This is a genomic window from Mycobacterium sp. (assembly GCF_046095365.1).
GTDB lineage: Bacteria > Actinomycetota > Actinomycetes > Mycobacteriales > Mycobacteriaceae > Mycobacterium.
The window spans coordinates 1-47,626 of the sequence record NZ_JBJTJF010000210.1 but is presented as its reverse complement, the minus strand read 5'-3'; the positions used below and the strand labels follow the sequence as shown (position 1 = coordinate 47,626).

The 47,626-nt window shown below is 69.4% G+C and carries 50 protein-coding genes; 25 read left to right on the top strand and 25 right to left on the bottom strand.

Features of this window, described 5'->3' with window-relative positions:
- The coding region (locus ACKOQ4_RS16840; protein WP_526293733.1) for a hypothetical protein at positions 1–458 on the top strand (458 nt) is incomplete at its 5' end.
- On the opposite strand, the gene ACKOQ4_RS16835 is transcribed toward ACKOQ4_RS16840, so the two are convergent.
- A complete protein-coding gene (locus ACKOQ4_RS16835) occupies positions 423–1,763 on the bottom strand; it encodes a cytochrome P450 (protein ID WP_526293732.1) in 1,341 nt (446 codons plus the stop codon). The two genes, ACKOQ4_RS16840 and ACKOQ4_RS16835, sit on opposite strands and share 36 nt — an antisense overlap.
- Positions 1,764–1,796: 33 nt before the next feature.
- On the opposite strand from ACKOQ4_RS16835, the gene ACKOQ4_RS16830 reads away from it, so the two are divergent.
- A complete protein-coding gene (locus ACKOQ4_RS16830) occupies positions 1,797–2,576 on the top strand; it encodes a site-2 protease family protein (RefSeq protein WP_526293731.1) in 780 nt (259 codons plus the stop codon).
- 175 nt (positions 2,577–2,751) lie between these two features.
- Positions 2,752–3,645, top strand: a complete 894-nt coding sequence (locus ACKOQ4_RS16825; protein WP_526293730.1) for a cation diffusion facilitator family transporter — start codon at positions 2,752–2,754, stop codon at positions 3,643–3,645.
- Between the two features lie 11 nt (positions 3,646–3,656).
- On the opposite strand, the gene ACKOQ4_RS16820 is transcribed toward ACKOQ4_RS16825, so the two are convergent.
- On the bottom strand, positions 3,657–4,073 hold the full coding sequence (locus tag ACKOQ4_RS16820) for a DUF3151 family protein (RefSeq protein ID WP_526293729.1): 417 nt from the start codon (positions 4,071–4,073) through the stop codon (positions 3,657–3,659).
- A 124-nt stretch (positions 4,074–4,197) separates the two neighbouring features.
- Here ACKOQ4_RS16820 and ACKOQ4_RS16815 point away from each other — a divergent pair, with 124 nt between their 5' ends.
- Positions 4,198–4,914 (top strand): Rv0361 family membrane protein, encoded by a 717-nt coding sequence (locus tag ACKOQ4_RS16815; RefSeq protein WP_526293728.1) that lies wholly within the window; start codon positions 4,198–4,200, stop codon positions 4,912–4,914.
- Between the two features lie 10 nt (positions 4,915–4,924).
- Here the strand turns inward: ACKOQ4_RS16815 and fbaA are convergent, their stop codons facing one another.
- Entirely contained in the window at positions 4,925–5,959 is a 1,035-nt protein-coding gene (gene fbaA, locus ACKOQ4_RS16810) for a class II fructose-bisphosphate aldolase (RefSeq protein ID WP_526293727.1), read from the bottom strand.
- A 109-nt stretch (positions 5,960–6,068) separates the two neighbouring features.
- On the opposite strand from fbaA, the gene ACKOQ4_RS16805 reads away from it, so the two are divergent.
- Positions 6,069–6,731: a VTT domain-containing protein gene (locus tag ACKOQ4_RS16805; protein WP_526293726.1), complete on the top strand. Its 663-nt coding sequence runs from the start codon at positions 6,069–6,071 to the stop codon at positions 6,729–6,731.
- 89 nt (positions 6,732–6,820) lie between these two features.
- Here the strand turns inward: ACKOQ4_RS16805 and ACKOQ4_RS16800 are convergent, their stop codons facing one another.
- From ACKOQ4_RS16800 to clpB, 9 genes are all read right to left on the bottom strand, one after another.
- Entirely contained in the window at positions 6,821–7,108 is a 288-nt protein-coding gene (locus ACKOQ4_RS16800; protein WP_526293725.1) for a hypothetical protein, read from the bottom strand.
- Between the two features lie 37 nt (positions 7,109–7,145).
- On the bottom strand, positions 7,146–7,817 hold the full coding sequence (locus ACKOQ4_RS16795; protein ID WP_526293724.1) for an LpqN/LpqT family lipoprotein: 672 nt from the start codon (positions 7,815–7,817) through the stop codon (positions 7,146–7,148).
- Positions 7,818–7,903: 86 nt separating this feature from the next.
- Complete coding sequence (locus ACKOQ4_RS16790; RefSeq protein WP_526293723.1) at positions 7,904–9,022, bottom strand: glycoside hydrolase family 76 protein; 1,119 nt, start codon at positions 9,020–9,022, stop codon at positions 7,904–7,906.
- Positions 9,023–9,038: 16 nt separating this feature from the next.
- The gene (locus ACKOQ4_RS16785; RefSeq protein ID WP_526293722.1) at positions 9,039–9,695 is read right to left on the bottom strand and encodes a TrmH family RNA methyltransferase; all 657 of its coding nucleotides are present in this window, start codon (positions 9,693–9,695) and stop codon (positions 9,039–9,041) included.
- Positions 9,692–10,417 (bottom strand): hypothetical protein, encoded by a 726-nt coding sequence (locus ACKOQ4_RS16780; RefSeq protein WP_526293721.1) that lies wholly within the window; start codon positions 10,415–10,417, stop codon positions 9,692–9,694. The genes ACKOQ4_RS16785 and ACKOQ4_RS16780 overlap by 4 nt, the downstream gene beginning before the upstream one ends.
- Entirely contained in the window at positions 10,410–10,970 is a 561-nt protein-coding gene (gene pyrE / locus ACKOQ4_RS16775; protein WP_526293720.1) for an orotate phosphoribosyltransferase, read from the bottom strand. The genes ACKOQ4_RS16780 and pyrE overlap by 8 nt, the downstream gene beginning before the upstream one ends.
- Entirely contained in the window at positions 10,957–11,733 is a 777-nt protein-coding gene (locus ACKOQ4_RS16770; protein ID WP_526293719.1) for an SDR family NAD(P)-dependent oxidoreductase, read from the bottom strand. Before ACKOQ4_RS16770 ends, pyrE begins: the two co-directional genes overlap by 14 nt.
- Positions 11,734–11,753: 20 nt before the next feature.
- On the bottom strand, positions 11,754–12,527 hold the full coding sequence (gene ttfA / locus ACKOQ4_RS16765) for a trehalose monomycolate transport factor TtfA (protein ID WP_526293718.1): 774 nt from the start codon (positions 12,525–12,527) through the stop codon (positions 11,754–11,756).
- An 80-nt stretch (positions 12,528–12,607) separates the two neighbouring features.
- Positions 12,608–15,154 carry an ATP-dependent chaperone ClpB gene (clpB, locus tag ACKOQ4_RS16760; RefSeq protein ID WP_526293717.1) on the bottom strand — a complete coding sequence of 849 codons (2,547 nt, stop codon included), beginning with the start codon at positions 15,152–15,154 and terminating at the stop codon, positions 12,608–12,610.
- A gap of 160 nt (positions 15,155–15,314) precedes the next feature.
- Here clpB and ACKOQ4_RS16755 point away from each other — a divergent pair, with 160 nt between their 5' ends.
- The 8 genes from ACKOQ4_RS16755 to ACKOQ4_RS16720 all read left to right on the top strand — a co-directional run bounded on the left by ACKOQ4_RS16755 (position 15,315) and on the right by ACKOQ4_RS16720 (position 22,147).
- Positions 15,315–15,623 (top strand): hypothetical protein, encoded by a 309-nt coding sequence (locus ACKOQ4_RS16755; RefSeq protein WP_526293716.1) that lies wholly within the window; start codon positions 15,315–15,317, stop codon positions 15,621–15,623.
- A gap of 115 nt (positions 15,624–15,738) precedes the next feature.
- Complete coding sequence (locus ACKOQ4_RS16750) at positions 15,739–15,981, top strand: hypothetical protein (RefSeq protein ID WP_526293715.1); 243 nt, start codon at positions 15,739–15,741, stop codon at positions 15,979–15,981.
- A gap of 10 nt (positions 15,982–15,991) precedes the next feature.
- Positions 15,992–17,797 carry an acetate--CoA ligase gene (gene acsA / locus ACKOQ4_RS16745; RefSeq protein ID WP_526293714.1) on the top strand — a complete coding sequence of 602 codons (1,806 nt, stop codon included), beginning with the start codon at positions 15,992–15,994 and terminating at the stop codon, positions 17,795–17,797.
- A complete protein-coding gene (gene pdhA / locus ACKOQ4_RS16740; protein ID WP_526293713.1) occupies positions 17,794–18,765 on the top strand; it encodes a pyruvate dehydrogenase (acetyl-transferring) E1 component subunit alpha in 972 nt (323 codons plus the stop codon). Before acsA ends, pdhA begins: the two co-directional genes overlap by 4 nt.
- Entirely contained in the window at positions 18,762–19,739 is a 978-nt protein-coding gene (locus ACKOQ4_RS16735) for an alpha-ketoacid dehydrogenase subunit beta (protein ID WP_526293712.1), read from the top strand. The genes pdhA and ACKOQ4_RS16735 overlap by 4 nt, the downstream gene beginning before the upstream one ends.
- A complete protein-coding gene (locus ACKOQ4_RS16730) occupies positions 19,736–20,911 on the top strand; it encodes a 2-oxo acid dehydrogenase subunit E2 (RefSeq protein ID WP_526293711.1) in 1,176 nt (391 codons plus the stop codon). Before ACKOQ4_RS16735 ends, ACKOQ4_RS16730 begins: the two co-directional genes overlap by 4 nt.
- 14 nt (positions 20,912–20,925) lie before the next feature.
- Positions 20,926–21,165 (top strand): acyl carrier protein, encoded by a 240-nt coding sequence (locus tag ACKOQ4_RS16725; RefSeq protein ID WP_526293710.1) that lies wholly within the window; start codon positions 20,926–20,928, stop codon positions 21,163–21,165.
- Between the two features lie 79 nt (positions 21,166–21,244).
- The gene (locus tag ACKOQ4_RS16720) at positions 21,245–22,147 is read left to right on the top strand and encodes an aldose 1-epimerase (RefSeq protein ID WP_526293709.1); all 903 of its coding nucleotides are present in this window, start codon (positions 21,245–21,247) and stop codon (positions 22,145–22,147) included.
- A gap of 47 nt (positions 22,148–22,194) precedes the next feature.
- On the opposite strand, the gene ACKOQ4_RS16715 is transcribed toward ACKOQ4_RS16720, so the two are convergent.
- From ACKOQ4_RS16715 to ACKOQ4_RS16695, 5 genes are all read right to left on the bottom strand, one after another.
- Positions 22,195–22,569 (bottom strand): heat shock protein transcriptional repressor HspR, encoded by a 375-nt coding sequence (locus ACKOQ4_RS16715; protein ID WP_526293708.1) that lies wholly within the window; start codon positions 22,567–22,569, stop codon positions 22,195–22,197.
- Positions 22,566–23,744, bottom strand: coding sequence for a molecular chaperone DnaJ (gene dnaJ / locus ACKOQ4_RS16710; protein WP_526293707.1), 1,179 nt, complete (start codon positions 23,742–23,744; stop codon positions 22,566–22,568). The genes ACKOQ4_RS16715 and dnaJ overlap by 4 nt, the downstream gene beginning before the upstream one ends.
- A gap of 23 nt (positions 23,745–23,767) precedes the next feature.
- Positions 23,768–24,451 (bottom strand): nucleotide exchange factor GrpE, encoded by a 684-nt coding sequence (gene grpE, locus ACKOQ4_RS16705; protein WP_526293706.1) that lies wholly within the window; start codon positions 24,449–24,451, stop codon positions 23,768–23,770.
- On the bottom strand, positions 24,448–26,307 hold the full coding sequence (gene dnaK, locus ACKOQ4_RS16700; RefSeq protein WP_526293705.1) for a molecular chaperone DnaK: 1,860 nt from the start codon (positions 26,305–26,307) through the stop codon (positions 24,448–24,450). The genes grpE and dnaK overlap by 4 nt, the downstream gene beginning before the upstream one ends.
- 182 nt (positions 26,308–26,489) lie before the next feature.
- The gene (locus tag ACKOQ4_RS16695) at positions 26,490–27,251 is read right to left on the bottom strand and encodes a GAP family protein (protein ID WP_526293704.1); all 762 of its coding nucleotides are present in this window, start codon (positions 27,249–27,251) and stop codon (positions 26,490–26,492) included.
- 107 nt (positions 27,252–27,358) lie between these two features.
- On the opposite strand from ACKOQ4_RS16695, the gene ACKOQ4_RS16690 reads away from it, so the two are divergent.
- On the top strand, positions 27,359–28,273 hold the full coding sequence (locus ACKOQ4_RS16690) for a lytic transglycosylase domain-containing protein (RefSeq protein ID WP_526293735.1): 915 nt from the start codon (positions 27,359–27,361) through the stop codon (positions 28,271–28,273).
- A gap of 14 nt (positions 28,274–28,287) precedes the next feature.
- Here ACKOQ4_RS16690 and ACKOQ4_RS16685 read toward each other — a convergent pair whose 3' ends face one another.
- Both ACKOQ4_RS16685 and ACKOQ4_RS16680 read right to left on the bottom strand, forming a co-directional pair.
- Positions 28,288–29,358, bottom strand: a complete 1,071-nt coding sequence (locus ACKOQ4_RS16685) for a VIT1/CCC1 transporter family protein (protein ID WP_526293703.1) — start codon at positions 29,356–29,358, stop codon at positions 28,288–28,290.
- A complete protein-coding gene (locus ACKOQ4_RS16680) occupies positions 29,351–29,986 on the bottom strand; it encodes a DsbA family oxidoreductase (RefSeq protein ID WP_526293702.1) in 636 nt (211 codons plus the stop codon). The genes ACKOQ4_RS16685 and ACKOQ4_RS16680 overlap by 8 nt, the downstream gene beginning before the upstream one ends.
- 180 nt (positions 29,987–30,166) lie before the next feature.
- On the opposite strand from ACKOQ4_RS16680, the gene ACKOQ4_RS16675 reads away from it, so the two are divergent.
- Positions 30,167–32,383, top strand: a complete 2,217-nt coding sequence (locus ACKOQ4_RS16675) for an alkaline phosphatase family protein (RefSeq protein ID WP_526293701.1) — start codon at positions 30,167–30,169, stop codon at positions 32,381–32,383.
- Between the two features lie 12 nt (positions 32,384–32,395).
- Here ACKOQ4_RS16675 and ACKOQ4_RS16670 read toward each other — a convergent pair whose 3' ends face one another.
- Together ACKOQ4_RS16670 and hdhA are read right to left on the bottom strand one after the other, a co-directional pair.
- Positions 32,396–33,190 (bottom strand): SDR family oxidoreductase, encoded by a 795-nt coding sequence (locus ACKOQ4_RS16670; RefSeq protein ID WP_526293700.1) that lies wholly within the window; start codon positions 33,188–33,190, stop codon positions 32,396–32,398.
- Between the two features lie 19 nt (positions 33,191–33,209).
- On the bottom strand, positions 33,210–33,980 hold the full coding sequence (gene hdhA, locus ACKOQ4_RS16665; protein WP_526293699.1) for a 7-alpha-hydroxysteroid dehydrogenase: 771 nt from the start codon (positions 33,978–33,980) through the stop codon (positions 33,210–33,212).
- Positions 33,981–34,031: 51 nt separating this feature from the next.
- Between hdhA and ACKOQ4_RS16660 the strand changes: the two genes are divergently transcribed.
- The 7 genes from ACKOQ4_RS16660 (at position 34,032) to ACKOQ4_RS16630 (ending at position 42,160) form a co-directional block, all read left to right on the top strand.
- On the top strand, positions 34,032–34,886 hold the full coding sequence (locus ACKOQ4_RS16660; protein ID WP_526293698.1) for an SDR family oxidoreductase: 855 nt from the start codon (positions 34,032–34,034) through the stop codon (positions 34,884–34,886).
- Entirely contained in the window at positions 34,883–35,323 is a 441-nt protein-coding gene (locus ACKOQ4_RS16655) for a protease inhibitor I42 family protein (RefSeq protein ID WP_526293697.1), read from the top strand. The genes ACKOQ4_RS16660 and ACKOQ4_RS16655 overlap by 4 nt, the downstream gene beginning before the upstream one ends.
- 107 nt (positions 35,324–35,430) lie before the next feature.
- Positions 35,431–35,937 carry a hypothetical protein gene (locus ACKOQ4_RS16650; protein ID WP_526293734.1) on the top strand — a complete coding sequence of 169 codons (507 nt, stop codon included), beginning with the start codon at positions 35,431–35,433 and terminating at the stop codon, positions 35,935–35,937.
- 20 nt (positions 35,938–35,957) lie between these two features.
- Positions 35,958–36,899, top strand: coding sequence for an LLM class F420-dependent oxidoreductase (locus tag ACKOQ4_RS16645; protein WP_526293696.1), 942 nt, complete (start codon positions 35,958–35,960; stop codon positions 36,897–36,899).
- 11 nt (positions 36,900–36,910) lie between these two features.
- Entirely contained in the window at positions 36,911–37,528 is a 618-nt protein-coding gene (locus ACKOQ4_RS16640) for a hypothetical protein (RefSeq protein ID WP_526293695.1), read from the top strand.
- Positions 37,529–37,553: 25 nt separating this feature from the next.
- Positions 37,554–39,299 (top strand): Hsp70 family protein, encoded by a 1,746-nt coding sequence (locus tag ACKOQ4_RS16635; protein ID WP_526293694.1) that lies wholly within the window; start codon positions 37,554–37,556, stop codon positions 39,297–39,299.
- Positions 39,300–39,424: 125 nt separating this feature from the next.
- Positions 39,425–42,160, top strand: coding sequence for a (Fe-S)-binding protein (locus ACKOQ4_RS16630; protein ID WP_526293693.1), 2,736 nt, complete (start codon positions 39,425–39,427; stop codon positions 42,158–42,160).
- 10 nt (positions 42,161–42,170) lie between these two features.
- Here the strand turns inward: ACKOQ4_RS16630 and ACKOQ4_RS16625 are convergent, their stop codons facing one another.
- Positions 42,171–42,599, bottom strand: a complete 429-nt coding sequence (locus ACKOQ4_RS16625) for a hypothetical protein (protein WP_526293692.1) — start codon at positions 42,597–42,599, stop codon at positions 42,171–42,173.
- Positions 42,600–42,713: 114 nt separating this feature from the next.
- Here ACKOQ4_RS16625 and ACKOQ4_RS16620 point away from each other — a divergent pair, with 114 nt between their 5' ends.
- On the top strand, positions 42,714–44,006 hold the full coding sequence (locus ACKOQ4_RS16620) for a pyridoxal phosphate-dependent aminotransferase (RefSeq protein ID WP_526293691.1): 1,293 nt from the start codon (positions 42,714–42,716) through the stop codon (positions 44,004–44,006).
- 3 nt (positions 44,007–44,009) lie between these two features.
- A complete protein-coding gene (locus ACKOQ4_RS16615) occupies positions 44,010–45,266 on the top strand; it encodes a YibE/F family protein (protein ID WP_526293690.1) in 1,257 nt (418 codons plus the stop codon).
- On the opposite strand, the gene rfbA is transcribed toward ACKOQ4_RS16615, so the two are convergent.
- From rfbA to ACKOQ4_RS16600, 3 genes are read right to left on the bottom strand one after another with little or no spacing between them, the layout of a single operon-like run.
- The gene (gene rfbA / locus ACKOQ4_RS16610) at positions 45,217–46,083 is read right to left on the bottom strand and encodes a glucose-1-phosphate thymidylyltransferase RfbA (protein ID WP_526293689.1); all 867 of its coding nucleotides are present in this window, start codon (positions 46,081–46,083) and stop codon (positions 45,217–45,219) included. The genes ACKOQ4_RS16615 and rfbA overlap by 50 nt on opposite strands.
- A gap of 2 nt (positions 46,084–46,085) precedes the next feature.
- On the bottom strand, positions 46,086–46,460 hold the full coding sequence (locus ACKOQ4_RS16605; protein WP_526293688.1) for a nuclear transport factor 2 family protein: 375 nt from the start codon (positions 46,458–46,460) through the stop codon (positions 46,086–46,088).
- Positions 46,461–46,479: 19 nt separating this feature from the next.
- Complete coding sequence (locus ACKOQ4_RS16600; RefSeq protein ID WP_526293687.1) at positions 46,480–47,232, bottom strand: maleylpyruvate isomerase family mycothiol-dependent enzyme; 753 nt, start codon at positions 47,230–47,232, stop codon at positions 46,480–46,482.
- Positions 47,233–47,364: 132 nt separating this feature from the next.
- Here ACKOQ4_RS16600 and ACKOQ4_RS16595 point away from each other — a divergent pair.
- Positions 47,365–47,626, top strand: a 262-nt coding sequence (locus ACKOQ4_RS16595) for a hypothetical protein (protein WP_526293686.1), incomplete at its 3' end; no start/stop codon positions are given.

The window sequence follows — 47,626 nt, the reverse complement described above, 5'->3', positions numbered from 1 at the left end:
TCGTGCAGGTCTGGCTGGCGGTGACCTACTACCGGGACACCGTCAAGCAAGTCTCGATCCTGGAACTGCTGGCCTTCCTCGCGGTGCCCGCCGGCATCCTGGTGATGTCATTCCTGCTGCCCGAGGCGCGGTGGGATTCCGAGCTGCCGGCCGCCGAGACCTTCGGGCGGGTGCGGCCGTTCTTCTTCGGGGTGCTGATTGCGATGGTGGCGGTGAACCTGCTGCACGACTTCGCGATCGGGCAGCAGGGTCTCGACATGGACCTGCTGTTCCAATGCCTGATCGTCGCCGGGGCGGTCCTCGGCCTGACACTGCGCAGCACGACGGCAGACACCGTGCTGGCGGCGGCGATGATCGCCGTCGTGCTTGCCTACATCGGACTCGGCTACTCCACGGTGGAAGTTGGAACGGTGGACGCGGGATCAGAGGCCACGACCGGAACCGGTCAGCTGTTCTGATGGCCGAAACCGGACGCGGGTTCCGTTGCGCGGCACAAGAACCGGGGCAGCGCGCCACGGAGGGCCCTCCGGGCGCGCACTGACCGCTTCGAGCCGACCCTCCCGAAAGAGCGTATGCAGGACGGTGACCAGTTCCCGCATCGCGAATGCCGCCCCGATGCAGCGTTTGATTCCGCCGCCGAAGGGGATCCAGGTGTGCGGCTGGGGCTTGACGCCGAGGAAACGCTCGGGACGGAACCCGGCCGGGTCGGGATAGCTGTCGGGATCCCGGTTGACCGCGTCGAGCAGCAGCACGATCCGGGTACCCGGTTCCAGGGTGTAGTCGCCGAGCCGGTACCGCCCGGCGGTCATCCGCCCGGTGATCGGAGCCGGCGGCCACAGCCGCAGGGTCTCGTTTATCACCGCCTCGGTGTAGGCGGTCGCACCGGACTCCGCTTCGGCGCGCACCCGCTCCAGCGGCCCCGGGTGGTGCAGCAGCAGGTCGACCACCCAGGCCAGTGTGGTGGCCGTCGTCTCATGGCCGGCCAGTACCAGGGTGACCAGATCGTCACGGATCTCTCTGTCGGACAGGCCTTCTCCGTCCTCGGTGCGGGCGTCGACGAGCATGCCCAGGACTCCGCCGCGCTGCCCGGGGGCGGCCCGGCGGGCGGCGATCAGCGGCATGAGTACGTCGTCGATGCGGCGATTGACACCGCCCAGCCGGCCCCAGAGCCGAAGCCCGCCGATCCGCCGGGCCGCGTAGCGCACCGGTGTCTCCCCGGAGATGGCAAGCACCAGCAGGTCGTCGAACGGTGCGGCGAGCCGGGCCACCTCGCCGGGGTCGTCGACGCCGAACATGATCCGCACGGTCACGTCGAGGGTCAGTTCACGCGCCGCCTCGAGCATTCGCATCGGCCGGCCGGCCGGCCAGCGCGCCATGGCGGCACGGGTGGCCGCCTCGATGATCGGAACGTAGCTCTCCAGCACGCTGCCGTGCAGCGGCGGGGTCAGCAGTTTGCGCCGGCGCAGATGCTCGGGCTCCTCCTGCACGAACATCGACCGCCGACCGTAGATGGCGGCGGCCGGGCCCACCCCCTGGCCGCCGAGCAGGACGTCGGGTGCCGCAGCGAAAACCTGCCTCACCAGCCCGGGGTCTGCGACGGCGACCACCGGTCCGTATCCCAGCACCGGCAGCGCGACCACCGGACCCACCCTGCGGACCAGCCGGCTCACCAGCTGCTGGCCCCCGATGCCGTAGGCGGCGGCATAGAGGCCGCCGAACAAACCGGTGAGGGGTTTGGGCGCGGGCAGAGCCGGTGGACGCATGTCAAGAACCATCCCACAGGTACCTTCGGTGCTGTGAGCATCAGCCCGCTGCACCAGTCGGTTCGCCCCAGCCCGGTCTTCCTCGCACTCGTCGGCCTCACCGTCCTCGGCGGGGTGCTGGCCTGGGTGGCGGAGTTGTCCACCGGACCGATGGCGCGGGTCGGGGTGTTCGTCTTCGTCATCGCCGGCTGGGTGGTGTCGCTGTGCCTGCACGAGTTCGGGCACGCCTACACCGCCTGGCGCTTCGGCGACGACGACGCGGCGGTGCGCGGTTACCTGACGCTGAACCCGCTGAAGTACTCCAGCCCGATGCTGTCGATCGGTCTGCCGCTGTTGTTCATCGCCCTGGGCGGCATCGGACTGCCCGGCGGTGCGGTCTATCTGCGCACCGGGCTGATGACGACGCGCCAGCGCACGATCGTCAACCTCGCCGGGCCGTTCGCGAACCTGGTCCTCGCCGTGCTGCTGCTGGGAGCGGCCCGGTTGTTCTTCGACCACGACCACGCCGTGTTCTGGGCGGGGGTGACGTTCCTGGGGTTCCTTCAGGTCACCGCGCTGGTTCTGAACCTGTTGCCGATCCCCGGTCTGGACGGGTACGCCGCACTGGAGCCGCACCTGGGCCAGGCCACCCAGCGCGCGCTGCAGCCGGCCAAGCAGTTCGGTTTCCTGATCCTGCTGGTGGTGCTGATCGCCCCCGGCCCGAACCGGTGGTTCTTCTCCGCGGTGTTCTCGCTGTTCGACCTGTTCGGGGTTTCGCGCGGGCTGGCGTTCGCCGGCATGGACCTGACCAGGTTCTGGTCGGACTGGTACTAGGCCGCGGCGGAGCCGACACTCGGCCCCGGACATTGTCAGCCCCGGACATTGGTAGTGCGGCAGCGAACCCCCTCTACGCTGCCGCACTTCCTTGACGGTATCGACCGCCCGCCGGGCGGCGATAGGGCCGAAAGTAACCACGTCGACGGTCGGCACGGCGGCTATATTCCCAGCCATGGGCGCAGGGCACAGCCACGGCGGTGCGGACACCCGGGTGAGCCGGATGGCACTGGCCTCGGCGATCCTGGGCGCCTTCTTCCTCATCGAGCTGACCACCGCGCTGGCCATCGGCTCGCTGGCGTTGCTGGCCGACGCCACCCACATGCTCACCGACCTGGTCGCCCTCTTCATGGGCCTGACCGCGGTGCTGCTGGCCCGCCGGGGTTCGAAGTCGGCGGCGCGCACCTACGGCTGGCACCGGGCGGAGGTCTTCACCGCGGTGGCCAATGCCGTGCTGCTGCTCGGGGTTGCCGCGTTCATCGTCTACGAGGCGATCGAGCGGCTCGGCCGGACTCCGGACGTGCCGGGTTGGCCGATGATCGTGGTGGCGCTGCTGGCGCTGACGGCGAATCTGACTGTGGTGCTTCTGCTTCGGTCGCAGGCCTCCGACAGTCTGGCGGTCAAGGGCGCCTACATGGAGGTGGTGGCCGACGCGGTCAGCAGCCTCGGCGTGCTGATCGCCGGCATCGTGACGGTCACCACCCGCTGGCCCTATGCGGACACCGTGGTCGCCGTGCTGGTCGCGTTATGGGTTCTGCCGCGGGCGATCGCGCTGGCGCGGGCGGCACTGCGCATCCTCTCGGAGTCCTCGCCCAAGCACATCGACGTCGAGGAGCTGCGCTCCGCGCTGGCCGCGGTGGACGGGGTCACCGAGGTGCACGACCTGCACGTGTGGACCCTGGTGCCCGGCAAGGACATGGCGACCGCGCATCTGTCCACCAACGGCTCGTCCGACCGGGTGCTGGCCGACGCCCGGGCGGTGCTCGACGCGCGTGGTCTCGGGCACGCCACCATCCAGGTGGAGCCGCCGGGCTCGGCCCCCGGCTGCCCGGAGCAGAGCGACCTGTGACCGGGCTCCGGTCAGACCAGGCCGAGCTCCGCGCGGGCCGCCGGGTCGCAGTCGTCGAGCAGGTCGCGACACCGTTCGAACTCGCTGGTCTCCCCGATGGCGTCGGCGGCCCGGGCGAGCGCGGCGACGCACCGCAGGAAGCCGCGATTGGGTTCGTGGCTGTAGGGCACCGGGCCGAAGCCCTTCCAGCCGTTGCGGCGCAACTGGTCCAGCCCTCGGTGGTAGCCCGTGCGCGCGTAGGCGTAAGCCGTCACCGCCTTGTCGGCGTCCAGGGCGTCCTCGGCCAGGCAGGCCCAGGCCACCGACGCGGCGGGGTGGGCGGCCGCCACGATCGCCGGGGTCTCCCCGGCCTCGAGCAGGGCCTCGGCCTCGACGTCGCCGGGCAGCAGCACCGGCGGGGGTCCCAGAAGATCACCGAAGGAAGTCATGGGCCCCATTCTGCCGGGCCTCGACGGCCGGCGCGCCGGGACGTCCGGAGTTGCGCGCGGCCGGGAGTCGGGCCCACCCGCTAGGGTCTGGAGGAGACCGCACCAGGAGGGACCCCAGCAGGCCATGTCGAATCCGTCCGGCGACGGCAACGGCGATGCCGACCGGCCCGCCGAAGCCGCCGGCCTACCGCGGGCTGACGGTGATCCGGTCACCGAGGTGATCCGGATTCCCGCCGACGCCGGTATCGCGGCGGCCGCCCTTGACGAACGTCGTTACACCGCACCGGGTTTCGATGCCGGCTCGACACAGATCATCGACCGGGTTCCCGACGCCGAGACCGAGTTCATCGCGACGTCATCCTCGTCTTTCGCCGCGGCCGCAGGGACGGCCCCGCAAGCCGTCCCGCCCCGGCGCCGCCGCTGGCTGATCCCGATCCTGCTCGTGGCGGCCGCACTGGCCGCCGCGGCGATCCTCGGAGTCGTGCTGCTCAAACGCGCCCAGGCGGCCAGGGCCTCGCAGGAGGCGGTGCGCTCAACCATCGAGACCTTCGACGCCGCGGTGCGCAAGGGCGATCTGGCCACGCTGCGCTCGGTCACCTGCGGGCAGACCCGCGAGGGCTACGTCAACTACGACGACAACGCCTGGGCCGACGCCTACGCGCGGATCGCCGCTGCCAAGCAGTACCCGGTGGTCGCCAGCATCGACGAGGTGGTCGTCAACGGCGAGCATGCCGAGGCCAACGTCACCTCCTACATGGCCTTCGACCCGGCCACCACGTCAACCCGCAGTTTCGATCTGCAGTTGCGCGACGACCAGTGGAAGATCTGCCAGTCGTCCTGACGACGCTTCGTCAGGCCGAGACACTCCGGCCGGCGCTGCGAAGGTCGTTGCACGCCTCGATGATCCGTTCACTCATCCCCGCCTCGGCCTTCTTCATGTAGCTGCGCGGGTCGTAGACCTTCTTGTTGCCGACCTCACCGTCGACCTTGAGCACACCGTCGTAATTGGCGAACATGTGTCCGACGATCGGACGGGTGAAGGCGTACTGGGTGTCGGTGTCGACGTTCATCTTGACCACGCCGTAGCGCAGCGAGTCCTCGATCTCCGACTTCAGCGACCCCGACCCGCCGTGGAAGACGAAGTCGAAGGGCTTGGCGTCCTCGGCCAGCCCCAGCTTGGCGGCCGCCACCCGCTGGCCCTCGGCAAGAACATCCGGCTTGAGCTTCACGTTGCCGGGTTTGTACACGCCGTGAACGTTTCCGAACGTCGCCGCGAGCAGGTAGCGGCCGTTCTCGCCGGTGCCGAGGGCGTCGACGGTCCTCTCGAAGTCGGCGGGAGAGGTGTAGAGCTTGTCGTTGATCTCGGCCTCGACGCCGTCCTCTTCGCCGCCGACGACGCCGATTTCGACCTCGAGGATGATCCGGGCCGCCTCGGCGTGCTTGAGCAGTTCCCGGGCGATCGACAGGTTCTCCTCGATCGGGACCGCCGAGCCGTCCCACATGTGCGACTGGAACAGCGGGTGCCGGCCCGCCCGGACCCGCTCGGCGGAGATCGCCAGCAGCGGGCGGACATAGGTGTCCAGCTTGTCCTTGGGGCAGTGGTCGGTGTGCAGGGCCACGGTGATCGGGTACCTCTCGGCGACGACGTAGGCGAACTCGGCCAACGCCACCGCTCCGGTGACCATGTCCTTGATCCCGAGGCCGGAACCGAATTCGGCCCCGCCGGTGGAGAACTGGATGATCCCGTCACTGCCGGCGTCGGCGAATCCCTTGAGCGCTGCGTTGATGCTCTCCGACGAGGTGCAGTTGATGGCCGGGAACGCGAAGGAGTGCTCCTTGGCCCGGTTCAGCATCTCCGCGTAGACCTCGGGGGTGGCGATCGGCATTGGCGGGTCCGTCCTCTCTGGGCTGTCCCGGCACTGTAGTCAAGTCCGGCTCGTGTCTAAGCCTGTCTGACACGAAGTATGTCAAACCGCACCGGTATCTTGGGGCGTCATGATCACCACCGCGATGGCCCTGCCGCACATCATGGACCCGATGTACTGGCTCGGCGAGGGCGGCCCGTTCGCCTCCGCGGTGCTGCCGGGCATCCTGATCATCGTCTTCATCGAGACCGGCCTGCTTTTTCCGCTGCTGCCCGGCGATTCGCTGCTGTTCACCGGGGGGTTGCTGGCCGCCGCGCCGAACCCGCCGGTGAGCATCGGGGTGCTGCTGGTGTGCGTTCCCCTGGTCGCCGTTCTGGGTGACCAGTGCGCGTATTTCATCGGCCGCCGGATCGGTCCGGCGCTGTTCGACAAGGAGGACTCGCGGCTCTTCAAGAAGCACTACGTGACCGAGTCGCACGCCTTCTTCGAACGGCACGGTCCCAAGACCATCATCCTGGCGCGGTTCGTCCCGATCGTGCGGACCTTCACCCCCGTGCTGGCCGGGGTGTCCTACATGCGCTACCCGGTGTTCCTGGCCTTCGACATCGTCGGCGGCATCGTGTGGGGCGCCGGGATGACGCTGCTGGGCTACTTTCTGGGGAACGTGCCCTTCGTCAAGGCGCACCTGGAACTGATGATCCTGCTCATCGTGTTCCTCTCGGTCCTGCCGGGCCTGCTCACCGTCGGGCGCAACCTGCTGCGCCGCCGCGGCGCCCTGCCCGAGGAGACCTAGGCTTCACCCCGGCGCTTTACCCCGGCGCTTTACCCCGGCGCTTCACCCCGGCGCTTCACCCCGGCGCCGTACCCGCCCAGGCGATCGGCCTACGGCCAGGTGCCGTTGGGGTTCGGGCCCGCGAGCGTGGACCCGGGGATCGGCGTGTTCTGCAGCGCGCCCAGGCACAGCCCGAGGCGACCCGGCAGGCAGGGGATGTTGCCGGAGCCGCCGTAGCTGTTGCTGGGGTTGTTCTGCGACCAGCACAGACCGGTGATGGGGTCCGCCCACTGGCCGCCCGGGCACGGCGCGGCGCCGGCGATCGCCGGCGCCGACAACAGTCCCAGGCCGACAACCGCGGCGGCCAGGAGGCGGGAAGCCGAGGAGCGCAAGGTCATGTGGTTCTCCGTCCGTGAAACTCGGGTGTCCAGACGATCAGGACGGGGCGTAGATCTTGGTTTTCTCGCTGATGAGGGCCGCCGCGTCGATGACGACCTGCTTCTCGCCCTTCGGAGCTTCGCCATTGAGCTGGAGGACGAAAACGCTGTCGTCCTTGCCCGGGACGATGACGGTCTGCTGGCCGACCACCCGGGGCTTGCCCTCCCACATGTAGGTCCCGGCGTAGTCGATGGCGTCGAACCCGCCGAGTGAGTCGCGCTTCGGTGGCGAGACCGGCTCGAAATCCGGAAGGTCGTTGAGCTGCCCCGGGGCGTATTCGAGGATCTTGGCCGGATCGACGTCGCCGGTCAGCTTGGAGGCGATGGCGACGATGAACGGCGGGTCCTGCGGGTCCTTGGCCTTGTCGTAGACGATGGCGCCGTAGGCCCAGTCCGGGGTCTTGTCGCCGGCCGACCTCCAGTCGGGCGGGAAGGGGAAGTCGAATTTCGGCGTTCCCGGCTCGTTGGCCTTGAACGGCTCCTCGGCGATCTTGTTGTCGGAGATGTACTGGTGCAGGGTGGCTCCCACTCCGTGCTCCTCGCCGACCCACACCGTCGGGGTGGCCGTCGTGGTGGCAGTGGAGGCCTGCTCGGTCCTCGGACTGCAGCCTGCGAGCGCCGTGCTGAACGTGACGGCGAGTACTCCCGTCAGCGCCGTGATGGTCTTCATCGGTTCACGCTCTCCTTCGGCTCCACCTGCCGGCAGAGCATAACCCGGCACGTCCCCCCGCCGCGCCGCCACAGCGCCAGGTACGGCTAAGTCGCCGCCGACACGGCGTACGCGGCCTCCATCAACATCCAGCCGGAGACCTGGACCGACAGGTCGCGCTCCGGGCAGGGCGATTCGAACACCGCTCCGTCCACCCGGTCGCCGGACTCCTCGGCAGCGCCGGGCACCACCGCGGCGCGGTCCCAGAACGCGGCGAACAGCGGAAGGCCGTCGACCTCGGCCCGGTTGTCCCAGGCTGCCCGGGCGGAGGCGAGCACGATGTCGCGGGCGGCCTCCCGGGTGGCCACGTCGGCCGCCGAGTCGCCCGGCAGGCCGGTCGCGGCCAGCGCCAGGTAGCGCGCGGTGATGCCGGCGAACAGACCGCCGTCACCGCCGCCGGCCCCCTTGAGCACTCCGCCGGGGGCCATGTGCCCGGCGATCGCCGGCACCAGCCGGCGAACCCGGGCGCCGTGGCGCGGATCGCCGGTGCGGATCGCCAGCTCGGTCTCCAGACCGACGACCACACCCTGGCAGTAGGTGTACTGGGCGCGCACCAGGGAACCCTCCTTGATGCCGTCGAAGACCAGATGGGTCTCCGGGTCGATCAGCGTCCGGTCGACCCAGTCGGCCATCTCGCCCGCACGGGCGAGGTTGCCGTGGCGGGCCAGGAAAATCCCGGCCGGACCGTTGGCCGGGGCGTTGAAGAAACGGTCCTTCTTGCGCCACGGGATGCCGCCGCCGTCCTGCGGCGACCAGGAGTCGACGAGTTGGGCCGACAGCGTGGACAGCGCCTTGGGATTGGGCACCCCCGCCAGCCGGCCGGCCCGCTCCAGCGCCAGTGCCAGCCAGGCCATGTCGTCGTAGTAGCTGTTGGTCCACCGGCCGTTGTTGCGGGTGAACTGCCCGCGGATCTGCCGCTTGATCTTCTCGACGCGCTCGGGTGCGGGGTCGCGAACCTCGGCGTCGACAAGCGTGTCGAGCAGATGCGCCTGCCACCAGTAATGCCAGGTCGCGAAGCTGGAGTCCTTAGCCGTCGGCGGCCACCCCACCACACCGAGTTGGGTGCCGGGCACCTTCAGCAGCTTGCGCAGATGCCGGGCGGCGACGGCCGCCTCGGCACTGGCCGCCCGGTTCCTCCATTGCTGGTCTGTGATCAGCTGGTCCATGAGGGGCAATCCTGCCCTACCAGGCCCGGGACAAGTCGGACCATTGCCTGATCCAGGCGTGCATGGCGATCCCGGCAGCGACTCCGGCGTTGATGCTGCGGGTGGATCCGAACTGGGCGATCGACACGATCAGATCCGCTCCGGTCCGGGCAGCTGCGGAGATTCCCGGACCTTCGGAGCCGAACACCAGCAGGCAGTCACCCGGGAGAGTGGTCTGTTCCAGACGCAGCGCGCCGGCAACGTTGTCGACGGCGACGACGTGCAGTCCGGCCGTCCGGGCGAAGGAGATCAGGTCCTCGGTGGTGTCGTGGTGGGCCAGGTGCTGATACCGGTCGGTGACCATGGCCCCACGGCGGTTCCACCGCCGCCGGCCCACGATGTGGACGGTGTGCACGGCGAAGGCGTTGGCGGTGCGCACCACGGCTCCGATGTTGGCGTCGTTGCCGAAGTTCTCAATCGCCACATGCAGCCGGTGACGACGCCGGTCGATGTCGGCGACGATCGCCTCCCGCCGCCAATACCGATACGCGTCAACGACATTGCGGCGGTCGCCATTTTCCAGCAGGTCGGGGTCGTAGCGCGGGTCGTCCGGACTCATCCCGGGGTGGGTGTCGCTCCAGGGGCCGACGCCTGCGGCTCCGGTGTCCCATTCGGTGGGGCCCGGACCGGTCATCGCCGCCCCCGCGCGTCGATCAACTCCACCCGGGCGAACCGGCCGCCGCGGCGGCCCACCACCGCTACCTCGGCGTCCACCCCGGCCAGTTCCGGTTGGTCGGGCCAGAGTGCGGGCCCCGACCCGACCGGCAGTGCCAGGCCGGCGCAGGTGCCGACCCGCCGCGGGCCGCCGCCGTCGTCCAGGACGGCCCCGGCTATCCGGCCCTCCTGGAGGATCAGCCCGGCCAGCCGATCGCTTGCCGGTGCGAGGAGGCCGGCGGCCCGGTCGCGCAGCCACCGCACAAGGTCCGGGCCGGGCGCGCCGCCGTCGGACCGATAGCCGCCGATCAGCCCGGCCGTGATCGACCGGCCACCCGCATCACACATGGGCTCCAGATCCGGCACACCGGTGCACAGGACACCGAACGGCGATCGGCGGCACGCCGCCGACCACCGCCGGAGCTCCTCGCCGACAAAGGGTTCCAGCACCGCCCGCTTTCCGGTGGCCGGCGGCGCCGGCGCCGCGCACGTCAGCGTCAGGCTCGGATCCGGCTCGTCTTCCTCGAGATCCTCGGTCATCGCAACCCGGTAATCCAGGGTCTGCGGATCCAGGTGCGCGGATTCGACGACAATCACATCGAGACCCTTTGCGGCGCAGAGGATTCCGTAGGCCAGAGGGCCCGGCTCCGCACCGACGCACAACAGGTCGACGACGTCGTCCCAGTCCTCGGTCTCAAGCATCGACGAGGCCGAGGTCGGCCAGGCCGAGGATGCTCCGGTAGGGCACCCCCTCGGCCTCGATCGCCTCGGCCGCACCGGTGGCGCGGTCCACCACCGTGGCGACCCCGACCACGGTCGCCCCCGCGTCACGCACGGCGCGTACCGCCGTCAGCGCCGAACCGCCCGTCGTACTGGTGTCCTCCACCACCAGAACACGGTGGCCGGAAACCTCTGATCCTTCGATAAGGCGCTGCATCCCATGGCTTTTCACCGCCTTGCGCACCACGAACGCGTCGATCGGACGGCCGGGTGAGTGCATGACCGCGCACGCCACCGGATCGGCCCCCATGGTCAGGCCGCCGACGGCCGCGTAGTCCCAGTCGGCGGTGAGCTCGCGCATCAGCCGGCCGATCAGCGGGGCGGCCCGATGGTGCAGGGTGGCCCGACGCAGGTCGACGTAGTAGTCGGCCTCCTTGCCCGAGGAGAGTGTCACGCGGCCGAACACCACGGACAACCGGCGAACCAGGTCCGCAAGTTCGGCTCGTTCGGCGGAGTTGAGTTCAGGTGCGGCCATGGCCTCGTCCCAATCTGTCGGTTAACGCACGGACCAGTCCGCGGGGAATCAGTCGGCCGGCGCCGGTCAGCACCTTGTACTGCAGGCCCGGGATGCTGACCACCCTGCCCCTGGCGATGTCGGCCAGACTCTCGGCGACCACGGTGTCGACGGTCAGCCACAGCGGGCCGGGCAGGGTGGCCATGTCGATCCCGGCGCGCTGGTGGAACTCGGTTCGCACGTACCCCGGGCACACCGCGTGCACGCCGACCCCGGTGCCGGCCAGACCGTTTGCCAGGCCTTCGGAGAAGAACACCACCCAGGCCTTGGACGCCGAGTACGTCGATCCGCGGCCCGGCAGCAGCCCGGCGACACTGGCGATGTTGATCACGCTGCCCCTGCCGCCGGCGACCATCGGCGGCAGTGCGGCGCGGGTCAGCTGCATGACAGCGGTGACATTGACGTCGAGCTGGCGCTGCAGCACCGCGGGGTCGGCGGTCCAGAAGTCCCCGGAGGTGCCGAAACCGGCATTGTTGACCAGCACCTGCACCCCGGCACCGAGCCGACGGGCGACGGCGTCGCGGTCGGGAGCCTCGGCGAGGTCCGCACGCAGGACCTCCACGTCGACACCATGAGCGGCACGCAGTTCGCCCGCCAGATCAGCGAGCCGGACGGCGTCGCGGGCGACGAGCACCACGTCGTATCCGTCGTTGGCGAACCGTCGTGCGTACCCGGCGCCCAGGCCCGAGGTGGGCCCGGTGATCAGAGCTACCGGACGGGTCACCCCGTCACCCTATCGCCGGGTCAGGTCTGGTAGTTGGGCGCCTGCGTACCGGTGCGGGGCGGCTGCGGGCGCAGCACCGGCGGGGCCTCGCTGCGGCCGAGAGGGAGTTCGTGACGGCCCGCGTGGGGTTGCGGACGGCCGGGTTCGGCGGTGCGGAGGCCGGAATGGACCGCGGCGGCCTGCGCGGGGATGGGCGGAAGCACCCGCAGCAGGTCGTTGAACTGCCGGACGGTGCGCAGACCCTCGTCCCACTCGGCGCGGGTGGACGAGATCGGCATGGCCAGCAGTGTCCAGTTCTGCTCGTTCCACATGATCTCGGCGCAGTCCGGCGCGGTGTGGGCGAAGGTGACCATGCGCCGGTCGCAGGCCCGCCGTGCGGCGTCGAGGTTGTTGGAGTACAGCATTCGCGGCCCGATCGCCCCCAGCAGCCACACGTCGGTCTCGCGCGGTTCCTTGACACCCTTGAGACGCAGGTCCATGACGATGTTGGTGCCGACCTTGCGGTGCAGCGCTATCACGGTGGCGACGTCCTCGAGGTCGAAGACGTAGACCGCCTCGCCGCGGACCTGACCGAGCACCACGTTGCGCGCGTTGACCTCGCCGACGGTCGACATCACGCCGCGCTCCCAGCGGTCGAGGATCTCCGTCGACTGCTCTTCGTAGTCGAAACCGTGCGCGCGGGCCCAGGACTTGCGGCGCCGGCCCAGACCCCGGCGCCGTCCGGTCTCGATGTACAGCAGAACCCCCGCACCCACGAAGCAGAGTGCGGACAGCGTGAACCAGAACGGGACCATTGCCCCGTAGCCTAACCGTTGGCCGCCGTTCACCGAGAGGCCCCGCAGATAACAACCGGGTCACCTTTCACGGCCGGGGATCAGCCCAGGATCAGCGAGTCCCCGTCCGGGGCGACGTTGACCGGCACGACATCGCCGTCGTGGATCTCGCCGGCCAGCAGCATCTTGGCCAGCTGGTCGCCGATGGCCTGCTGGACCAGCCGGCGCAGCGGCCGGGCGCCGTAGACCGGGTCGAACCCGCGCTGGGCCAGCCACTCCTTGGCAGGCAGCGACACCTGCAGCTCCAGGCGTCGCTGGGCCAGCCGCTTCTGCAGCTGGGCGAGCTGGATGTCGACGATCTGCACCAGCTCGTCGGCCGACAGCGCGTCGAAGATCAGCACGTCGTCGAGACGGTTGATGAACTCCGGCTTGAACGCCGCGCGGACCGCGGCCATCACCTGGTCGGCGTCGCCGCCCGAGCCCAGGTTCGAGGTCAGGATCAGGATGGTGTTGCGGAAGTCCACCGTCCGGCCCTGCCCGTCGGTCAGCCGTCCCTCGTCGAGCACCTGCAGCAGCACGTCGAACACGTCCGGGTGGGCCTTCTCGACCTCGTCGAAGAGCACCACCGTGTAGGGCCGGCGGCGCACCGCCTCCGTCAGCTGGCCGCCCTGGTCGTAGCCGATGTAGCCGGGAGGAGCACCGACAAGCCTTGCCACGGAATGCTTTTCGCCGTACTCGCTCATATCGATGCGCACCATCGCGCGTTCGTCGTCGAAGAGGAAGTCCGCCAGCGCCTTGGCCAGCTCGGTCTTGCCGACACCGGTCGGGCCGAGGAACAGGAACGATCCGGTGGGCCGGTTGGGATCGGCCACGCCGGCCCGGGTGCGGCGCACCGCGTCAGAGACGGCCTGCACGGCGGCCTTCTGCCCGATCACCCGCTTGCCGAGCTCGTCCTCCATGCGCAGCAGCTTGGCGGTCTCGCCCTCCAGCAGCCGGCCGGCCGGGATGCCGGTCCAAGCCGCCACCACGTCGGCGATGTCGTCCGGGCCCACCTGCTCCTTGAGCATGACGGCCTCGCGGGCCTGGGCCTGGGGCAGCGCGGCGTCGAGTTGCTTCTCCACCTCGGGAATCCGGCCGTAGCGCAGCTCGGCCGCCTTGGCCAGGTCGCCGTCGCGCTCGGCCCGGTCGGCCTCGCCGCGCAGCACCTCCAGCTGCTCCTTGTACTCGCGGACGACGTCGATGGCGTTCTTCTCGTTCTGCCAGCGGGTGGTCAGCTCGGCCAGCTTCTCCTTCTGGTCGGCCAGCTCGGCGCGCAGCTTCTCCAGCCGTTCCGCCGAGGCCTCGTCCTCCTCCTTGGCCAGCGCCATCTCCTCGATCTCCAGCCGGCGGACCAGCCGCTCGACCTCGTCGACCTCGACGGGCCGGGAGTCGATCTCCATGCGCAGCCGGGAGGCGGCCTCGTCGACCAGGTCGATGGCCTTGTCCGGCAGGAACCGGCTGGTGATGTAGCGGTCGGACAGGGTGGCCGCCGCCACCAGCGCGGAGTCGGTGATCTGCACGCCGTGGTGGACCTCGTAGCGGTCCTTCAGGCCGCGAAGGATTCCGACGGTGTCCTCCACCGACGGCTCGCCGACGAACACCTGCTGGAACCGGCGCTCCAGGGCGGCGTCCTTCTCGATGTACTTGCGGTACTCGTCGAGGGTGGTGGCCCCGACCAGCCGCAGCTCGCCGCGGGCCAGCATCGGCTTGATCATGTTGCCGGCGTCCATCGCGCCCTCGCCGGTCGCGCCGGCGCCGACGATGGTGTGCAACTCGTCGATGAAGGTGATGATCTGCCCGGCGGATTCCTTGATCTCGTCGAGCACGGCCTTGAGCCGCTCCTCGAACTCGCCGCGGTACTTCGCGCCGGCGACCATGGACCCGAGGTCCAGGGAGATGACGGTCTTGTCGCGCAGGCTCTCCGGAACGTCGCCGTCGATGATGCGCTGGGCCAGGCCCTCGACGATCGCGGTCTTGCCGACGCCGGGCTCGCCGATGAGCACCGGGTTGTTCTTGGTGCGCCGGCTGAGCACCTGAATGACGCGGCGAATCTCGTTGTCCCGCCCGATGACCGGGTCGAGTTTGCCTTCGCGCGCGCGGGCGGTCAGGTCGGTGGAGTACTTCTCCAGCGCCTGGTACTTGGCCTCGGGATCGGGGCTGGTGACCCGCGCGCTGCCGCGGACCTTGACGAAGGCTTCGCGCAGCGCCTGCGGCGAGGCCCCGGCCCCGGTGAGCAGCTTGGCCACATCGGAGTCACCGGTGGCCAGGCCGGCCAGCAGGTGCTCGGTCGAGACATACTCGTCGTTCATCTCGCCGGCCAGTTGCTGGGCGGCGTTGATGGCGGCCAGTGACTCCCGAGACAACTGCGGCTGGGAGGTCGCCCCACTCGACGTCGGCAGCCGGTCGACGAGTTTCTGCGCCTCGGTCCGGATGGTGGCCGGGTTGACCCCGACAGCCTCGAGCAGCGGGCCGGCGATGCCGTCGGTCTGGGTGAGCAGGGCCATCAGCAGATGGGCGGGCCGGATCTCCGGGTTGCCCGCCGCGCTGGCGGCCTGCAGTGCGGCGGTCAGCGCCGCCTGGGTCTTGGTGGTCGGATTGAAAGAGTCCACGCTCCGACGTCCTCCATTTCTCCTGATAGAAGCTTGTCGAGGTATACAACACCGGCAACGTTGAGTCTGTTCCGCTCAAGTCTAATCAATCCCGCTTTCGGCCGGTAGAGGCTTACGGCCGTATTCCCACGGCCGTCATGATCGAACGTATGATCGAATAGTGACGGGGCTGGCGGCGATCGGATACAACGGCCAGCCCGTGCGCCCGCCGTTCCGGCCGGTGCGCCCGCCGGTGCCGGTACTGGTCGATCTCACCGCGATCTTCCCGCGCCGGCCGCACCGCCGGGGTGGGTACCACCCCCACGGACTGCAGATGGACAAGGTGGTGACCGGCAGTCTGAGCTGCTGGGGCAAGTGCGAGCAGGGCGAGTGGTGGGGACTGGTCAGTTATCCGATCAGCTACGGCGCCCGCAGCAGGGCCGTGACGCACTGGGTTCCGGCGTGGACGCTGCGTCCCGCACCGGGCTGAGGCGCCCGTCGAGACCGCCCGCCGAAATCGCCGTCAATTAGGGGACTTTCGCCCCTTCCCGCTCGATATGCGGTGAAATGAATATCACAGGGTGTCGGGATTTAGGGGATCGGTGATGGCCAGGGCCCAGTGGGCTGAGGAGATGGACAGCATCGCCTGGACGTTCCTGTGCTCACCGTTCACCCGGCGCGACTACTGGGACTGGTCGCTGGAACGTCGCATCGACGCCTTTCTGCGTCAGCTCGAACGGCTCGACATCCTCAACGACGGCGCGGCCTACGACGCATTGATCGAGCGGGTGATGGCCAACTTCCCCAGGGCCCGCCGCTCCGGCGTACTCGATCCGCCGCGCCGCTAGGCCGGACACGGTGGACGACGGCTCAACCGCTGATGCAGTGATCCGCAAAGGTCCGGCCGACCTGAAGGTTGCACCGAACCTGCGCGACTACGACGCCACCCGCGCGTCCTTCTCCTGGTCGCAGGTGCCCGACCTGTGTGAGGGCATGGTCAAGCCCGATGGAGCAGCCGGCTGCAACATCGCCTACGCGGCGGTCGACCGCCACGCGCACGGACCCGGGGCCGGCCGAACCGCGCTGCGGTTCGTCGCCGACACCCCGGGTGCTCAGGAGTTGTCCGCCCATGACCTCAGCTATGCCGAGTTGGGCCGGCTGACCCGCAAGTTCACCAATGTTCTTCGCGGACTGGGAATCAGCAAGGGCGACAAGGTATTCGTCATCATGGGCCGGGTCCCCGAGCTCTACATCAGCATGCTCGGCGCGTTGCGCAACGGCAGCGTGGTCTCACCACTGTTCTCGGCATTCGGACCGGAGCCGATCGCCACCCGGGTGAACATCGGTGCGGCCGACGTGCTGGTGACCACTGCCGCGATCTACAGGCGCAAGATCGCCAAGATCCGCGGGGATCTGCCGTCGGTCAAGCATGTCCTGATCGTCGGCGACGGGGCAATCGAGGGCACCCTCGACTTCGCCGACCTGATGGACCGCGCCGGCGACGACGCGCCGATCGAACACACCACCGCCGACGACGTCTCCCTGCTGCACTTCACCAGCGGTACCACCGGCACCCCCAAGGGCGCCCAGCACGTGCATGCCGCAGTGGCGATGCACTACATCACCGGGCTGTTCGCCCTTGACCTTCATCCGGACGACATCTATTGGTGCACAGCGGATCCCGGTTGGGTCACCGGCACCGCGTACGGGATCATCTCCCCGCTGCTGCACGGCGTCACCTCGATCATCGACGAAGCGGAGTTCGATGCCGAGCGCTGGTACCGGATACTCCAGGACGAGAAGGTCACCGTCTGGTACACGGCTCCCACCGCCGTCCGAATGCTTATCAAGGCGGGCGAGGAACTGGCCGACAAGTACACCTTCCCGCATCTGCGGTTCATCGCCAGCGTCGGCGAACCGCTCAACGCCGAAGCCGTCTGGTGGGGGAAACGGGTACTCGGCCTGCCCATTCACGACAACTGGTGGCAGACCGAGACGGGCGGCATCATGGTGGCCAACACCCCCGCATTCGACATCAAACCCGGTTCGATGGGCCGGCCACTGCCCGGCGTCGATGTCGTCGTCGTCGACCACGATCAGGACACCGGGACGGTGCGCGTGATCGAAAAGCCGGACGTGGAGGGCGAACTCGCCCTTCGGGTGGGCTGGCCGTCGATGTTCCGCGGCTACCTCGACGCCGAGGAGCGCTACCGCAAGTGCTTCTCCGGAGACCTCTATCTGTCCGGCGACCTGGTCAAGCGCGACACCGACGGGTATCTGTGGTTCGTCGGAAGGGCCGACGACGTCATCAAGGCCTCCGGCCACCTGATCGGGCCGTTCGAGGTGGAGAACGTGCTCACCGACCATCCGGCGGTCGCCGAGGCCGCGGTGATCGGCAAGCCCGACCCCACCTACGGCGCGATCGTCAAGGCCTTCGTGACGCTCAAGACCGGTTACACCGGGGACGACGACCTGCGCCGCGACCTGATGGGCCATGCCCGCAAGCGACTCGGGGCGGCGGTGGCGCCCAAGGAAATCGACTTCCTCGACTCCCTGCCGCACACCCGCAGCGGCAAGATCATGCGCCGGCTGCTCAAGGCCCGCGAACTCGGCCTGCCCGAGGGCGACACCTCAACCGTCGAGACGCCGGGGGCCGGGACGTGACCGATCCGGCCTTCGCCCGTCAACTGCTGACCGACATGATCCGGGTGCGCCGGATGGAGGAGAAGTGCGCCGAGATGTACTCGGCCGGCAAGATCCGCGGCTTCCTGCACCTCTATGTCGGCGAGGAGGCCGTGGCCGCGGGCTCGCTACGGGTGCTCGGCGACGACGACGCGGTGGTGGCCACATACCGCGAGCACGCCCACGCGCTGCTGCGCGGAGTCCCGATGACCGAGATCATGGCCGAGATGTTCGGCAAGCGGGAGGGCTGCTCGGGAGGACGCGGCGGCTCCATGCACCTGTTCGACGCCGAGCGCCGCTTCTACGGCGGAAACGCCATCGTGGCCGCCGGGATACCACTGGCGGCCGGGCTGGCCTTCGCCGACAAGCAACTCGGGCGGAATCGGATCAGCGCCTGCTACTTCGGCGAGGGTGCCACCGCCGAGGGCGCCTTCCACGAGACGATGAACATGGCCGAACTGTGGCAGCTGCCGGTGCTGTTCTGCTGCGAGAACAACCGGTACGCGATGGGCACGTCGATCGACCGCGAACTGTCCCAGCAGGATCTGGTCGCCAAGGCGGCGGCCTATCGGGTGCCGGCCGCCTCCGCCGACGGCATGGACGTACTGGACTGCCACGCCGCGATGCGGCGGGCCGTCGGGCACATCCGGTCAGAGGGCGGCCCGTTCTTTCTGGAATTCCGCACCTACCGGTTCCGTCCGCATTCGATGTTCGACCCCGAGTTGTACCGGGACAAGGCCGAGGTCGCCCAGTGGCGCGACGAACACGATCCCATCCGCACATTCACCGAACGCTGCGTATCCGATGACCTGCTCACCGCCGACGATGTGGCGGCGATCGAGGCGGCCGTCACCGTCGAGGTCGACGGAGCGGTGGCCTACGCCGAAGCCGGGACACCGGAGGGCGTGGACACCCTGACCCGCGACGTGATGACACCGGCCGGGCCATGAAGACGACATACCGCGGCGCCGTTCATGACGCGATCGCCGACGCGATGCGCGCCGACGAACGGGTGGTGCTGCTCGGCGAGGACGTCGGACGTTACGGCGGCACCTACGCGGTGTCCAAGGGGATGCTCGAGGAGTTCGGGGCGCTGCGCGTCCGGGACACCCCGATATCGGAGTTGGGCTTCGTCGGGATCGGGATCGGCGCAGCCCTGGGCGGACTTCGGCCGATCGTCGAGGTGATGACGGTGAACTTCAGCCTGCTCGCCCTGGACCAGATCGTCAATACCGCTGCGGCACTGCGGCATATGTCCAATGGACAGTTCTCCGTGCCGGTGATCATCCGGATGGCCACCGGGGCCGGCCGGCAGTTGGCGGCTCAGCACTCGCACAGCCTGGAGAACTGGTACGCGCACATACCCGGCATCACCGTGCTGGCGCCGGCCACCGTGGCCGACGCCTACGGCATGCTCCGCACCGCGCTGGGCAGCCCCGACCCGGTGGTGATAGTCGAGCATGTCGGGTTGTACAACCTCTCGGCCGACCTCGATGCGCTCACGCCCACTGACATAGGCCGGGCTGCTCTGCGCCGCAACGGCTCTGACGCCACTATCGTCGCCTACGGGGGCTGCGTGCCCAAGGCACTGGACGCCGCCGAGGAGCTGGCGCAGTCCGGTGTCGAATGCGATGTCATCGACCTGCGGGTGCTGCGGCCCCTGGACGACGCCACCATTATGGATTCGGTCCGCAGGACCCACCGCGCGGTGCTGGTGGACGAGGGCTGGCGCACCGGGAGCCTGGCCGGCGAGATCAGCGCGCGAATCGTCGAGCAGGCGTTCTACGAACTCGACGCGCCGGTCGCCAGGGTGTGCACCGCCGAGGTGCCGATTCCGTACGCGAAGCATCTGGAGGAGGCGGCGCTGCCCCAACCGGACAAGATCGTCTCGGCGGTTCGCGGACTGTTCGGAGAGAACCGATGATCGAGTTCACCATGCCCGCCCTCGGGGCGGACATGGACGAGGGACGCCTGGACGAATGGCGGGTCAAACCCGGCGACACGGTGACCCGGGGCCAGATCGTCGCGGTCGTCGAAACCACCAAAGCCGCTGTCGAAATCGAGTGCTGGCATGACGGAGTGGTCAACGAGCTGCTGGTCCCGGTCGGTCAGACCGTGGCCGTCGGGACGCCGTTGGCCACCCTGCTGGAAGCCGGCGAGAAGCCCGGGAGCGGGCCGCCGGGTGCCTCCGCCTCCGGAGCCGCTCCGATCGGCCACCGGCTGTGGGTCTCCCCGGTCGCCCGCAGAACCGCGGCCACCCTGGGGGTGGATCTGACGTCGATGACCGGCACCGGCCCGCAGGGCGCGATCACCCTGCACGACGTCGAGCACGCCGCCGCCGCCGCGCACCACGAGGCGCCCGCACCCGAACCCGCCCCGACAGCACCGGCGGCCCCGACACCGCGCTCGCCCGCCGAGAAGGCGCGCGAGCGCGGCGCGGCGATGCGGGCCTCGATCGCCGCGGCGATGAGCCGCTCCAAACGGGAGATCCCGCACTACTACCTGGCCGACGAGGTCACTCTCGACAGCGCGCTGGACTGGCTCGCCGACTACAACGCCGGGCGGCCCGTCACCGAGCGGATGCTGGTCGCCGTGCTCCAGCTCAAGGCGGTGGGTCTTGCGGCGCGCCGGTTCGGCGAGTTCAACGGCTTCTGGCGTGACGAGGGGTTCGCCGCGGGGACCGGTCAGCACGTCGGCGTCGCGATCTCGCTGCGCGGCGGCGGCCTGGTGGCACCGGCGATCCACGACGTCTCGGAGAAGACCCTCGCCGAACTGATGACCGACCTGACCGATCTGGTGGCCCGGGCCCGGTCGGGCTCGCTGCGCAGCTCTGAGATGTCCGACCCGACCATCACCGTCACCAACCTGGGCGCCAACGGCGTCGACTCGGTTTTCGGGGTGATCTATCCGCAGCAGGTCGCCATCGTCGGATTCGGCAAGCCCGCCCAGCGGGTAGTCGTGGTGGACGGCGGCATCCGGGTGGCCACCACCGTGCAGGCCACCCTGGCCGCCGACCACCGGGCCAGTGACGGCGCCCGGGGGTCGCTGTTCCTGGCCGAGATCAACCGGCTGCTGCAGCAGCCGTCGGAGCTGTGAGTGAGGAGAACCGGATGAGCAGCGAGATCCGCGCGGGGGTGGTGGCCGAGCTCCTCGACATCGCCCCGGAGATCGACGAGGCCGACCTCAGCGATAACGAACTGCTGCGTGACCAGGTGGATCTGGACTCGATGGACTGGCTCAACTTCCTGGTACGGCTGCACAAGCGGTTCGGCGTCGACATCCCGGAGTCGCAGTACGCCTCGCTGCGAAGCATCGCCGACCTGACCGCCTACATCGAGCGGCACCGGTGACGGCGCACGCGCCGCCGACCGGCCCGGCCAACCACCCCGTGCTTGGTCAGTCCCGGGTGATTCGTGGCACAATCCGACAATGGCCCAGTTGCCCTCCGTCGTCCTGAAGGACCCCACGTCCGCCCTGACCGCGACCTTCGTCCCGTCTGCGGGGATGATCTGCACGTCGCTGTCCGACGGCGGGGTGGAACTGCTCGGTCAGCGCCGCGGCCTCAACGCCTACCTGACCACCGGCAAGACCATGGGCATCCCTATCCTCTACCCCTTCGCCAACCGGCTCAGCGCCAACGGCTACGCGGTCGACGGCGGCGCGGTGACCCTGACGCCGGGGGTGGGCGGGGTGCGCTCGGATGAGCACGGCCTGGTCATTCACGGTGTGCTGGCGGCCTACCCGGGCTGGCTGGTCACCGAGCAGGAGGACAACCGCTTCATCGCCGACCTCGACTACGGCGGTCAGCCGCGGCTGTTGTGCAGCTTCCCGTTCCCGCACGTCGTCACTCTCGACATCAAACTGGTGGACCGGGCGCTGACCATCGAGACGACGATCACGCCGACCACGGCCGCGTCGGTGCCGCTGTGCTTCGGGTTCCACCCCTATCTGACCATCCCCGATGTGCCCCGCTCGGAGTGGCGTCTGGAGACCCCGCCGATGCGCCACCTGCCGGTGGACAACTGGGGCATACCGACCGGGGCGACCGCGGAGGTGCCCGCCTCGTCGGAGTTGCTGGGCGAGCGCACGATCGACGACGGCTTCGACGAGGTCCCGCAGGGCGCGGTGTTCGCCCTGTCCGGCGGGGACCGGCGCATCGAGGTGGTTTTCGAACATGGCTATCCGGCGGCGCAGATCTTCGCCCCGGCCAACGACGCCGTGCTGTGCGTCGAGCCGATGGCGGCTCCGACCAACGCGCTGCGCAAGGGCAACTACAACAAGGCCGTGCCGGGAAGGCCGGCGGTCTCGACCTTCACCATCCGGGTCAGGTAGTCCGGCCGAGCCCACTCCCCGGCCCGACGGGTCGGGCGCGACGCCCCCTAGCGCTGGCGCGGCTTCCAGACCACCAAGGCCGTGCTCTTGGGTACCACCGCCAGGTCGCGGCGGGGCTTGGAGCGCCGCAGCTCCTCGGCCATCTCGGCGATCCGCGCCTGCAGCGCCTCCACCTGATTGGACAGTTCGATGATCCGCTTGATGCCGGCCAGATTGACGCCCTCGTCCTGCGAGAGCCGCTGAATCTCCCGCAGCAGCGCGACGTCGCGCTCGGAGTAGCGCCGCCCCCCGCCGGCGCTGCGCTCGGGGCTGACCAACCCGAGCCGGTCGTAGGTGCGCAGGGTCTGGGCGTGCATGCCGGCCAACTCCGCAGCCACCGAGATCAGGAAGGTTCGGGCCTGGGAACCCTCGGCCGCTGTCATGGCCGGTTGCCCGCCCAGCCCGCGCGCGGGTCGAAGCCGCTGGCCTTCTCGGCAGCCGCGTAGGCCTCCAGCGCCTCGAGCGCCTCGCCCTCGAGCTTCGGCGGCACCGCGACCTTCACCGTCACCAGCAGGTCGCCCGAGCCGCCGCTGCGCTTGGGCACACCACGCCCGCGGACCCGCAGGATACGCCCGTCGGAGGTGCCCTTCGGAACCTTGACTCCGACCTTGCCGTCCAGCGTCGGCACGGAAAGTGTTGTGCCCAAGGCTAACTCGGTGAAGCTGACCGGCACGGAAACCGTCAGATCGTCACCGTCGCGGCCGAACACCTTGTCCGGGCGCACAGTGACGGTCACGTACAGATCTCCGGAGGGCGCACCTCGCAGTCCGGCCTCGCCCTGTCCGGCCAGCCGGATCCGTTGGCCGTTCTCCACACCGGGCGGGATCCGCACGTTGATGGTTCGGGTGCGGGTCGTCACCCCGGTGCCGCGGCATTCGTCGCACGGGCTCTCGATGATCGACCCGCTGCCGCGGCAGTCGGTGCACGGTTCGGAGAACCCGAACGCACCCTGGTTGCGGTTGATCATCCCGGAGCCGTTGCAGGTGGCACACACCTTGGGGCTGGTGCCCGGGCGCGCACCGCTGCCGTGGCAGTTGGTGCAGGGCGCGGGACTGGTCAGCCGCAGCGGCATGGCCACGCCCTTGGTGGCCTCCAGGAAGTCCAGTTCGGTCTCGGTTTCCAGGTCCTTGCCGCGGCGCGGCCGGCTGGTCCGGGGCTGCTGCGCGCCCCGGCCGAACAGCCCGCCGAACAGGTCGCCGATGTTCGCCCCGCCGTCCTGGCCGGCCTGGCCGAACAGGTCGTTGAGGTTGAAACCACCGCCGTCGTCGTAGGAGGTGTAGCCGCCTCCCCCACCGCCGAAGCGCCGGCCGAAACCGCCGCCGGCGAACATCCGGCGGGTTTCGTCGTACTCCTTGCGCTTGGCCTTGTCGGTGAGCACGTCCCGGGCCTCCCCGACCTCTTTGTACCGCTCCTCGGCCCTGGGGTTGTCGGGGTTGCGGTCGGGATGGTTCTCGGCGAGCAGCTTCTTGGCCACGCGTTTGATGTCGTCATCGCTGGCGTCGGAGGAGACGCCGAGCACCTTGTAGAAATCCTTCTCAACCCATTCCCGTTGAACCATGCCGCGTCACCTCCTCCGTTCGACTACTGATCTGATTCTGCGTTCTGCCCGCCGTGCTGCCCCTCGCCCGCGGGCGTGTCGTGCGAGTCCGTGACCTCGACGGTGTCCACGACGCCGACCATGGCCGGGCGCAGTACGAACTCACCGAGCTTGTAGCCCTTGCGCATGACGCGTCCGATCACCGGGTTCGATCCGTCACCCTCGTGCTGCACGGCCTCGTGCAGCGAGGGGTCGAAAGGCTCGCCTTCGGCGCCGAATTCGGCAAGGCCCATGCCGCTGAGGGCTGCGGTCAGCTTGTCGGCCACCGCCCTCAGCGGGCCGCCCTCGAGATCGCCGTGACTGCGGGCCCGGTCCAGATCGTCGAGCACGCCGAGCAGCTGGCTGACCACAACGGCTTTGGCGCGCTCGCCGGCGGCCTCCTGGTCACGCAGCGCACGCTTTCGGTAGTTGGCGAAGTCGGCCTGCACCCGTTGAAGGTCGGCGGTGAGTTCGGCGATCTTGTCGGGCGCCCCCGGCGCCGCCCCCTGGGGAGCGGCACCGGAGGCCGAGCCGGATCCCGGGTCGCTTCGCTCCTGCCCGCCGGCACCCTCACGCACCTCACCGGTCTGCGGGTCGATCCGACGCTTGTCGGTCACCGTCACCGGTTCGTCGCGGTCATCCTCGCGATGTGCCCGAGTCGCTTCGCCCCTGCCCTCCGGATAGCTCACCGGTTCTCCTGGTCGTCCTCGACAACCTCGGCGTCGACCACGTCGTCGGCCCCGGAACCGCCTGGCGCGCCTGCGCTTCCACCGGCAGCCTGCTCGGCCTGGGCGGCCTCGTAGATGGCCTGGCCCAGCGCCTGGGACTCGTTGCCGAGCTTCTCCATCGCGGACTTGATCGCACCGAGATCCGAGCCGTTGAGCGCCGTCTTGGCCTCGGCGATCGCCGCGTCGACCTTGACCAGCGTGTCCTCGGGAACCTTGGAACCGCCTTCGGCTCCGCGCTGTTCGGCGACGAACTTCTCGGTCTGGTAGATCAGCGACTCGGCCTGGTTGCGGACGTCGGCCTCCTCGCGGCGCTTGCGGTCCTCCTCGGCGTGCGCCTCGGCGTCCTTGATCATCCGGTCGATCTCCTCCTTGGACAGGCCGGAGCCCTCCTGGATCTTGATCGTGTTCTCCTTGCCGGTGCCCTTGTCCTTGGCGGTGACGTGGACGATGCCGTTGGCGTCGATGTCGAAGGTGACCTCGATCTGCGGCACGCCGCGCGGCGCCGGCGGGATGCCGGTCAGCTCGAAGCTGCCGAGCAGCTTGTTGTGCGCGGCGATCTCGCGCTCACCCTGATAGACCTGGATCTGCACCGACGGCTGGTTGTCGTCGGCGGTGGTGAAGGTCTCCGAGCGCTTGGTCGGGATCGTGGTGTTGCGCTCGATCAGCTTGGTCATCACGCCACCCTTGGTCTCGATTCCGAGACTCAGCGGCGTGACGTCAAGCAGCAGAACGTCTTTCACCTCGCCCTTGAGCACACCGGCCTGCAGGGCCGCGCCCACCGCGACGACCTCGTCGGGGTTGACACCCTTGTTCGGCTCCTTGCCGCCGGTCATCTCCTTGACCAGATCGGAGACGGCGGGCATGCGGGTCGAGCCGCCGACCAGCACCACGTGGTCGATGTCGGACACCGAGATGCCCGCGTCCTTGATGACCTGCTGGAAGGGGGCGCGTGTGCGGTCCAGCAGATCCTGGGTGATCTTCTGGAACTCCGAACGGGTCAGCTGCTCGTCGAGGAACAGCGGGTTCTTGTCCGCGTCGACGGTGATGTAGGGCAGGTTGATCGAGGTGGATTGACTCGAGCTCAGTTCGATTTTCGCCTTCTCGGCGGCCTCGCGCAGCCGCTGCATGGCCATCTTGTCCTTGGTCAGGTCGATTCCGGCGCTGGCCTTGAACTTGTCGACCAGCCACTCGACGATCCGGTCGTCCCAGTCGTCACCGCCGAGGTGGTTGTCACCGGAGGTGGCCCGGACCTCGACGACCCCGTCGCCGATCTCCAGCAGCGAGACGTCGAAGGTGCCGCCGCCGAGGTCGAAGAGCAGGATGGTCTGCTCCTTGGTGCCCTTGTCCAGACCGTAGGCCAGGGCCGCGGCGGTCGGCTCGTTGACGATGCGCAGGACGTTCAGCCCGGCGATCTGGCCCGCTTCCTTGGTGGCCTGACGCTGGGCGTCGTTGAAGTAGGCCGGCACGGTGATGACCGCGTCGGTGATGTCCTCGCCGAGGTAGCTTTCGGCGTCGCGCTTGAGTTTCTGCAGCACGCGCGCGCTGATCTCCTGGGCGGTGTAGTTCTTGCCGTCGATCTCGATGGACCAGTCGGTGCCCATGTGGCGCTTGACCGACCGGATGGTGCGGTCGACGTTGGTGACCGCCTGGTTCTTGGCGGGCTGGCCGACCAGCACTTCGCCGTTGCGCGCAAAGGCGACCACCGATGGGGTCGTCCGGGCGCCCTCCGAGTTGGCGACGACGACAGGGTCCCCGCCCTCGAGGACGGAGACGACGGAGTTGGTGGTCCCGAGGTCGATTCCGACCGCACGAGCCATGGTGTATTCCTCCTGGTAGAAAAACTGCTGATGAACGGGGGGTCTGAGCGAACCGGACTCAAGCTTGCTCCGAACCGGCATTCGCTGTCAACCAACAGTTGAGCCTCTATGACTCAAGTTGTCAGAAGAGGTAACCGCGCCCGTCCGGCATTTGTTCCCGGTCCGGTTTTTCGCTCGCCGGCCTAGCGGCCGGGAATGGAGCGAAACGCGTCCAGGGCGACGAAAGTGCCGGCTCCCAGCAGCAGCAACGCGGTGATCCACCGGCCGTGCACCTTCATGACGCGCTCGTAGCCGTCCTTGATCCGGACGGTGGCACCCGGCTTGACCCAGTCGATCACCGCCGGCAGCAGCGCCGGAATCACCGCGATGACGGCGAACAGCACGACGCCTGCCGTGCGCTCGCCGGGACTGGTGATCTGCAGAATCTGATGGCCGGCGGCGATGGCGATCGGGAAGACCTTGGGGTGCAGCCCGCACATGGCGAATCCGGCCAGGGCGGCGCGACCGACCCGGCGCGGCACCGGCAGGTCCGCCTTCATGTCGAGGCTGGGGAAACGCCGGGTCAGGCCGGCAACCAGCCGACTGGGTTTCTGCTCGGGCTTGGAGATGTCGGAGATCGGTTTCTTGCGGATGGCATTGACGGCGCGGTAGGCGCCGATGGTCAGCAGCGCGGCAGCGATGGCGACCCGCAGGATGAAGCCAGGCCAGCCGTGGTGCGGCCTGGCGGCGGTATCCACTCCCGAGGCGTGCGCGACCCACAGCCCGATTCCGGTGGCGAAGGCGATGCCCAGGACGCCGCCGAGGGCGAACGCGGTGGCCGCCAGCCGCGGAACCTTTTTGTCGGCGGCGACGATCAGGCCCAGAACGAGGGTCTCCGGGCTCAGGAAGATCGCCAGCGCCAGCGAGGCGAGGACGGCGAAGTGCGAACTCATGGCACCGGACACACTCTCATTGCACCGGACACATTCTCATTGCACCGGACACATTAGTGATGCGCCGCGGCGGCGACGGTCCGGAGTGGCCGGACTCGGCTAAATTGCTTCAGGTGAGGATGGGCCGCAACCGGAAGATCGTCGCGTCCGTCGTCTCCGTCGTCCTTGCCGCGGCGGTGCTCGGCGTCTCCGGCTGCGCCGGACCGGCGGCTGCTCCCGGCCCCACCGCCGCCCCGGTGACCAAGATGGACGCCCCGGCGGGAGCTCAGCCGAAACTCGCCGCGGATCCCGCGCAGATCGGCGCGGACCTGGTGGCCGACGAGCGCGCACTGCGCGACCCCGCTACCGCGGAGGACGCCCTCGTCGCCGCGGCCCGCCGCCAGCAGGTGGCCTACCGCGCCATCGGCCGCAACCCGGGCTGGGACGCGATCATCCGGCCCCGGATTCCCGAGTCCCTGATCGCCACCTACGACCGCAACGTCGATGCCCGGCGCCAGCTTGCCGCGATGTCCCCGGTGCGGGACACCCTGCCGGCCTGGCGACTCATCGCGCCCGCGCCGGCCGGCGACCTGCTCGGCTACTACCGCGAAGCCGAGGCCGCCACCGGCGTCGGCTGGAACTACCTGGCCGCGATCAACCTGATCGAGACACGCTTCGGCAGCATCGCCGGCCTGAGTACCGCCGGCGCCCAGGGCCCGATGCAGTTCATGCCCGAGACGTGGGCCGCCTACGGAAACGGCGGTGACGTCAACTCGCCCCGGCAGTCGATCATGGCCGCCGGGCGTTACCTCGCCGCCAGCGGGTTCGCCACCGACCGCAACCGCGCGGTGTACGCCTACAACCACGCCAACCAGTACGTCAACGCGGTCAACGACTACGCGGCCATTCTCGCCGACGATCCGGGCGCCTTCGGCGGCTACTACCGCTGGGAGGTCTACTACTTGACGACGGCCGGAGATGTCCTGCTTCCCCTCGGGTACGCCGAAACCGATCGGAGTCCCGTCGCCGCGTACCTGGCCACCCATCCTCAGTGACCGCCGACGCCCGGTCAGCCCATACCGCCGCCGACCAGTAGGCCCAGCACCCAGGTGATCGCAGCCGCCCCGTAGCCGATCATCAACTGCCGCAACGCCCTCCGCAGAGGCGGGGCTCCAGACAGCAGACCGACGATCACCCCGGTGCTCAGCAGCGCGACACCGACGAGGACGGCGGCCACCACGACTGCGGTCATGCCGTCGAGGCCGAGGAGGTAGGGCAGCACCGGGATGATCGCACCGGTGGCGAAGAACAGGAAGCTCGACAGTGCGGCGCCCAATCCGGTGCCGATGGCGTCGTGCTGCCGCCCGTCGGCCGCGGCGTGGGCGCCCGCGCCCGAAGCCGGATCGCTGAGCACGCCGGCGGCGTGTGCGCTGGCTTCTTCGGGGCTCATCCCCCGGGCGCGGTAGACCAGTTCCAGTTCGTTGGCGTCGACGTCGAGTTGCACCAGAGCCGACCCGACGTTGGGACTGGGCGTCGAGGCCTCGAGCAGTTCGCGCTGCGAACTGACCGACACGTACTCCCCGGCGCCCATCGACAGCGCGCCGGCGAGCAGTCCGGCCAGACCGGTCACCAGAACGGTGTGGCTGGACACCCCGCTGGCGCTGACGCCGAGGATCAGCGCCAGGTTGCTCACCAGCCCGTCGTTGGCGCCGAACACCGCGGCCCGGAAGCTGCCCGACAGCCGGTCGCGGCCGCGCGCGGCCAGTGCCCGGATGACCTCCTCGTGGATCTGCTCGTCGGCGGCCATGGTGGGGGTGGCGTCGACGTCGCGGTCGTAGCTGGCCCGCGCCTCGAAACGCTGCACCAGGGCAAGCACGAAGACCGACCCGAAATGCCGGGCCATGAACGCCAGCGTCCTGGTGCCCAGATCCGCCCGCACCGGCGCTCCGACCCGGTCGCCCAACAGCGTCAGCCAGTGCTGTTCGTGGCGCTCCTCGGCGGCGGCGACGGCGTACACGTTCTCGCGCTCCTCAACGTCGGGTTTGAGCGCGAGGTCCCGGTACACCGCCGCCTCGGCGCGCTCGTTGGCCAGATGCTTGCGCCAGCGCCTCAGATCGTCGGCGGTGGGGGTGTCAGTCATCGGCCTGCCTCTCCAGGACACTGTCGATGAAGGCGGCGCTGCCCTCTTTCCAGGCGACGACGAAGTCGCCGACGTCGTCGCGGCTGATGGCAAGGCCCGGACAGAACCACCCGGCGCCGTCGGCAGCGAAGAAGTGCGGTGAACCGACGACCCCGCGCTTCCTGCCCTCCTGCCAGTCGGCGCGGACGGCCGCATCGGTCGACTCGGGGTCCAGCGGCGTCAGCCCGAACCGGTCGGCCACGGTGGCAACCACCTCGGGCCGCCCGACATCCAGGCCGCGCTCGAACACCGCGTCGCGCAACGCCAGTCCGACGTCCTCGCCGAGCGCCGGGTCGCCGGAACGGGCCGCGGCCGCCGTCAGCGCGAAGGCGGCCATCGAGGTGCCCGGAAAGGCGCCGGCCGAAAAGCCGCTGAACAGATCCGGGCGGACCGAGGCTCGCAGGGCGAGGATCTCCGCGGCGACGTGGCCGGGGTCGAGCGGCTTGCCGTTGATCAACTCCAACGGCCAGGCCCTGATGCGCAGGCGGGGCTCGTCCAGGCCACGTTCCCGACGCCGGTCGACCAGGGTGCGCAAACCGACGTGGGTGAAGGGGCACAGCACATCGGCGAATACCTCGATGGCGCGCATGCCGGGCAGATTACCCCCCGTGCGCCCGCCCCGGCCCGCCTAATCGGCGACCGTCTCCGGCACCCGGATCGGGCGGAAAAAGGGGGAGTTCCCCTGAGAGGCCACTAAAGTCAGCACCGCTCCGGCTTCTATTCTCAGCCGACTGCACCGGCCTTCGGGTCTCCTGGGAAAGGAACGAAGATGGGTTACGCCAGCCATATCGGCCGCCTGGGGACGCTGGCCGTCGCCCTGGGCATCGGCTACGCGATCACCGATGCCCCCGCGCTCGCCGACACCGCCGGACCGGCCGCCGACACCACGTCGGCAACGGCCGAGCCGGCCGGATCCAACCCGTCGGCAGGCCCCTCGCGCGCCGTCCGCCGTGCGCGGCCGGCCTCGGCGGCAGCTTCCGACGCGGTGCCCGCCGGGCGGGCCGCGGCCAGGAACCGCCGCAATGGCACCCCGCCGGCCGGACCGCGGCTCGTCGCGCCGAAGTACGCCCGGACCGCGCCCGCACCGTCGGCCACCGTCGGAAGTCCGGTGACGACCGCACCCGCGCCGGCTGCCGTCCCGGCGCCACCCGCTTCCGCGGCGGTCGTGAGCGGGTCGGCGGCCGCTCCGCCCGAAACTGTTCACCGGCCCGCCGCCCGCACGGCGGCCGCAGCGACCCGGGTCCAGCCGACGAAGGCCATCACCCAGTTCCTCGGTTCGGCTCTGGCGCCGCTGCTCAGCGGCGGCAGCGGCGGCGCGCCGGGGCAGGCGCCGCTGCTGTTCACGGTATTGGCCTGGGCGCGAGGCGAACTCGATCGAATCGTCAAAAGCGGCAGGCCGGCCGCAGTCGTGACCAACGGTCAGCAGAGCCCCAACCTTCTGGTCAACCCGGGCGCTGAGATGAGCACCCCGTCGGGGTCCGGCTTCAGCGCGGTGAGCATGCCCGGCTGGACGGTCACCGGCACGCCGACGGTGATCAGGTACGGCACCCTGCGCGTCATCATGCCGTTGGGCATATCGAAGCCACTGCCGACCCTGCCCGCGATCTGGAGCTTCCCCAAGTCCAAGAACGGGCCGGCGGACGGCGGCGCGCAGTTCTTCGGCGGCGGCAACGTGGCGGACTCCACCATCTCCCAGACCGTCGACCTGTCGGCCGCCGGCGCGGCGATCGACGGCGGCGCGGTGAACTACAACCTCAGCGGCTGGCTGGGCGGCTACAGCTTCGACCCGTCGCGGGCATCGGTGAAGGTCACCTTCCTGGATGCCGGCAACAAGTCCCTCGGGACCGGGACAGTGGGGCCGGTGACCGGGCTGCAGCGCGGCTTCGGGATCAGCCTGCTCGAGCGCTCGACCACCGGTGTGCTTCCGGCCGGGACCCGCTACGCACAGGTCGATGTGATCTTCGACGACAAGAACCCGATCAAGTACGGCTTCGCCGCGGGCTACAACGACGCCTTCGCCGACAACGTCTCGTTCACCATCGGCGCCGGCCTTCCCGCGCCGGACGCACCGGAGCCGATCGCATCGACGCCGCCGAGCCTGGACCACTTCTTCATGCTCTACATGGAGAACAAGGGCTACAGCGACATCCTCGGCAGTCCCAACGCGCCCTTCGTGAATCAGTTGATCAACGACTACGGGTTCGCCGACAACTACTACGCGCTGACCCACGGCAGCCTGCCGAACTATTACCCGCAGATCGGCGGCGACAACTTCGGCATCACCTACAACTGCACCGAGCCTTGCATCGACGCGACGACGACGCTGGTCTCCAACCTCGTCGCCGCCGGCAAGACGTGGAAGGCCTACGCGCAGGGACTGGCCCCCGGCGGGGATCCCCTGGTGGCCACCGAGGAATACGCCGTCGACGAGACGCCGTTCCCGGCTTTCACGTCGATCGCCGCCGATCCCAACCTCACCGACCACATGGTTCCCCTCGAGCAGATGCTGATCGACCTCCAGTCGCCGGCGACCACCCCGAACTACGCCTGGGTCGATCCCAACGAGGCCAACAACGGCGAGGGGCCGGTCGACGATCTTGAAGGCGTGCTGAAGTTCGTGTTCAACCAGCTCGATCCCAAACACCAGTACAACGTCCCGGCCCTGGACGCTTTCGTGGACCAGAACGTGACGGCGATCATGGACTCGGCGTCGTGGAAGTCCTCCGACAGATCCGTCATCGCGGTGACCTTCGACGAGGACAACAACAACCTTTCGCTCGGGTTCGGCAACGAGGGCAATCACATCGTCACCGTCCTCATCCCGAACCAGGCGGCGATCGACGCCGGCTGGCGGGGCGGCAGCTTCACCGCCGGCACCCAGTACAACCACTACAGCCTGCTGCGGATGGTCGAGGACGCGCTGGGCGTTCCCACGCTGACCCAGAACGACAAGTTCGCCGAACCGATGAACGAATTCTGGCTGTAGCGCGGCGTCGGGCTAGCCGGGCAGGATCTTCACCCGGGCTCCGCCGCCGGCCACCTGGAAGGTCTGCCCGCTGACCCAGCTGCCGGCCGGCGAGGCCAGCCACAGGAAGGCGTTGGCCACGTCCTGCGGCGTGCCGGCTCGGCCGGTGAGGTTGTTCGGGTGGGCCAGCGCGTGCTGGACCTTCTCGTCCAGACCGACCTCGGCATAGCCCGGCGTCAGCACCGTGCCGATCAGGACCGAGTTGATCCGCACCTGCCTGGCGAGGTAGTGCGCCAGGCCGAGCATGGTGTGGTTGAGCGCGGCCTTGGCCGCCGAATAGGCGAGGAACTCGAAAGCCGGCATCGCCCCGACCATCGAGCCGGAGTTGGTGACGGTCGCGTTGTCCGCCTCCAGCAGGTACGGCCTGCACGCGGCTGTCATTCTCACCGCCGCAAGGCAGTTGAGCTTGTAGCTGTCCACCATGTCCTCGACCGGGATGTCCAGCGGATCCGGATACGGCCGGCCCCACCCGACGTTGTTGACCAGCGTGGAGATGCCCCCGAACGCGTCGGTGGTGTGCTCCACAACGCGAGCGATGTCGGCTTCCTCGGTCACGTCGCAACCGAGGCCCAGGACCGCGCCCCCGGTCTCGGCGGAGATCGCCGACGCCGTGCGGGCCGCCTTCTCGGCGTTGAGGTCGGCGATCACCACATCGGCCCCGGCACCGGAGAACGTCCGGGCGATCGCCTCACCGATGTTCTGGGCGCCGCCGGTGACGATCGCGACGTGGCCGTCCATCCGGAAGTCGGCGAAGGCATCGAATGTCATTGTCGTACCTGGCCTTTCGCTAGTCGAGTTCCTGCACACCGCCGCCACTGACGGTCAGCACCTGACCGCTGACCCATGCCGCCGCAGGGGAACACAGGAACAGTGCCGCGTAGGCGATGTCCGTCGGACGGCCCAGCCTGCCCAGGGGGGTCCCGCTCAGCATCCTGCCCTCGATCTCGGGTGTCAGCACGGTGGACAGCGCATGGGTCTTGACCGCACCGGGGGCGATCGCGTTCACCCGGATCCCCATCGGCCCGAGGTCGTAGGCGACGTTTCGGGTCAGGTGGTTGACCGCGGCCTTCGACGACGCGTACGACGCCATGCCGACGTTGGCGTTCTCCCCGGCCATCGAACTGATGTTGAGCACCGCGCCACCGCCCCGGCGACGCATGTGCGGCGCACACAACTGGGTCAACCGGAACAGCGAGAAGACGTTGAGCCGGTATGCCCACTCGAAGTCCGGCATCGGCATGTCGAAGGGTTTGGGGCCCCCACCCCCGGCGTTGTTCACCAGAACATCCACGCCGCCGAACTCCCCGGCCGCGCGGTCGGTCAGTTCGGTCAGGTCGCTCTCATCGGTGACGTCGCACGCCAGACCGGTCGCGCTGCCGCCGGCAGATCTGATCACCCCGGCCGCCGCCGCCGCGGCGTCGCCGTCGAGGTCACTCACCACGACCGACGCTCCGGCCGAGGCGAACAGTTCGGCTATCGCGTTGCCGATTCCGGCGGCTGCCCCGGTGACGACCGCGACCTTTCCGTCCAGCCGAAAGTTGTTGATGTCGAACTCCATGACAACGCAGGGTAGTTCGCCGCCCGGGTCGGCCTGCGCCATACTTCGACCGTGGCCAGCTACGCGGTGACCGGCTCCGCCTCCGGCATGGGCCGGGAGGTCGTCGACCGGTTGCGCGGGCGCGGCGACACCGTCATCACGGTGGACATCAGGAATGCCGACATACCGGCTGACCTGTCGACGGCCGCCGGCCGCCGCACCGCCGCAGAGGCCGTACTCACCGCGAGCGGGGGAAAGCTGGACGGCGCGGTCCTGGCCGCGGGCCTGGGCCCCACCAAGGGCGCCGAGCGGATGATCACCGAGGTCAACTTCTTCGGCGTAGTGGACCTGCTGACGGCCTGGCGGCCGGCGCTGGCGGCTGCGGAACGCGCCAAAGCAGTGGTTTTCTCGAGCAATTCGACCACCACCGTCCCGGCGGTCCCCGGGCGCGCCGTGCGGGCACTGCTGGCCGGGGACGCCGAGAAGGCGCTGCGCACCTACAGGTTGCTCGGCCCTGCGGCGCCGCCGATGGCCTATGCCGCCTCCAAGATCGCGGTCAGCCGGTGGGTGCGCCGCAACGCCGTGACATCGCAGTGGGCCGGTGCCGGAATCCGGCTCAACGCGCTGGCCCCCGGCGCCGTCATGACGCCGCTTCTTGAGCGCCAACTCGCCAACCCGGCGGAGGAGAAGAACATTCGCCGCTTCCCGGTTCCGATCGGTGGATTCGGTGATGCGGGTCAACTCGCCGACTGGGTGGTGTTCATGCTGTCGGAGTCCGCGGACTTCCTCTGCGGCAGTGTGGTTTTCGTCGACGGCGGTTCCGACGCGTATTACCGTTCCGATGACTGGCCGTGCCCGGTCCCGGCCAGGCGGATACCGTCCTATCTGCTACGGACACGGGAGTTCTTCGGAAGGAGACGGTCATGAGTCGTCGGTTGCTGGCGACGGCGCTGATCACAACGGCGCCGTTGATGGCCTGCGCGGGCAAGGCCGAGACGCCCAAGTCCGGACCGCAGACCACCACGATCCGGATTCCCTACGACGAGCTACTCAGTCAGAAGAAGATCAACCGCACCGTGACGCTCGCCGTAGGGGACTACCTGCAGGTGAGTCTGGGCTCCAACGCCTCAACCGGCTACCGGTGGTCCGAACAGATGCAGATCTCCGACCCCAAGGTCCTGGCGCAGAGCGGACACGAGGCGCTGGCACCCGGGCAGAACATGCCGGGGGCGCCGGGTAGCGACGTCTGGATGCTGCAGGCCGTGGGTCCGGGGACCTCGACGGTGACCGCCAGCTACGGACGGCCGTGGCCGGGCGGCGAGAAGGACGCCTGGACCTTCACCGCGGATGTCACCGTCAGATGACACCCTGCGAGTCACTCCCGTAACTCCAGTCACTGGTTACGTAGTCTGGTCTCGTGCGCATCTCCCACGGACTCGGCCTTCGGGTCGGTCTGGCCGCCGCCTGCCTGATGACCGCGGTGGTGGCCGGATGCGGCAGCACCGTCGACGGGGTCGCCACCTGTCCGGGATGCGGAGCAGGCGAGCCGGAGTTCCCCACCACCCGCCCCACCGTCCCGACCATCCCGACCACCGAGTCAGCTCCGCCGAGCAGCACCGCGACACAGCCCTCGGGCGGGCAGACGCTCGAGCCCAACGCCAACGGCTACGTCTACATCGAGACCAGGTCCGGCCGGACCCGCTGCCAGATATCCGCCGACACCGTCGGTTGCGAATCGGAATTCACCGACTCGCCCCTCATCGAGGGCGAGAACGCGACGGGCGTGGAGGTTTCGGCCAGCGGCAGCAACCGGTGGGTGCTGGGCAACCTCGGGGCGATGCCCACCACGACGATCGACTACGACACCTATCACGCGGTGGGCTGGACGATCGTCGCCGAGGAGAGCGGCACCAACTTCACCAACGACGACACCGGGCACGGCATGTTCGTCAGCACCGAGCGCGTCGACTTCTTCTGATCTGCCCTAGGCTCACCGAGGTGGACTTCCGCGTTTTCGTCGAACCGCAGCAGGGCGCCACCTACGACCAGCAGGCTGCGGTGGCTCGCGCCGCCGAATCCCTGGGCTTCTCAGCGTTTTTCCGTTCGGATCACTATGTCGCGATGAGCGGCGACGGCCTGCCGGGCCCGACCGATTCCTGGGTGACCCTGGCCGGGATCGCCCGGGAGACCGCCACCATCAGACTGGGCACCCTGGTGACCTCGGCGACCTTCCGCTACCCCGGCCCGCTGGCGATCTCGGTGGCCGAAGTGGACGCCATGAGCGGCGGCCGGGTCGAGTTCGGGATCGGCGCGGGCTGGTTCGAGGCCGAGCATCTGGCCTACGGGATTCCGTTCCCGGGCCTGGGCGAGCGCTTCGAGCGACTCGAGGAGCAACTCGAGATCATCACCGGAATGTGGGCCACACCGGCAGGCCAGAGGTTCGACTTCGCCGGCGCGCACTACACCATCGCCGACTCCCCCGCGCTGCCCAAGCCGGTGCAACGCCCCCACCCGCCGATCATCATCGGAGGGGGCGGACCCCGGCGCACCCCGGCACTGGCGGCGCGGTTCGCCGCGGAGTTCAACGCGGCCTTCCCCACGCTGGACTTCGTCCGCCTGCAGTACGCCCGGGTCCGCGCCGCGCTGACCGAGGCCGGCCGCGACCCCGCCGACATCACCTATTCGGCGGCCTTCGCGGTGTGCGCCGGCCGCGACGAATCCGAGCTGGCCCGCCGGGCGGCGTCGATCTCCCGCGAGCTCGACGAGTTGCGCGCGAACTCTCCGCTGGCGGGCACCCCCGACCAGATCGCCGGCCGGCTCGAACAGTTCGCCGAGGCCGGCGTGCAGCGGGTGTATCTGCAGCTGCTGGACCTCTCCGACCTCGACCATCTGCAGTTGTTCGCCACCGAGGTCATGCCCCGCTTCCCGGCCGCGCACTAGGATCGGACCACGTGTCTCGTCACCCCTTCCCCGACGATCCGGGCAACTACCCGGAGAACGAGCCGACCCAGTACGCCAACTACGGCGGAACCGGCGGCCAGGCCTACAGCGAGTACGGCCCACCGGCCGGTCACCAGCCTGCACCCACCGGCTACGGCCACTACCAGGCGCCGGTCGCCCCGCCGCCGCCGCCCTGGCACCAGCGGCCCGCCTTCCTCGTCGGTCTGGGCGTGCTGACGGCCGCGCTACTCGCCCTGCTGGTCTATGCCGTGGTGAAGTTCACCAATTCCGGCAACACACCGAGCCCCGGCGCCACCTCGAGCAGCGTCACCGCACCCTCGTCATCGTCGGCTCCGGTCACGTCCTCCGCCTCCCGGCCCGTCCCGACCGAGCAGAGCACCGCACAGCCCTCGACGTCCAGCGTCGCTCCGCCGCCCCCACCGCCGCCGACGACGACCGTGGCGCCGACGACCTCGTCGGCGCCGACCACGACCGAGACGCCCACCCCGTCGACGACCACCAGCATCAGCACCTCGGTCACCACCGTCACCGAGACGACGACCAGGCCCGTGTTCACCTTCCCGACGCTGCCGCGTCCGACGCCGCGGGAGCAGACCCCGGCCGGCTAGCGAGCGGCACCGGCCTGGAAGGGAGATGCGCGTGAACGGCCCTCTGGGGCTCTCGATAGGGACGGCCAATCTGATGGCGGTCCGCCCGGGCCGGGAGCCGATCCGCCGGCGGTCCCCGCTGCCGGGCGCCGACGACGCGGCCCGGCTCGCGGGCGCGCTGGACGAACTGGCCCGAGCGGCCGGCGGGGACCGCCCGCCCACCGCGGTGGCGGTGGCGGTGCCCGGGCACTGGGAAGCCACGGCTGTCACCCGGCTGCGCGGTGCGCTGCGACGAGCCCCGGCGCTGTCGGCCGGCGGGGCCGAACCGGTGGTCGTTTCCGACGCCGCGGCCGCGCTGACCGCGCTGCAGGCCTTCCCGGGCCTGCCCGGCCGCGGAGTGGTGGCGCTGTGCGACCTCGGCGCCGGCGGGTCGTCGATCACCCTGGCCGACGCCGGCGCAGGGCTGTCGCCGATCGGCCCGACGATGCGCTTCACCGGCTTCTCCGGCGACGGAGTCGACCGGATGGTGCTCGACCACCTGCTGGCCGGGATCCGCACCGCGGACAACACCGGCGCCACCACCGCCGTCGGCGCGCTCGACCGGCTGGGCGAGCAATGCCGGCTGGCCAAGGAGAGACTGTCCGCCGAAACCGAGACGGTGGTAACGGTCGACCTGCCCGGCTACCGGGGTGATGTCCGGCTCACCCGCGCCGAGCTGAACGGTCTGATCGCCGCTCCTTTCGCCGAGTTCCTGGATGCACTCGGAGATACGTTGGAGCGCAACAGGATTCCGGCCAGCGATCTCGCCGCGGTCGCCCTCGTGGGCGGAGGTGCGGCGATCCCCGCGATCAGTCACCAGCTGTCGCAGATGCTGCGCGTACCGGTGGTCGTCGACCCCGCGCCCGGGCTGGCCGCCGCGACGGGTGCGGCCGGGCTGGCCTCGCGCGGGCGCACCGGCGAACCGACCGCGATCACACCCACCGCCGCCGACGCACCCACCAGTCTGGATCCGGCCGCGTGGGCGACCGGGGCGGCGGGGCAGGCCGCCACCGAATCGGCCACCGACGGATCGCCGTCGGCGACCTACCGCGCCCTGGCCTGGTCCGAGGGGGAGGATGCCGCCGGAGAGCCAGTGCCCTACGCCGGGGAGTACTACCCGCCGGGCCGCTACGCCAGCGCCACGCCGGCCACCGGGCGTCCGGCGGTGGAGTTCGAACCGGACGACCGCGAGACCGTCGCGATCGCCCCGGCACCACCGTGGTACCGGCGACCCGCTCTGCTGTTGGGCATCGCCGCCGCCCTGGCCGCCGCCGGGGTCGGCGGGCTGGCGCTGTCGCTGACCGACAGCCGGAGCACACCGTCGACGACCACCACCCGGGTGAGCCCGCCCGACCAGGGCACCGGCAGCGGGTCGTCGCCGGCCCCGGCGACCACCGCGGCCCCAACGGGTTCGGCGGCGACCTCGAGCCCCGCACCGTCCGCCACCACGACCACCACCCCGACAACAACCACGACACCCACCACCACACCCACCACCACACCCACCACCACGACAACAACCACGACAACAACCACGACCACGACCACGCCGACAACGACGACAACCACGCCGACGACGACAACCACCACGACACGCACCACGACGGCCACCACCAGCGCGGCTCCCCCCACGACGACGGCCGCGCCGACGCCGACCCAGGCCACCCTGACGACGACGGCCGCACCCCCGGTGACGACCCAGGCCGTCATCCCCAACGAGGCACCTACCGACAAACCGGCGCCGCCGGAGTAGGAGTAGGAAGTGCCTCGGCGCCACCCGACCGGCGGGCAAAACCACGGGTTTTAGCCGACCTGGCTCGCACGACAGCGGCTCAGGGTGCGACTATGGGACGTCCACCAATCGCGAAGAGGTAGGTCGTGGAAACGCAGACTCTCATCCGGCTGATCATCGGTCTGACCATGACGGCCATCGTCGGAGTGTTCGCGCTCAAACGGGTCAGGTACCTGACCAAACTCATCAGCTCGGGTCAGCGCACGGCCGACGAGCGCGGCCGCAAGAACCACCTCGGTGAGCGCATCGGCAACCAGGTCAAAGAGGTTTTCGGCCAGACCAAACTGCTCAAGTGGTCCATCCCCGGCGTCGCGCACTTCTTCACCATGTGGGGCTTCTTCATCCTTGCCTCGGTCTACCTGGAGGCCTACGGCGTCCTGTTCGACCCCAAGTTCCACATCCCGGTGGTCGGCAAATGGGGCATCCTCGGCTTCCTGCAGGACTTCTTCGCCGTCGCGGTGCTGATCGGCATCATCACCTTCGCGATCATCCGGCTTCGCTCCGAGCCCAAGGAGCACGGCCGCTCCTCACGCTTCTACGGCTCGCACACCGGCGGCGCCTGGCTGATCCTGTTCATGATCTTCAACGTCATCTGGACCTATGCGTTGTTCCGCGGCGCAGCGGTCAACTCCGGCAACTTCCCCTACAGCGGGGCGGCGTTCTTCTCCCACGGCATGGCCGCGCTCCTCAAGCCGCTGGGCGTTCACGCCAACGAGATCCTGGAGTCCGTGGCTCTGCTGCTGCACATCGGCGTGATGCTGGTCTTCTCGCTGATCGTGCTGCACTCCAAGCACCTGCACATCGGCCTGGCGCCGCTGAACGTCACGTTCAAGCGGCTGCCCAACGCGCTCGGCCCGCTGCTGCCGATGGAGTCCAAGGGCTCCTACATCAACTTCGAGGATCCCGCCGAGGACGCGGTGTTCGGCCGCGGCAAGATCGAGGACTTCACCTGGAAGGGCTACCTGGACTTCACCACGTGCACCGAGTGCGGCCGCTGCCAGTCCCAATGTCCGGCGTGGAACACCGGAAAACCGTTGTCGCCCAAAATCGTCATCATGGACCTGCGCGACCACCTGTTCGCCAAGGCCCCTTACATCTTCGGGCAGCCGAACGATGTCGCGGACACCGAAGGCGGCCTGGAGATCGGGCCCGACGACCCCCACCACGTTCCGGAGTCCGGTTTCGAACGGGTTCCCGCCGACTCCCCGCTGCAGGCCACCCGGCCGCTGGTGGGCGATGCCGCGGCGCTCGGCGTGATCGACCCCGACGTGCTGTGGTCGTGCACCACCTGCGGCGCCTGCGTCGAGCAGTGCCCGGTGGACATCGAACACATCGACCACATCGTCGACATGCGCCGCTACCAGGTGATGATGGAGTCGGAGTTCCCCTCCGAATTGAGCGGTCTCTACAAGAACCTCGAGAGCAAGGGCAACCCGTGGGGCCAGAACGGCAAGGAACGGCTCACCTGGATCGACGAGGTCAGCTTCGACGTCCCGGTCTTCGGTAAGGACGTCGAGTCCTTCGCCGGCTTCGAGTACCTGTTCTGGGTGGGGTGCGCCGGCGCTCTCGACGACCGCGCCAAGAAGACCACCAAGGCCGTCGCCGAACTGCTTTCGGCCGCAGGGGTGAGGTTCCTGGTGCTCGGCGACGGCGAGACCTGCACGGGCGACTCGGCACGGCGTTCCGGCAACGAGTTCCTGTTCCAGCAGTTGGCTTCTCAGAACGTCGAGACCATCAACGAACTGTTCTCCGGTGTCGAGCGGGTGGACCGCAAGGTCGTCGTCACCTGCCCGCACTGCTTCAACACCCTTGGCCGCGAGTACCCGCAGGTCGGCGGCAACTACACCGTGGTACACCACACCCAGCTGCTCAACCGGCTGGTGCGCGACAAGAAGCTGGTGCCGGTGACGTCGACCAACGGCCAGAGCGGCGGCACCATCACCTACCACGACCCCTGCTACCTCGGACGGCACAACAAGGTCTACGAGGCCCCGCGGGAGCTGATCGGCGCAGCCGGTGCCACCCTCACCGAGATGCCGCGGCACGCCGACCGAGGTTTCTGCTGCGGCGCCGGCGGTGCACGTATGTGGATGGAGGAACACCTCGGCAAGCGGGTCAACCACGAGCGGGTCGACGAGGCGCTGACGCTGGACGCGACGACCATCGCCACCGGCTGCCCGTTCTGCCGGGTGATGCTCTCCGACGGTGTCGGCGATCGCGGCAAGGCCGAGGAGGTCGAGGTGCTCGACGTCGCCCAGATGCTGCTCGGCTCGCTGGACCGCAGCGCCCTGACACTTCCGGAGAAGGGCGCCGCGGCCAGGCTCGCCGCCGCGTCGGCACCCGCGATCAAGCCGGCCGCGCCCAAGCCGGCTCCGGAGCCGCAACCGGTCCCGGCCGCCCAGGCGGCACCCGCCCCGGCGGCCGCGCCGGCGGCGGCACCGGCCGCACCGGCCGCACCGGCAAAGGGATTGGGAATCGCAGCCGGGGCCAAGCGCCCGGGTGCCAAGAAGGCCGCCGAGCCCGCGGCACCCGCGGCCGAGACCGCGCCGGTCGCGCCCGCCGAACCTGCGCCGGACGCGCCGGCCGCCCCGGCTCAGCCGGTCAAGGGCCTCGGAATGGCGGCGGGCGCCAAGCGACCCGGCGCCAAGAAGGCGGCTCCTGCGGCCGCAGCCCCGGCGGCCGGGACCGCCACGGACCCCGCGCCCGTGCCGGCGGCGCCCGCTGTGCCGTCCGCGGACCCCGGCGACGGGGCCGCACAGCAGACGCCGGCCAAGGGGCTGGGCATCGCCAAGGGGGCCCGCCCGCCGGGTAAGCGCGGCTGAACGCGGGTCGTCAGCCGACCTGGGTGAGCTGAATCGGCGCCTGGGTCACCTGGCCGCCCGGGCACTCCCCGTTGGAGTCCGCCGTGACCGTGCCGGTCAGGGTGGCGGCATCGACCGCGTAGCGGATCACGACGTCGGCGTAGTTGCCGTCACCGCAGATCACCCCGTCGGGCTTGGTCACGCTGTAGGTCCACCGGCCGTTGGTCAGTGTGGCCACGCTGGTCCATCCGCGGTTGCTGACCAGGCTGGCGGTGCATCCCTCGACCGCGGCCGGGCACGCCGACGACGCCGTCACGAAGAACTGATCGGAGCCCCCTGCCACGGCATACTTGCCGTTGAGCGTGCCGTTGGCGGCATGGGCAGCGGGCAGGGAGCCCAGCGCGGCCGCCGCCGCCAGGGCGCCTGAGACGGCCAGTGCGCGGGTGCCTACACGGTTCATTTCGGTGTGCCTCCTGTGGCTGATGATGCGAAGTTAACAGGCCCTGAGGTGCGAATTTGAGGGTCGTGTCCGGCATGTGTCGAAACCGATCGCGAGCTGTGACTGGAAATCGGGTTGAACCCCCGTGGGAGAATCGACGGCGTGACCACCCACCAGCTGCCGTGGCATCCCACCAGCCACCACCCGCGGCCGCGGACCTTCGCGCAGTCGACCAAGCTGCAGGACGTCCTCTACGAGATCCGCGGCCCGGTGCACGACCACGCGGCACGGCTGGAGGCCGAAGGTCACCGCATCCTCAAGCTCAACATCGGCAACCCCGCGCCGTTCGGCTTCGAAGCACCCGACGTGATCATGCGCGACATGATCCAGGCGCTTCCCAACGCCCAGGGCTACTCGGATTCCAAGGGCATCCTGTCCGCCCGCCGGGCGGTGGTCACCCGCTACGAACTCGTCGACGGTTTCCCGCGGTTCGACGTGGACTCGGTGTTCCTCGGCAATGGGGTCTCCGAACTGATCACCATGACCCTGCAGGCCCTGCTGGACAACGGCGACCAGGTGCTCATCCCGGCACCGGACTACCCGCTGTGGACGGCCTCGACGTCACTGGCCGGGGGGACCCCGGTGCACTATCTGTGCGACGAGACCAACGGCTGGCAACCCGACCTGGCCGATCTCGAATCCAAGATCACCCCGCGCACCAAGGCCATGGTCGTGATCAACCCGAACAACCCGACCGGCGCGGTCTACAGCCGGGACGTGTTGGGGCAGTTGGTCGATCTGGCTCGCAAGCACCAGCTGCTGCTGCTGGCCGACGAGATCTACGACAAGATCCTCTACGACGACGCCCACCACGTCAGCCTGGCCACACTGGCCCCGGATCTGTTGTGCCTGACCTTCAACGGTCTGTCCAAGGCCTACCGGGTGGCCGGGTATCGGTCGGGATGGCTGGTGATCACCGGCCCGAGTGACCACGCAACCAGCTTCATCGAGGGCATCAGTCTGCTGGCCAACATGCGGCTGTGCCCGAATGTCCCTGCGCAGCATGCGATTCAGGTCGCACTCGGTGGCCACCAGAGCATCGACGACCTGGTGCTTCCGGGCGGCCGCCTGCTCGAACAGCGGGATGTCGCATGGGAGAAGCTCAACGAGATTCCCGGCGTCTCCTGCGTCAAGCCCCAGGGCGCGCTGTACGTCTTCCCTCGGCTGGACCCCGAGGTGCACGACATCGTCGACGACGAGAAGCTGGTCCTGGACCTGCTGCTCGACGAGAAGATCCTGGTCACGCAGGGCACCGGCTTCAACTGGCCGGCACCGGACCACCTGCGGATCGTGACGCTGCCGTGGTCGCGCGATCTCGCCAACGCCATCGAGCGACTGGGTAACTTCCTGGCGAGCTACCGGCAGTAGCCGGTGAGCCACCCGCATTCCCATTCCCACGGTGGCCCCGTCCGCCTGGGACCGATAGCCGCCCGGATAGTCGTCGGTTCGCTGATCGCCATCGGACTCGCGGTGATTGTCGGCGCCGCGCTGCTGTGGCCCTCGGGGGCGAAGGTCGACATCCCACTGCCGTTCCAGAATGCCGAGGGCGGGTCCGTGACCACACAGGGAGGGCGCGTGACGGCCACGGCGATCGCCGAGTGCGGCAGCCCTTCAGCCGGTCAGGTCCTGACTGGAGCACCCTTCCCCGGTTCCGGGGGCGGCGGGACCTGCGTTCAGGCGCTGGTCGCGATCGACTCCGGGCCGAACAGCGGCGCGAGCACGCTACTGGAGTTCTCGCCGGGCCCGGGACAGCCGAAGCTGGCAGCTGGGGATGCGATTCGGATCTTTCGGCAGGTGAGCCGGGAGGGCGCCACCACGTACGGGTTCTACGACTACGAACGCCGCTGGCCGCTGGCGCTGCTCGCAGCGCTGTTCGCGGTGGTGACAGTCGCGGTCGCACGCTGGCGCGGCCTGCGATCGTTGATCGGCATCGTCGTTGCCTTCGTGGTGCTACTGACATTCATGCTCCCCGCGCTGCGGGACGGTTCGCCGGCGATGCCGGTCGCATTGGTCGCCTCGTCGGCGATCCTGTTCGCGGTGATCTACCTCGCCCACGGCGTCAGTCTCCGCACCAGTGCCGCGCTGCTCGGCACTTTGACCTCGATGCTTCTGGCCGCCGTACTGTCCTGGGCTGCAATTGATCTCACCCATCTGACGGGCCTGTCCGACGACCGTAGCAACGAGGTGGCCGCCTACCTGGGGAACATCTCGATCGAAGGTCTGCTGCTGGCCGGGTTCATCGTGGGTTCGCTCGGCGTACTCAATGATGTCACCGTGACTCAGGCCTCGACGGTCTTCGAGTTGGCCAACCTCGGCCACGCTTCGCGCAGGCAGGTGTTCCTGCGGGCGATGCGGGTTGGCAGCGACCACATCGCCAGTACGGTCTACACACTGGTTTTCGCCTACGCCGGCAGTTCGCTTCCGCTGCTGTTGCTGCTGAGCGTCGCCAACCGTTCCTTGTCCGATGTGCTGACCAGTGAGAGCGTGGCGACCGAAGTGGCCAGATCCGCGGTCGGCGGCATCGCGTTGGCTCTGTCGGTACCACTGACGACCGCCATCGCGGTGGCCCTGGCGACTCCTAGCGTCGGTCCAGAAGCTCCAGAAGGTACCGACCGTAGCCGGACTTGAGCGTCACCTGCGCCCGTTGCGCCAGTTGGTCGTCGTCGATGAATCCCATCCGCCAGGCGATCTCCTCCGGGCAGGCCACCTTGAGGCCCTGCCGCGCCTCGATGGTGCGGACGAAATTGCCGGCCTCCAGCAGCGAATCGACGGTACCGGTGTCCAGCCAGGCCGTGCCGCGGGGCAGCACCTCGACTGAGAGCCTGCCCTGGTTCAGGTAGGTCTTGTTGACGTCGGTGATCTCCAGCTCGCCGCGCGCCGAGGGACGCAGTGACCGGGCTATCTCGACGACGTCGTTGTCGTAGAAGTACAGGCCCGGGACGGCGTAGTTGGACTTCGGAGTCGCCGGCTTCTCCTCGAGGTTCAACGCCCTTCCCTCCGAGTCGAATTCGACCACACCGTAGTCAGACGGGTTGGCGACCCAGTAGGCGAAGATGCATCCCCCGTCGATCTCACGGAACCTGCGCAGGTTCGTGCCAACCCCGGGTCCGTAGAAGACGTTGTCCCCCAGCACCAGCGCGACAGGTCCGCTGCCGATGTGATCGGCGCCGAGGATGAAGGCCTGTGCGAGGCCTTCCGGTCGCTGCTGCACCGCGTAGGTGATCGTTATCCCGAAGTGATCGCCGTCGCCGAGCAGTCGCTGGAAATCCGACTCGTCCTGCGGTGTGACGATCACCAGGATGTCGCGGATGCCCGCCAGCATCAGGGTGGACAACGGGTAGTAGATCAGCGGTTTGTCGTACACCGGCAGCAACTGCTTGCTGACGCCGCGGGTGACCGGATACAGCCGGGTTCCCGATCCGCCGGCCAGGATGATCCCTCGCACGGTCAGGCCTGCAGGTCTTCGTCGGTCATCTCGGTGGCGGCCAGGGCGGCGGCCAGGTCGTCGTGACGGAACACCGCCGTGACCTGATCGTCGACCACCCGGAACGCCGACGCGGCGGTGCGCACATCCGCCGGATCCGAGAGCGGGGTGATGCGCTCGGATACCACGACGACTCCGTGCCGGTAGTAGATGTCCCCGACCTCGACGGTGGCCTCGGCGTTCTTGGCCCACTCCCGTAGCGCGGCGTGGCCCTGAGCCGCACCATGGGCGTCACCGATCTCGATGTCGTCGCTGGACAGCGCGGCCAGGGTCCCCAGGTCCGCGTTGCTCAGGGCGTCATGCCAGGCCAGGACGGTGGCGATTTCCGAAGTGCTCATGACCGACCAACGTACCGGGCTAAAACGGTGTGCGGGCCAACCAGGTGTCCCACACCGCGCGGTCGCCGAACACCTCCAGGCCCAACTCGGCTGCTCGGCAGCGGCGGACGATGGCCAGCAGCAGATCGCGGGCCGGTCCCCGCAGGGCCGCGGCGGCCTTGCCGTGCTCGTGGTCCACCGCTATCCCGTCGGGCCGGCCCAGGATGGTCCACTCCCCCGCGGCGTCGGTGGCGTGCAGGTGCAGGCTCAGGCCGTCGCCCAGGGGGCGGTCGCCCCAACCGGGACCCTCGGCGCCGGCGCGGATGACGACCCGTTCCAGGTACTCGCTGATGCCGTCGGCCGCCACCTCCGGGTCGATCCGGAACGCCGCGCCCACCGCGAGGGCGGCGTCGGCGCGATGCACGGCCGTCTCGTGGAGTCGTCGCCGTATCCACCACCCGGCCGGGCGGGGACCGAGGAACGTCCACACCGGGGTTTCGGCCCCGACGTCTGCGACGGCCTCGAGCAGCCGGCGGGGACCGTCATGCACCCAGGCGATCTGTCCGTCGCGGTCGGCGGGCGGTCTGCCGTCGGGCACCGTGCGGGGGTCGATGTAGTCCGCGGACCGCTCGGCCACGATCTGCGCGCACCAGCGGTCCCCTCGACCGACGTGGCGCATCAGCTGGTCGAGGGTCCAGTCCGGACAGGTCGGGACCGGTGTGGTGAGGTCGGCGTCGCGCAGCAGCTCGGCGAAGGCGATGTTCTCGGCGATCAGGGTCGTCGCGGTGTCCACGACCTCAAAATACGCCGTTCGGGTCAGTCCCCGGGGGGCCCCGGCGGGAGCACGATCGTCGTCGACACCTCCGATGAGCTTGCCGATCCGCCAGAGTCGCCCGACCCGCCGGAACTCGCGGCTGTGCTGCCCGTGGTCGCAGCAGCCGTCGGCGACGGTGCGGTGGCAGCCGGCTGGGTCGTGGTGGCCCCGGCGGTCGCCCCGGTGTCCGCGGCGGGTGCGGACGGGGCGGGTGCCGACGGGCCGGACGGCGGGGCGCTCGTCGTAGCGGTCGTGGCGGTCGTGGCGGTCGCCGGGGTGGGGCGCACCGGGATCTGGAATATCGCCGGCAGCCGGGGCGGGAGGATCGGTATGGGCACCACCACGGCCGGTATCGCCGGGGCCGGGACGGGTG

What these genes read in the sequence shown, in the direction of transcription:
- ACKOQ4_RS16835 (WP_526293732.1), bottom strand. Translation starts at nt 1,763, where the DNA reads ATGCGTCCACCGGCTCTGCCCGCGCCCAAACCCCTCACCGGTTTGTTC.
- ACKOQ4_RS16825 (WP_526293730.1), top strand. Translation starts at nt 2,752, where the DNA reads ATGGGCGCAGGGCACAGCCACGGCGGTGCGGACACCCGGGTGAGCCGG.
- ACKOQ4_RS16820 (WP_526293729.1), bottom strand. Translation starts at nt 4,073, where the DNA reads ATGACTTCCTTCGGTGATCTTCTGGGACCCCCGCCGGTGCTGCTGCCC.
- ACKOQ4_RS16815 (WP_526293728.1), top strand. Translation starts at nt 4,198, where the DNA reads ATGTCGAATCCGTCCGGCGACGGCAACGGCGATGCCGACCGGCCCGCC.
- fbaA (WP_526293727.1), bottom strand. Translation starts at nt 5,959, where the DNA reads ATGCCGATCGCCACCCCCGAGGTCTACGCGGAGATGCTGAACCGGGCC.
- ACKOQ4_RS16805 (WP_526293726.1), top strand. Translation starts at nt 6,069, where the DNA reads ATGATCACCACCGCGATGGCCCTGCCGCACATCATGGACCCGATGTAC.
- ACKOQ4_RS16800 (WP_526293725.1), bottom strand. Translation starts at nt 7,108, where the DNA reads ATGACCTTGCGCTCCTCGGCTTCCCGCCTCCTGGCCGCCGCGGTTGTC.
- ACKOQ4_RS16795 (WP_526293724.1), bottom strand. Translation starts at nt 7,817, where the DNA reads ATGAAGACCATCACGGCGCTGACGGGAGTACTCGCCGTCACGTTCAGC.
- ACKOQ4_RS16790 (WP_526293723.1), bottom strand. Translation starts at nt 9,022, where the DNA reads ATGGACCAGCTGATCACAGACCAGCAATGGAGGAACCGGGCGGCCAGT.
- ACKOQ4_RS16785 (WP_526293722.1), bottom strand. Translation starts at nt 9,695, where the DNA reads ATGACCGGTCCGGGCCCCACCGAATGGGACACCGGAGCCGCAGGCGTC.
- ACKOQ4_RS16780 (WP_526293721.1), bottom strand. Translation starts at nt 10,417, where the DNA reads ATGCTTGAGACCGAGGACTGGGACGACGTCGTCGACCTGTTGTGCGTC.
- pyrE (WP_526293720.1), bottom strand. Translation starts at nt 10,970, where the DNA reads ATGGCCGCACCTGAACTCAACTCCGCCGAACGAGCCGAACTTGCGGAC.
- ttfA (WP_526293718.1), bottom strand. Translation starts at nt 12,527, where the DNA reads ATGGTCCCGTTCTGGTTCACGCTGTCCGCACTCTGCTTCGTGGGTGCG.
- ACKOQ4_RS16750 (WP_526293715.1), top strand. Translation starts at nt 15,739, where the DNA reads ATGGCCAGGGCCCAGTGGGCTGAGGAGATGGACAGCATCGCCTGGACG.
- ACKOQ4_RS16735 (WP_526293712.1), top strand. Translation starts at nt 18,762, where the DNA reads ATGAAGACGACATACCGCGGCGCCGTTCATGACGCGATCGCCGACGCG.
- ACKOQ4_RS16730 (WP_526293711.1), top strand. Translation starts at nt 19,736, where the DNA reads ATGATCGAGTTCACCATGCCCGCCCTCGGGGCGGACATGGACGAGGGA.
- ACKOQ4_RS16725 (WP_526293710.1), top strand. Translation starts at nt 20,926, where the DNA reads ATGAGCAGCGAGATCCGCGCGGGGGTGGTGGCCGAGCTCCTCGACATC.
- ACKOQ4_RS16720 (WP_526293709.1), top strand. Translation starts at nt 21,245, where the DNA reads ATGGCCCAGTTGCCCTCCGTCGTCCTGAAGGACCCCACGTCCGCCCTG.
- ACKOQ4_RS16715 (WP_526293708.1), bottom strand. Translation starts at nt 22,569, where the DNA reads ATGACAGCGGCCGAGGGTTCCCAGGCCCGAACCTTCCTGATCTCGGTG.
- dnaJ (WP_526293707.1), bottom strand. Translation starts at nt 23,744, where the DNA reads ATGGTTCAACGGGAATGGGTTGAGAAGGATTTCTACAAGGTGCTCGGC.
- dnaK (WP_526293705.1), bottom strand. Translation starts at nt 26,307, where the DNA reads ATGGCTCGTGCGGTCGGAATCGACCTCGGGACCACCAACTCCGTCGTC.
- ACKOQ4_RS16690 (WP_526293735.1), top strand. Translation starts at nt 27,359, where the DNA reads ATGGGCCGCAACCGGAAGATCGTCGCGTCCGTCGTCTCCGTCGTCCTT.
- ACKOQ4_RS16685 (WP_526293703.1), bottom strand. Translation starts at nt 29,358, where the DNA reads ATGACTGACACCCCCACCGCCGACGATCTGAGGCGCTGGCGCAAGCAT.
- ACKOQ4_RS16680 (WP_526293702.1), bottom strand. Translation starts at nt 29,986, where the DNA reads ATGCGCGCCATCGAGGTATTCGCCGATGTGCTGTGCCCCTTCACCCAC.
- ACKOQ4_RS16675 (WP_526293701.1), top strand. Translation starts at nt 30,167, where the DNA reads ATGGGTTACGCCAGCCATATCGGCCGCCTGGGGACGCTGGCCGTCGCC.
- ACKOQ4_RS16670 (WP_526293700.1), bottom strand. Translation starts at nt 33,190, where the DNA reads ATGACATTCGATGCCTTCGCCGACTTCCGGATGGACGGCCACGTCGCG.
- hdhA (WP_526293699.1), bottom strand. Translation starts at nt 33,980, where the DNA reads ATGGAGTTCGACATCAACAACTTTCGGCTGGACGGAAAGGTCGCGGTC.
- ACKOQ4_RS16655 (WP_526293697.1), top strand. Translation starts at nt 34,883, where the DNA reads ATGAGTCGTCGGTTGCTGGCGACGGCGCTGATCACAACGGCGCCGTTG.
- ACKOQ4_RS16650 (WP_526293734.1), top strand. Translation starts at nt 35,431, where the DNA reads ATGACCGCGGTGGTGGCCGGATGCGGCAGCACCGTCGACGGGGTCGCC.
- ACKOQ4_RS16635 (WP_526293694.1), top strand. Translation starts at nt 37,554, where the DNA reads ATGCGCGTGAACGGCCCTCTGGGGCTCTCGATAGGGACGGCCAATCTG.
- ACKOQ4_RS16625 (WP_526293692.1), bottom strand. Translation starts at nt 42,599, where the DNA reads ATGAACCGTGTAGGCACCCGCGCACTGGCCGTCTCAGGCGCCCTGGCG.
- ACKOQ4_RS16605 (WP_526293688.1), bottom strand. Translation starts at nt 46,460, where the DNA reads ATGAGCACTTCGGAAATCGCCACCGTCCTGGCCTGGCATGACGCCCTG.